The sequence below is a fragment of the Lysinibacillus sp. NPDC097162 genome (genome assembly GCF_044762185.1).
Classification (GTDB): domain Bacteria; phylum Bacillota; class Bacilli; order Bacillales_A; family Planococcaceae; genus Lysinibacillus.
The window spans coordinates 288,358-346,028 of the sequence record NZ_JBIWDT010000001.1 but is presented as its reverse complement, the minus strand read 5'-3'; the positions used below and the strand labels follow the sequence as shown (position 1 = coordinate 346,028).

The window sequence follows — 57,671 nt, the reverse complement described above, 5'->3', positions numbered from 1 at the left end:
TACTTGATACAGGTAAATTGGTCTTAGTTGCCAATAAGTAAAAACAAACCCGGGAATCCAATCCCGGGTTTGTTTTTCATTTTACAAGTCTCCTCGTATTGCTTGGACTCTGTATTCCAGATGGCCTTTCAACCAAGTCAGTATAAAAACCGAAAACCCATCCTTCTTTATTGTCAATGATCTGCTCGAGGAAATCTTCATCTTCTTAAACATTATGGCCCTTTAATGAAAACGAGCGTTGATCCTTGTTACAGTATCGAGCCCTTATATAGAAGACTTGATTTCAAGATAATACATTACAATTTCCATTGTTCCCCTGTTACTTAAAAATAAGAAAAAGGGGTCGGTGTCCGTTTAAAAAATAAAGTTTGTCGATCACCCGACAAACTGAATTAAACTGACTCGTAAAAAAAGCAGTGACGGACTAGGAATACGAAAGACCTAGACTGCCGCTGCTATTATTGTGCTAACGTATTCCGGTTAGCGTAATCTATTTTAGGTGACAAGGTCATCTACCCGTCTGGTAAACGAGACCTATGGCTCCAGAATCAAATGTCTTGTTTTCGATAAGTTTAAGATTGATTTTCTCCTTGAGACCTTGGAATAACGGCAACCCGCTGCCGACCAGGACGGGAGAAACCGTAATCTTATACTCATCAATTAAATCAAGCTGCATAAGGTAGTGTGCTAATCTAGGACTTCCTAAGATGACCATATCCTTGCCTGGCTGCTGTTTGAGGTTCTTGATCTCTTCCTCGACATCTTCTTTCACCAGTCTGGAATTGTTCCATTCGACCTTCTCCAGCGTCGTGGAAAAAACGATTTTGGCTGTCTTTTCGATCCACTCGGCATGATTCCGTTCGTACTGCGAAGCTGATGGGTTCGAAGGCACAGATGGCCAGTAACTATGCATCATTTGATAAGTCCCACGTCCCCAAATGACAGTGTCGGCAGTACTCAAAATTTCTTTCGCGTGTTTCTCCAAATCAGAATCGTAGGAAACCCAGCCAATGTCCATTTCACCGTTTGGCCCTTCTACAAAACCGTCAAGCGATGCGTGCAGAAATAGAACAAGTTTTCTCATTTTCAGTTCTCCTTTGTTCATGAAGGATGTCACATTATACTTTGCAGTTTTCATTAATGTTATGTGCAGAATCAAGTATAGCACACATAACAAGCAATAATTTCTTCTAGATTGCAAAATTTCTTTATTTAACAATTTGACCCTATAATAAAAAAACACTCGGCTAATTGTATGCAAATAGTTACACTTAACCTTTTTGCAGTTTAGTTCAATAACAGTCACGAAACGATTAATTAATACCTTTTTTGTGTAGAAAATGTGTAGAAACTTTTCATTTTCTATCCTTTTCTAACGGTTTCTCAAAAAAGAAAAACGCCTCAAACCCTTGTTGTAAAAGTATTTGAAGCACTTTTCAGTTGGTTCAAACTTGTTCTATCTGAACCTTTAGACGTCCCAGGATATCAAGCAATCTGAGTCAATGAATTTAGTTATGAAAGGTTCGAGGAGTGTCAAGAAAGGATTTTTTAAACATAAAAAAAGAAAAGATGACTTTTATAGTCACCTTTTCACTTATATTAGCAATTTAGTTATTGAATGTTTGTTCGTAACGGTGGAAGAATGCCACTGTGTGCGCTCTTGCTAGAGAATCATTTGGTTTAAACTCTTCATTTGTTTTAGTGGTTGTTAAACCATTATCACGAAGAAATTGAATAGCTTCTGACTGAGATACAGTCTTACCATAATGCATTGAAGCTAAGATACGAGCGAAGTTACCCCGTGTGATATCCTTACCTGCAATAGCTTGTTTGGATGCTGTGTTTGCACCTAAAACTGGTAGAGCGTATTTTGTAGCCAGTTGGTAGTTTACGTCTCCATACCATGAAGTAATTGCTATCGTTGAAGCTAGTTCTGATGGTTTGAAGTAACGTAATAGGATAGATAACATTTGATTTTCCGTTAAGTTAGTGTACGGTTTAAGTAAGTTTTCGTACTTACCTGTTGATGGGTTTTTCACGTTTGGGTATCCACTAATGATACCGATGTTGACTGCCCACTTAAAATCCTCAGCCCAGTATTGGTTTGCATTGTAATCAGCAAACTTTGATACATCAACATTTCCCGTTGTTGGCGGTGTTACTGGAGGTGTTGGCGTTGGTGTTGAAGCTGAGTAGTTTAAATAACTTGATGCAACATACCCCTCTGTCCCGTCACTTCTTTTCACAGGATACCAAACAAAATGGTTTTTCTTCGTTGATACTTTTTCATATTCAAAAGGACCCGTAATGGTAACAATTTCACCTTCACGTAAAGTACCCAAAGAAGGACTATCCGTAGTAGGTCTTGTCCTAAATGTTACATTCGTTATTGCACTAACTTTTTGATTTGTTTCAAAAAGATACTTAGATTTTGTTAATGGTAAATCAAAATCATAGTTCATTGTTGAAAATTTAATATTTTCCCTACTGTTAGAGTCATATTGAAATTGTTCACGTGAAAAAGGTAGCTCTGTTAAGTCTATTAATTCCAATTTATTTATGATTCGGAGAATTCTTTCTTGATAGGCATTGGTATTTCTTTCACCAGTTGCTTGAACAATTGGACTATTTAATGGCTTAGTACCGTTATAAGCCATGATAGCGAAGTACCAATGTTCCAGTACATCTCTTTCCCCACCGTTGATGCTAGGTAAATCCTTTCGCTTAAACATATCATCTAGAGTCTCTACACCAGCTTGTATATTATAGACAATATCGCTTTTTAGTCTATCTTGATTGTAGCCGACTTGATTTGTAATTTGCATAATGCCAATTCCATTATCAGCTGTCACAATCGCTTCACCATTCATATCAAAATGACGCCAATTTCCACTTTCACCTTCCGCTATTGCCTTCACAATTTCAGGAGGAACATCATAAATCAGTGCTGTTTCGGTTAACAAACAGTTCATTGTGGAATAATCAGGGTTTACTTTCGATGCCGAATCATACTTACATGTATTTGCAATATTATTAGCTAATACATTATTATCTATGTTTATAGATAGCGAGATGGCACCAATAGCAATAACACTAATCAATGGTTTCAATATTTTTTTCATATGTGATTATTACACTTCCTTTCATATTTTTATAGTTAAAAGATTCAGATATATGTTATCATAAACCCAATATTTAGGATATGGGTATTAATCAATGTTTCTTTCATTTAACAGGATTGAGTGATAAATGATAGCTCTAACATATATTGTTTAATTTTAATTCGGTGAAAAGGTGATAAATAGTAATTGTTGGATTTTTACTTTTTTGTAAAATAGGTAAGCTTCCTAAAATATTGACCAAAACGCCAAGCGATTTTGTTCTGCAACGTGTTCCTTAAAATAGTCAACAAGAGGGAGTGCTTTATAAGTTTTTTACTTCCATAAACATATTTAAATTATATACAAAAACCATACTTTGACATTGTCTAAAGCATGATTTTTATTTGAACTAATATGAAACTGCTTAGGTAATTTTTTAGCTCAGCTATTTATTGAATTCATTAACTGAAAGAAGTACTCCGGTTTATGAGTCTTATTTAGGTTATACCATGAATGTAATGTGTCGGGTGCAAAGACGTCTAATTTTTTTAGTACTTCCATCGTAAATTCTAGAGGTGCTACTCCTGATGCAGTAATCAAATTCTCACCAGATACCGCAGGTCTCATCTCATAATATTTTTCTCCTTTATAATTAGGACAGACCATTTTAATATACTCTAAGTCACTGCTTGTGTGTTTTCTAGAATCTAAGTATCCCATATTTGCAAGGGCCTCAGTTGCACCACAAATTGCAGCAACAATAGTGCCAAACTTTAAAGCTTGGCCAACTCTCTCCAAGATAGGTTGATGAATTTCTTCACTCCAAGTAATCCCTCCTGGTAAAATTAAAAGATCTTTACTCTCAATAATACATTCATCAAGTGAAATATCTGGTTTTATGCTCAGTCCTCCCATAGTAGTAATAATTTCTTTATTAGCTCCTACTGTAATTACTTTTAAAGGTGGTAAGTCTTTTTTGAAATATCTTCCTGAGTTTAGTTCAGCAATTAAATATCCATATTCCCAGTCCGACATTGTATTAAAGACATATAGAAAAACTTTTTTTGTTTGCATCCAAACACTCCAATCACATTTGATATAGCTATTATAAAATAACTTCCCTGACAGTTACCGTCAGGGAAGTTATCATACTTGATGAAAATTTATTAATTCCGTCAGAACTTCAATAATTCTTTTCTTAAGACTTATTGGCTCGATAACTTTAATAGATTTATTGTACGGTAAAAGTAAATAAGGTACATATGTATGTATTATATCTTTTTCAAGAAGAAAAACTGCTTGATTTGAAGTCCGTGTTTGTAAATAATGTCCTAAAAACCAATGTTGGCAAATATCATCCAATGTTAGTGAATTCCCATTAATAACCAAATGAATAATTACTTCCGTATCTTCTATAGTTGGAAGGAGGTTTTTCATAAAAAAGTCACGTGCTGAAAAATTTTCTGGCCGGTTAAACTTATTTTCGGTTAGCGTTAGACTTTCAATTCGATCTACTCTAAAACTACGGATTTCATTCCTAAGATGACAAAACCCAATCACATACCACTTATTATTCCAATAAATAATTCTGTAAGGATCAATACATCTATACTTTGATTGATTCTCGCCACTTTTATGGTAAAGAATTTTTAAAGAGTTTCCGTCAGCTACAGCCTGCTCCAACTCCTTCAAGAAAGGATCCATAGGCTGAGAACTTAATCGACTTATTACTTCAAGACTGGTCAAATGTTGGTTTATCTTTATTTTCTGCTCTTGATTTGAATATTTGCTTAGCTTTGAAATAGCACTATTTAGTGCTTCGCCACCATAATATCCAGCTTCATCTGCAAAAACAGCAGCATGATAAAGTGAAGTTTGCTCCTCAAAATCAAAAAATAGAGGAGCCTCAATAAAATTGTTCAATAGAGTGTATCCACCGTTATGTCCTGGTTCTGAAATTATAGGTACGCCACTTGTTGAAAGTGTATCAATATAACGATACACAGTCCTTATATTCATCTCTAACTTTTCTGAAATTTGTTGTGCAGTAATTTTTTCACCTGAACGAAGCATCCATAGAATTGCTAACATATTGTCAATTTTAGGCATGAAATTCCACCTCTATATAGAATTTATTATCTATCATATAGTAATAAGTAAACTTTAGTTTATCATTTAAATTTAACTTATTTCCTTGAATTAGATTATTCTGTCCTTTTCGTTTAAGTATAAATTTAACAATCTATTTCTGATTTTTAGTATAACCCATCAACTGCGTTATTCCACAATCTGGCCTTTTAATGAAATCGAGCGCTGATCCCTGTTACAGAATCGCGCCCTTTAATGGAATAACTGAAATATGATCTTAGCCATAAAAATACGTAATACTTCTTGAACTAATGTAATGTACCCCGTTAGTTTAAGTACATAACTTCACAATTTGCTGGTCAAACGATGCCTAAATTATGTATTAAAAAGCAATCAACGTTGTTCGTGTATCATTTTCATCTGTAATGTACTCAATATTTTCGTAACCAGCAGTTATTGCCTTAGAGAATAAATGCTTAACGGTTACTTGGTCCTTGGAATAGATTGTTACATAGGAGGAATCGACCAATAGGAGTACAAATGTACATTCACTTTCAACAAATTCTTGATAGGTTTCAATTTCTCTCACATCTGACTTTTTCGGAAATCCTTTTAAATCAACAAATATAAGATAATAATCTTCTCTTGAAATTTGCTTATATAGTCCTTCCTCATTTAACACGCTGATATTTGGAAATAGTGGGTCCCCTAATGTATTATTTTCAATAAAATATGATTCTCCACCACCAATTTTCAAAGTTAATCCTTTTAAATTGATGCCATCTAATATCTCTAACAAATATTTCCCGTAAGCGTTGGGAATTTCAAAAGATATACCTCTCACTCGTAACCCCCATTTCTCTTTTTTTAATTAACCTGCCCCTATAGTTTAAGTATAATCTTTCACAAAAACCAATCTAGCATTACCATAAGTAATCAATTTTTCTTAGGATTCTTCCTCCACTAAATGGCCCTTTAATGAAAACGAGCACTGATCCATGTTAAACTCGCCTGATTGTTGAAGATAGATTAAGTTTTATGAGCTGATTTACATTATTAAAAACAATAATAAAAGCGTTAATCCATACTAGATTAACGCCATGTTCGTTTAAGTACTTTTTCCACTGATTTAATCATCCCACCAAATTATTTTACGGCTTTCCAAATGGTCCATCTATCTCTTTCTACAATATTATTTTCAGTCGAAATTGCTTTATCTATATAATTAATTAATAAGTTTAATTCTTTATCGTCCAATTCGTGTAAAATACTTCTTCCTGTTCTCTCACTCAAGTCTTTTAGTAATTGCTCTTTATTTTTATACACTTTTCTTGTTTCCCACAACTGTACTTCTTGAATTTCTCTAAACCCAACCTCTGAAAGTGTTTTTATTACAAATTGGCTATTGTATCTGCGTTTAGTCTCTTTCTCAATTAATTGTGGAAATAGTTCAAAGAAATATCCCCTAATGTGACTATCATTACCTTTTAATAAGCAATCTTCAGGTGTACGGTCTTGAACAATATAAATTCCTTTGTCCTTTAATAGTCGATATGCCTCTTCAAAACATTTTTGCAAATCATTTATATGATGTATCAATGCTCTTTCAAGAAGTAAATTGTAATCGTTGCTTTCTAAGCTTGTATGAAGAGCATCACCTTGCTTAAATGATATGTTTTGAAATTCTCTACAGTTATCTCTTGCACCTTTTAGTATTTCTTCGGAAAAATCGACTCCGGTAACAGAGGCTACTCCCATTTCAGATATCGCCTTTGAATAAATACCTCCACCACACCCTATATCCAACGCCTTAGAGATATTGTCGAACTGTACCAGATCCTTTATAACCTTAACCCACGAATCATCTGCTTTTCGAGTTGAATAAGTATTACGGTTTTTCTCATTATGAAAATCAATACCCATTTAAACTCCCCCATGACAACTTTAGATTATTTCAACAGGAATGTTTAGTTACATTCGGCTTTAACGCATGTTTTTACCTTCTATTACCAATAGTATATCAATAATTTCATAAGTAAATTTTTAAATAATTATTAATATACATAAGTTTATCTAATAGAACTATTCTTTAATAAAATAAATCTGTTCTTCCAATATAATCCTTCAATCTCAATTAAGAATGTAAGAACATTTCTTAACAATCTGGACCTTTAATGAAAACGTGCGCTAATCCTTGTTACAGAATCGCGCCCGATTGTTGAAAATCGTTATTCAACTAAAGCTCTCGTTAGTTGAATAATAGACAAGAAAGGTAATTACTTTATTAATTGTTCTCCTGTTAAAATCTCATATAGATTCGCTTGATCTTGCTCTGTTAATTTCACATATCTACCGCTGTCCGTAACAATTTCTAAATTTTCACCGCTTATACTAATAAAGAATAGTACATACTTATAATACGGTTCACCTTAATGTAGTTAGTTTCCATTTTATATATTTATTTATCCTTACCAGCGATTCATCGCTATTTTCACCAAGACAACGTATAATAAGAGAAGCAGAAGAAGAATTTATTTTTCCTCTAGTGAAAAAAAGAGGTGCTATTACTTGAAACAGTTTGAAACAGCATTACCTGAGCAGTATGAAGTATTAAAAAAACAGGCCAATTATACGTCTAGCTGGCGAGAGCGTTTAGACGCAGTCGAAATGTTATCGGCTTATCAACATGACAAAATCATAGATTTATTAAAAAATCGTATGGAGCATGATACTGTCAACAAGGTGCAATTAGCAGCCTATGAAGCACTCGTGGCTTTTGGTGAGGACGTAGAGAAGCCATCACCTGCACGTTTTGATATTATTAAAGGAACAGATAAAATTTTCCTACGGGTGAAAAAGAGCTTGCCGAAGGACCATACAGTGGCAGAATTTGCGGATAAACTAAAACGTATGCGTTTAGATGTCTTTGATGCGTATGAAGGCGACAAAGGTGTAGAATTTATGAACTGGTTAGAGGAACGTTGGGCAAAGCTATAATCAGTAGTTTTGCGATTTATGAAGGAAAGTCATTTTCTCCGCTTGTGGAGTGAATGGCTTTTTCTTATCTTATGCTGCTATTCATCGAAACTAATTAAATTGTATTAGTTCATTTCTTTGATCATCTATTTTATTGTTTAATGATAAATGCTTATATTCATTCCTATCATCACAAACGTATGTAAGCTAAATTAAAAAATCTGAGTCCAATACAATACCGGACTCAGATATTAGCAGTTGCTTAAATTATTTGTCTAACTTTTTTGGTCAGATCACATCATGTTTTAAGTGATCCCTATGGCAACCGCAACAATTAACGCCAGACAAGCAATAACTACCCAACCAAGTATCATCTTCCAAATAAATTTAATCCACTTTTCATATGGGATACCTGCTACAGCTAAATATGCCATTAATGCCGATGAAGTTGGGATGATAGAGTTTGTTAGAGAATCGCCATATTGAAAGGCTAAAACAGCTACTTGTCGTTCTAATCCTAATAAATCAGTAATTGGAATCATAATTGGCATTGTTGCTGCTGCCTGTCCACTGCCTGATGAAATAAATAAATTTAAAATTGCTTGGATAATTAACATGCCGATTGCGCTTATAGCATGTGGTAAATGTCCAATTGTTTCAGATGCTGCATACACAATCGTATCAATAATTTTCCCTTGCTCTAAAACAACCGTAATGGCACGGGCAAAGCCTACAATTAAAGCACCAAACGTTACAGCCTTAGCTCCCTCAATAAAGGAATCAAAGATAGTGGCAGGTTTTAAACCACCAATTAATCCTGCAACTAACCCCATAATTAAAAAGGATGCAGTTAGCTGTGTTAAGAACCAACCCCAATTAAAGACACCATAAATATTAAAGCCAATTCCACAAGCCATGACAATAAATACAAATTTATGCTTTCCAGTTAATGTAGGAATGTCAATCACTGATACATTGGATTTAGCTTTTTGCTCAATATCATAAATAACGCTTGCCTGAGGGTTCTTTTTCACCTTAAAAGCATAGCGAGATACATAGAAAATAGCAAAGCCTAATACAAAAACATAGACTACTGCACGGAAGCCAATCCCTGAGAATAATGGTACATCTGCTAATGATTGCGCAACACCTACTGTAAAGGGATTTAGCATTCCTCCAAAAAATCCACTGGCAGCACCAAGTGTGATCATGGCAGTTCCTGTTATAGCATCAAAGCCCATCGCGCGTGCAATGGCCACACCAATTGGTACGAAAATTATTGTTTCTTCCGCCATTCCCATTGTAAAACCACCAACAGAGAATAAAATCATCGATAAAGGAATAAGCAATTTTTCTCTGCCTTCTAAAGCTTTTACCCCTTTATAGACACCAGCTTCAATGGCACCTGTTTTATGAATAATTCCAAATACACCACTAACTAAAAAAATGTAGAAAATAATTTGAGCTCCTTTTTCAAGCCCCATTGGAATCGCTGTAAACATTTCAAAAAATGAAACTGGATCACTCTCAATATGATGATAGCTTCCATCTACAACGAGCATTCGCCCTTCCTCATCTTCTACACGATCAAACTCACCTGCTGGAACAATATAGCTTAAAATACCCGCTAAAAAAATAATAGCAAAAATAATGGTATATGTATGAGGGACTTTGAGCCAACTCCTCTTCTTTACGCTCTGTTCATTTTCCATTACATCATGCTCCTTTTATAAATTTAGACATATAACAACTTTGTCGTTAATATGTCGTTAATAAAAAATAAATATACAGGAGTTAAAATTCTTTGTAAAGTCTTAATTTTCCCTCATTTCAAAAATAAATTGGTAGTTGCCTAATAAAGCTTTCTTCAACGACCTTGATGAGAGATAGGATACTTCTACCTGCTAACAAAAAAATGTCATGCTCGTTTAAACAAATTAATAATGCGTTCATTAGATACTCATAAAGAGCTAATTCCTCTCCAGAAAACCTTTCAATATTTGAATGGTTAATGTGTCTATGTCATCGCGATGTTGATATATTTACATAAAAGTTGTGTAGACAATATTTAAAGAAAAATCCAAGAAATGATGATTTAACAGCATTTCTTGGATCTCGGTTTCATTCCAATCTTTCATTTGGGAATGTTATTAATGTTTACTATTATATAAAAATAACTTTCTTGAGATATGTGTAACCATTTGAGTTAACCATAGGGACTTTTTAACATATGTCTTCGTTGAAGAAGTATCAGTTAAATGAAATGATTTAACTACTTTTTAACATGTATTACTTTGTATCCAACGAATAAGATTAAAAACCAAACTGGCGCGACATATAGGGCAACACGCATATCTGGAATAAATGCCATTAACACAATAACCATTAGTAAGAATGCAATGGCAATATACGTAGAAAGTGGATACAGCGGAATTTTAAATTTCAGTTCGGCTACTTCCTCTTTCGTTTTTGACTTTCTAAATTTCAATTGTGCTAATAAAATAATCATCCAACTTGTAATGACTGCAACAGTCGCAACGGCAGAAATATAGATGAACACTTTTTCAGGTACTACGTAATTTAAAACAACCGCAATTAATAACACCGCTGAAGAAAATAAAATCCCTCTACGTGGACTACCGTTTTTACTTACTGTTTTAAAATATTTTGGAGCATTTTTTTGTACCGATAAGTTGTGTAGCATACGTCCTGAACCGTATAAACCACTATTAAATGCAGACATTGCTGCTGTGATTACAACAAAGTTAATAATGTGAGCCGCAGCAGGGATACCGACGTAATCGAAAATTTGAACGAACGGGCTTCCTTCTGAACCAACTTCGTTCCAAGGATAAATAACCATCATAATGCCTAATGCACCAATGTAAAAAATTAAAATACGCCAAACGATGTTGTTAATAGCTGAAGGAATTGACTTGCTAGGATTTTTTGCTTCTCCTGCAGAAATACCAACTAATTCAACCCCACCGAATGAGAACATAACTAATACTAGTGACATTAAAATACCATGGAAACCATTTGGCATGAAGCCACCGTGTGCCCATAAATTATCGAAGCCAATTGCTTCACCTTGGTTGCCGACACCGAAGAAAATAATGGCCAATCCTAGAACAATCATACCGATAATCGCAACAACTTTAATCATCGCAAACCAGAATTCGAATTCTCCGTAAGCTTTTACATTTGCTAAGTTTACAAGCATCATAATAAAAAGTACTACAAGGGCAGTTACCCATTGTGGAATATCAGGGAACCAGTAGTTAATGTATACACCGACTACTGTTAATTCAGCCATGCCAACGACAATCCACATGAACCAATACGTCCAACCAGATAAAAACCCAGCAAAGCGTCCTAAATATTTATCCGCGTACGTACTGAAAGAGCCTGATACAGGTTCCTCTACTGCCATTTCGCCTAATGCACGCATAATTGTGAAAATTACTAATCCGCCAATTAAATAAGCTAGTAAAATAGACGGCCCAGCCATTTGAATTGTTGAACTAGAGCCATAAAATAAACCGACCCCAATGGATCCGCCCAATGCAATTAGTTGCATGTGACGAGTACTTAATCCGCGCTTTAGCTGTGAATCTTGATGATTGTCTTTCATAATGTCATACTCCTAATACGTTTAGATTTTCAAATACTTTGCTCAAAAAAGGAATAAAAAAAAAAACGCCCTTTTGGATTAACCAAAAGGACGATTCAACTCGTGTTACCACCTTTAATTTATAAGCAATTCACATTACTTACCTTAAGAAGTACGGTCATTTGACGATACTCTCGCACATGATTACGGGTGCTTACCGGCGTAGCCTACTTAGAATAATCTGTTCGGTACACGGCTCCAAGATGAATTCTCAATCGTTTTACATGCACCTCTCATCAACCGGTAACTTTCTGTTCGTAAAAATAATTGATACTATTTCTTTTCATAGCCTTTGTTCTATACAAATATTTTTGAATTGTTTTTCATTTTACAGAAAAAAAATATTTTGTCAATATAATTTTCAAAATTTCTTCATAACCCACTTAAATTATATATGACAAATTGCTATGTAAATATAAAATCTAAAAGAAATATTACAACAAATGTTAGTAAAGTTCTTTTAAAAATGTTATTTAACAATCTGGTCTTTTAATGAAAATGAGCGCTGACCTTGTTACAGAATCGTGCCAGATTGTGGAAGATCACACAACTCAATGATTATTTTGTTTACCCTTCAACAATTGCAAGATATTTTTTGATTTCTCCTTTTGATTCAACGATTAAAATATCTCCACGCTCTTTGGTGGAAAAAATCTTTGTACCAACAGGAAGTTTATTCGACATCTCATCTTTAAAATCTGTATTAGCTTCATTTTTTATTTTTATTTCACCGATTTGAATATCTTTTGTTAAAGACAATTCTTCAACCCAATCAATATTAGTTTTGTAGATAACGCCATCATACTGAAAAATATCGGCATCAGAATCTAATGTTAAAACTTCTTCAGCATCTATACTTTCTATTGATACTGTCGTAGTTCCCCCTTGAATATTGCATCCTGTAATCATGAACAAAGCTAATGCAATCAAACCATAGAATAACTTTTTTATATTCAATCCACCCACCTCTTTTATATAGACATAAATTGACTACCAAAAGTTACATATAACTAAACCGCGTCGTTAGTTGAAGAAAAAAAGCCGCCTATGCAAGTCAATATTCTTCAAGTAAAACCCCCCTTTGTTCAATAATGGCTGTGCTACATTACCCTCTTGATGCCAAGTTCTGCAAATGATTTTCTGCTTTCGTTAAGACCTTCCTTATCGTCTAATTGAATCATTTTTATTTCGCTATCCCTCAAAATAATTTCACCCGTGGGATTACTTATTTTTCTCTCAAATATGGAGCGAAACAAATTTATTTGAGCATCGGACATATCGCTATTTGTTCTGTACAAATACACTAATTATAAAAATTTACCAACAATAATTTGACAATTTAACCACTACGTTGTATGGTTAGTTACAAAAGTAATGAACCAATTAACTAGGAGGTGGATTGTGATTTATTCTTTAAGCAATGAAAAACCAATCTTCCAACAAATTCGGGAACGGATTGAAGATGCAATTCTTGATGGGCATCTTCAATCTGAAGATCGCATTCCATCGACAAATGAATTTGCCAAGGAGTATCAAATAAATCCTGCAACAGCAGGAAAGGGTGTGAACGAATTAGTGGAAAAAGGTGTCATCTATAAAAAACGAGGCGTAGGCATGTTTGTTAGTATTGACGCACGAAAGATTTTAATCGCAGAACGTAAGGAAATCTTCTTTGCACAACATATTGAACCGTTGAAAAAAGAGGCAATTCGTTTAGGTATCTCAGATGAAGAATTACAAAATATGTTACAGAGGGGATAACTTATGAAAATCGATGTGAGAAATGTAAGCAAATTATATAAGCAGAAGCATGCTTTAAAAAATATATCGTTTACTATTGAAGGGCCAAAAATCATAGGTTTTTTAGGCCATAATGGCGCTGGTAAAACAACATTCTTAAACCTTTTAGCAGGACTTATTTCTACAAATGAAGGGCAAATTTGTGTCAATGGCGAGAATGTATTTAATGCCCCTGTTATATTACGAGACATTTGTTTTGTTGCAGAGAGTGGGAATTTTCAAGAAGATATGACAGTTGCACAAAGTTTAAAGACTAATAGTTTTTTCTATCCAAAGTGGGATGGACAGCTTGCAAATGAACTACTTCAAGTGTTTGCTCTTAATCCAAAAGATAAGGTGCGCAATCTCTCCAAAGGGATGGTATCTGCACTCGGTATCATTACAGGGTTTGCCAGTAATGCTTCAATCACGATTTTCGATGAGCCTTACATTGGATTAGACGCAGCTGCAAGAAATACTTTTTATGATTTATTAATCGAACAACAAATAGAAAATCCAAGGCTATTTCTTTTATCAACGCATTTAATAGATGAAGCTAGTAAATTGTTTGAGGAAATTCTTATCCTCCATGAAGGTGAATTATTACTTCAAAAAACAGCGGAGGAATGGGAAAAGTATATTGTTGCAGTAAAAGGAAGTCCACAGGATGTCGAGCTCGCAATCAAAAACTTAGAAGTAATTTATAAGCATAGTTTTATGCAGGAGATGACAGCCGTTGTGTTTGCTAGTGGTCAGGCTATTGAAGATGAGAACATCACACTAGAAAATGTATCTTTACAAGACCTATTGGTTTATTTAAGTAAACAGCAGAAAGCGAGGTTAGTGAAATGAAGACAGTTCAGGGGAGCTTATACGTCCTTTTTCAAAGCTATAAAAAAAGTAATATTATTTTTTGGTGCATTCTGTTTTCAATCGTCATACTGTTATTTTTTATTGACACTTTTTTTGGGCAGTATGTATCCTTTGCCGTGACTATTTCAATACCTGTCTATGTTTTTTATAGTATAAAGGGAGCGAAAATTTTAAATAAAACATTGCCCTATTTTTTAAAGCTTGGCTTAAGTCGTATGCAATATGTGTGTAACGTTGGCTTATTTTTCATCGTTTGGAGCCTTGCTGGAGCATTCGTGATCGCTTGCACGCATAAAATTATTACCCTCGTTTCTAACCTATTTGATTATGAAAATATGGTTATTATCCACCCTATTTTATTTTTCAGCAATTCTGATTCCTTTTTATTAACAATGTCTATGGATACTGTGTTACTTCTACTCTGTCTAATTTCAAGCTTGCTTTTAAATGTCGTCTTTTACCGCTTCGGAACATTAGGTGGCTACAGCTTTATTGGTGTACTTGCGTTGATTCCGATTACAATGGTGATTTTCGAATGGTATACACCGCTGTTTGAATTAGTATCTAAGGTTTCTGCTTTTACTATTATCGCTAGCTTACTAGTTATTAGTATTTTCATCTATATCGTAATATCAGGTGCATTACGAAAAGCTTCTGCAATTCCATCATAAAACGGTGCTTGAAAACATTAAATAAAGAAAAGTAAAAACATTAACCATGAAGGGATTCAACAAAATGAAAAAAATCATTTTTAAAATTATTGGATTAGAACTGCTTCTTATATTTTTCTATGTTGCAAATGGCGCCTACGTATCCATTCAACAACCATCTAGTCCGTTTCTACAATTTGCCTTTTTGATTCCTTTAGCAGTTGGCCTCCTCCTTTATATTGCTGTCAAAAAGAAATGGAGCCATTACTTCTTTATTGCAATCAATAAAGAAAATATTATAGTATTCTCACCGCTTCTTATCGTGTTATGTATTATTTTAATTGGCACAAAAGGCTTAAATTTCGAATCGATTAGCGATTTATTTCTTATGTTTATGATGCAAATGTTTATCGTTGCGTTTATTGAAGAAACAATTTTCAGAGGAATCCTACTTCGCATGTTGCAACCTAAAGGAACCTTTGTTGCCATATGGATTTCAAGCATACTGTTTGGCGTCACACATGCATTGCAACTAGTTGGCGGGCAATCGGTTGAAGATACTATCATTCAAATTATTTATGCCCTTCTTGTAGGTCTTGTTCTTTCATTACTGATTATCGATGGCCAATCCATTATTTTGACAATTCTCTTCCATGGTTTTAATAATTTCTTCAACTTTATGGGGAATGCTGAAAGTTCTATGCTAACAGCGTATATTATCATTATTGTCCTATTTGTTTATACGTTATTTTTATGGAGACGTGTTAAGAAAAAAGACAAGGGGCTACTCCTAACAGCATAAATCAAATTAAAAGCATCTTCGATTGAATTCGGGTATAAATACCTTACTTTCAATTAGGAGGTGTTTTTTCTGTCTTATACAGTTTCTCATATTTTTCTATAAGTATGTACGTTGCATAGTTACATCTTTTATTACTATTCTACATGCAGTTAAAAAGGGCATTACCATGAGCTTTGTCCTTTATAGGATGCCCACTGATAATGCCCCATTCGCATTCGTTATGCTACATTCAATCTTACTTTTGAAAAACGCCTTTAGAAACTATCTCTTCAACACTTACTTTTCGATCTTCATTTAGAGACAATGTAAGGGCATCTGCAGTAGCAATTGATGCTCTCGCAGCAGTACCGTCCAGTAAAGGAATAAATTCTTCTTCAACCTCTGCCCCCTGCATAATACTATGGAAATACTTCATCTCTTTTTCCATAATCGAATGCAGCCACATTGGTGGTGTTTGATTTGGTTTACCATAGGCAATCGCTTGGTCAGACTTTAGCCCACTATAAATTCTTGTACGATCCTCATCTTCTTCTTTTGATTCATGCAATAAATATCTTTCTTCTTTCTCCGGTGTTTTTAAAACTACTTTTACATCTTGCAAATCGATTAAAATTGCACCTTTCGTTCCTTGGATTTTTACATAATGATCGCTCCATCTAAAAGCAGACCCATATTGTAATGTGGCAAATCGTTTATTTTCAAATTCAAGCGTAATTAATAACATATCATCTTCATCACCAAATTGTTCTCCTTGATGAGCAACATTTCCCCCAACCATTGACACACGTTTAGCTGGACCCATTAAAAACTGAATAAAATCAAGTTCATGAATATGATGATATAAATGACCACCTGAAAGTTCCCTTTGCTTTTTCCAACTTACTTCTTTTTGTGCTTCTTCCCAGCCATTACGTTCTGCGTGACAGAAAAGAATTTCACCAATTTCACCTTCGTTAATCAATTTTTTAGCTGTACGTACCCCGTTCATAAAATTCATGACATGACCTGCCATAAATGTAACGCCATTTTGTTTCGTAGCTTCAATCATCTCATTACAATCTTCATAGGATAAGGCAATTGGTTTTTCACAAAATACATGTTTGTTATTTTGTGCAGCGCTTAAGACGGGATGCTTATGAAATCCATTTGGGGAAGCTATAATTACCGCATCAATATCTGCTCGTTGACACAATGCTTCAATATCAGGTTCAACCTCACAATCTAATTCTTTGGCAACCACTTCTGCATTATTTGGATCATATACCGCTACAATCTTCGCATCTTCTAAACTGTTAAGTATTCTTGCAAGACCTGCTCCAAAATAGCCTGTCCCTACTACTCCATAGTTGATTTGACTCATATTTATTCTCCTCTCAATTTAAACAATTGTTATTTTCCTGCTCCATCCGATAAACCGCCTGCAATCTTATTTTGGATAATCATAAAGAATATAATAGAAGGTAAAATGACAATTACAGATGCGGCCATCATTTCTCCCCAATCCAATACTTCTGAACCTGTTAAGGAATACAATGCCACTGATATTGGCATCTTTTCAGAACTATTTATAAGCAGCAAAGCAAATAAAAACTCATTCCACGTATTGATAAAGGTATAAATAGCAGTTGCCACTACACCTGGCGCTACGATTGGTAGCACGACTTGCAGAAAGGTACGCACTATCCCTGCTCCATCCACCTTTGCAGCTTCCTCTATTTCTAATGGAACGGTTTGAAAGAATCCAATAAGCATCCAAATCGCATAAGGAATTGAAAAGGAAAGATACGTTATGACTAGTCCCGTCCATGTATTTACTAAACCTACAGATACGATAATAATCGAATATGGGACTGCCAAAAGAATAGGCGGGAACATATAAGTCGTGATTAAGATTTTAGTCATTTTCTTTCCTGCCTTCGGAAAGAAACGAACAATGCCATATGCCCCTAACGCGGACACTACGATGGTAATGAATGTAGCTGAAAAAGATACTAATAAGCTGTTTTTTATATTGGTAGTAAACGATAAGTCATTTAACACCCTGAAATAGTAATCAAATGTTATTTTTTCAGGAAAGAATGAGAGTGGATTATTAGCCATTTCCCCTGAGGACTTTACTGACGATAAAATAATCCAAAGTAACGGGAAGACCGACACGATAGCTAATAAAGTCAAATAAATATAATTCATTGTTGTAGATAGTTTGCTTTTTCCTACCATCATCGATCCTCCCTTTCCCATTTATCGAGTAATTTAAAGTACAAGAAACAAATACCAAGTAAAAATAATAATAGAATGACGGTAATGGCAGAAGCGACGCCAAGCTGCTTCATACCCCATCCTGCTTTAAATGCAAAGATTGGCAATGTTGTCGTAATATCTGAAGGTCCCCCTCCAGTAATTAAGTATAGGATGTCAAAGTTATTAAAGACCCAAATCGTTCTTAAAACTAATAATAACCCGATAACGACACGAATATGTCTTAGCGTAATATGCCAAAATACTTGAAACGAGGATGCCCCATCCATTTGGGCTGCTTCGTACTGTTCTGATGGAACCGTCTTCAAAGCTGATAAAATATTAACCATAAACAACGGTGCTCCAAACCAAATATTTATTAATACTACAACGATAAAAGCTAAATCTGGATTAGCTAGAAAGTTAATATTTGCGTCTGTTATTCCAATTTTAGTGAGTAAATTAGGTAAAAATCCGTATACATCGTTTAAAATATATTTCCATGAAAAGGCAATGACGATTGCTGGAAATGCCCACGGAATTATCAATAAAGTTCGATAAAGTCCGGTGAATTTTGGAATTCTATTTAAGGCTAATGCAGCAGTAAAACCAATAAATAATTGCCCTGCTAACGACAAAACAGTCCATTTTATTGAATTCATAAAAGCCCTATAAAAATCTGGATTGGTTAAAACAAATTTAAAGTTTTCTAACCATACAAAGTCATAAAATGGACGGATTAAATTTTTCGAAGTAAAACTAAAATAGATACTCGAAAAGATTGGATAGATTAATAGTAAAATAACTATTAGTACAGAAGGTAAAACGAATAGCATACCTGTCAAATTAAAAGACTTAAGTTTTTTTTCCATGTCTCGTCTCCTTTCCTGTTATGTAAAGACCTGTTACAATTACGCCTCAATGTAATGGTCTCCAAATTTTATTGAGCCATCGCACCTTAAAGAAGTATGAAACAAGTTAAAAAACAAACGCCCTCATAATTCATGAGAGCGTCGTAAGTTGTGTATTCCGAGCCCTGCTTATTTACCTAACATCTTAAATAAGTCATTTAATTCCTTTTCGGCCTTTTCAGCAGCTTCTTTTACAGGTACATCTTTAAGAACAATATCCTGGAACATTTTCTCAATAACGCCTTGACTCACGATAATACCTGATTGTAAGGTAGGACCGTTCTCCATACCGATTGCAGTCCCTTTATCTACGGCTGCGCTAATAACTTTTACGGCATTATCAAATTTCTGGATAGTCGGATTATTTAAGAATTCTGGGTCCTCAGCAATGTCTTTTAAAGCTGGTAGCATTCCTGCTGGTACTGAATGTAAAAACTTAATATATTCTTCTTTTTCATATAAACTTTCTACAAATGCCTTAGCGATTTCAGGGTGCTTACTATTTTTCCACACTACAACTGGAATGTTAGATGTTTCAATTCCGTTTTCTGGATCATTCGCATTAATTTTTGGCATTGGCGCAGCATCAATTTTATCGAGCAACTGTGGAGAATTCGTTTCCACTCCACCGATTTGGAAACCGCTATTAAAGTCAAACGCAGTTTTTCCTTGATAGTATAAATTAGCTTGATCTAATACTTTATAATTGACTGAACCTTCAGGTGATGTAGATTTATACATATTTATCCAGTAATTAATACCATCAATTGCGGCTTTACTTGTTAAGTTTGCTTTTCCATCTTTCGTTATTAACGTTTCACCAGCTGAACGAACATAAAAATTCAAGAATCTTGTTGCCATCATGTCGCCAGATCCCATTGGCACTGATAATCCATAAACATTAGGAGCATTATTTAACTTTTTAGCAGTTTCATATAGTTCATCCCATGTTTTTGGCACTTCCAATCCTGCTTCTTCTAATAAATCTTTTCTATACCACATCACTTGCGCATGTGAATACAGTGGGATAGAGTAATTATTTTCATCCACTGTTCCTTCTTTTAGCGGGGCTTCATAAAAACGATCCCTACCAATGTTATCAATGACATCATTTAATGGCACAAGTGCATCAACATCAATTAATTCAACGACATGGTTTGGCAATGCTGTACTCACATCTGGAACTTGTCCAGATTGCAAACCTGTTGTCCATTTCGTATAAAATTCAGGCCACGCAAAAGTTTCGATTTTTATTTTTACTTTTGAGTGTTCTTTCATAAATGAATCTGCAGCTGCTTGCATAAATTCTAATCTTGGTCCCTGTGTGAAGGAATGCCAAACTGTGATTTCCCCTTCAAATTCCCCTGAAGAGCTTTGGTTTGTTGTTGCTTCATTTTCTCCACTGCTACAAGCAGTAGTAATCATCATAGCTAATAAGACGAACAACACTAACATTTTATTTTTCATTCAAATACCACCCCTTCAATATTTATAGATATGAAAAGTAATACAAACTAACTTATAACAACGCTTGTATAACGTTTAGCAATTGCTCCATCGATTCTATCCTTCATGACCTCTATAGTATGTAATTCCATGCTGGAATTTCTTCTAATGGAGTACTTACACTTCCCATGAGAAAATGGAATGCACCAATACCTCTTTTAATTTCTATTAACTTCTTAAAAAGCTTTATAGAAAGATTAAAACAATATAAAGACTGAAATTTCAGACATATCTAGTTAAAGGACTAGCGCGCAAACGCCGTACATTCCTCCGTTAACAATGCTCCTAGGTGGGCAATTAATGTGCATTTTCATTTGAGATTCAAACTTTGATAAATACATTCCCCAATACACATGCCTACATAATGCATGTGTACCCCATTTTCCAGGTCGTCATAACAAGCATAAAAAGCTGGAAAAACTTATTTAAATCTCTTTAATGTTATTTTCTCCCTCCCGCTTTTCAATAATTATCTGTTACCGCTTTCAAATGAAATATACCAAATTAAAAATTAATTGTAAATAATTTTCTTTATATTTTAAATTTTTGAAAAAAAAATCCACCAATAATTAAGCTGTTTAATCACATTCAAACAAAGAATATTATAAGCAACATAAGGGTTTCACAGTCTTTTTACTGTGAATGACAAGTTGATTTCATTGGGTAATTTTAAAAAATGTTAATGTTGAGAATTTTCGGAATATATGTATAATTCACTTGTGTACGCATTTCATTTGAGGAAAATATATTCCTACACTTTAATATGTAGGACAAAATCCTTATTATTCAGTATGTTTTAATGCGTTAATTTTGTAAGGAGGTGTTATTATTCGACTTGTCCTTTTGCTGTAAAAGAACAGACCTAGTCACTTAAAGCTGTAAGGCGTAACAACATATCTTTAACACGTACTAGCTTTCGCTTCACAAATTTAAACGATAGGATTTTAACGCACATTTCAGACAATCTACTTCAACTGGAAACTCTTTTTACAGGAGCTCTTAAATAAATATACGAGGAGGCATAAATATGAAATATACTTTTAAAGTAATCGGTATCTCTACACTGCTCTTAGGGCTTGGTTTTAGTCAAGTGAATCCAACACATGCAAGTGCAGAAACAAATGTTACAAGTAATCAAACACAATACGTTAGTACACCAATTTTTGAAAAAAATAATATAGTGTTAAATAACCAAGGATTAGATGTAACGAATGAACTACAACAAGCACTTACATCGGAAAGTTCTACAATAATCATTAAGTTTAAGTCCAACAATCAAAATGCATTGCAAGCTTTGTTTGGAATATCAAATAAAGACACTGGCTATAAAAATAATTATTTTGATATTTTTTTACGAAATAACGGTGAATTGGGTGTCGAAGTAAGAGACGCTAATGCAAGTATTAATTATCTGATTGCAAGACCCGCTTCTCTATGGGGGAAAGATGAGAGTGGAGAGGTTTCTAACACTGTAGCATTTGTTTCAAACTCACAACAGGGTATGTATGCGTTGTATGCTAATGGTGAAAAAATTATTGAAAGTAAAGCTTCAAATTTTAAACCGATTAACAAAATTTCAGGAGCAAATTCCTTTGTTTTAGGTGGAGTTAACCGAGAAGGAAAACTAGACTTTAAGTTTAATGGAGAAATAGAATCACTAAAAATATTTAATGAATCTTTATCCAATGACCAACTGATCAATGAAACGACAAATTCCACTACAAACAACTTGATTTTTAAAGCTGGCGATACAACAAAAGCTAATTATTTCAGAATTCCTGCTTTATATACGCTAAGTAATGGCAGAGTTCTTGCTAGTGTGGATGCTAGATACGGAGGGACACATGATTCTAAAAGCAAAATAAATATTGCTACCTCATATAGTGATGACAATGGGGTTACTTGGTCCAATCCCAAACTAGCCTTAAAATTTGATGACTATGCAGAACAAACAATTGATTGGCCTAGGGATGACGTAGGTAAAAATATTCAAATAAGTGGTAGTGCCTCTTTTATTGATTCTGCATTAGTGGAGGATAAACAGAACAATAAGGTAATTTTGATGTCTGATTTTATGCCAGCTGGTATTGGAAATCAGAATGCATTAAAAACGGATTCAGGTTACAAATCAATAAATGGACAGTTCTATCTAAAATTGAAATATGGCTCTGAATCGGCATATAATTATTCCATTCGTGAAAACGGTGTAATCTATAATGATATTTCAAATACACCAACTGAATATAGTGTGGATCATTACTACAATATAAAAAAGAACAATGAATATTTAAATGTAGAGCAGTACTCTGTCAAGTTTGAAAACGGTAATTTAATTGAATACAAAAATGGTAATCAAGTTAAAATGAATATCTTTTACAAGGATTCCTTATTGAAAATTACACCTACGAACTATATAGGCTATACGACAAGTGATAATTCAGGGGAAACTTGGAATGCTCCGCTATTATTACCGCCTTTCCTTGGATTAAATTCTAACGCTTCATACTTAAGCCCTGGACAAGGTTTGGTCTTAGCTGACACGAATCGCATTATCTTTTCATCATATGCAAGTAAGCAAATGGTATATATTATTAGCGACGACAATGGGCTAACTTGGACACATAAAACCGCTCCACTGCCGTTTACTAATGCAACTGCCGAAGCACAAATGGTGGAAATTAAACCAGGTGTCATTCAAACGTATTTAAGAACGACAACAGGCAAAATAGGCTATATGACGAGTTTAGATAGTGGAGATAGTTGGAGTGAAGTGAAATATCTAGACATCGTGGAAAATACCTCTTATGGTACACAACTGTCGATTATTAAATATTCTCAGCTAATAAAAGGCAAAGAGGCAGTAATATTAAGTACCCCGAATTCCACAAATGGCCGAAGAAATGGACAGTTATGGGTAGGATTCATCAATCAAGCTACAAATACAATCGACTGGAATCACAAGTATGATGTCGATTATCCGCAATATGGATATTCATATTCAGCACTTACCGAGTTACCAAATCATGAAATCGGTTTATTGTATGAAAAATATGATGCATGGTCTAGAAATGAGTTACATTTAAAAAATGTATTGAAGTACACTACTTTAACGATTGATGACATTATGAATTAATTCATACATTCCGAGCGTTGGATTGCTAATTGATAATAAAGACACGTTAAGAAAAAAACATTCGTACAATAATATAGTAGTAGCATATCAAGGGCTTCCAGAAGCTCTTGATATTTTTTTGTTAACTAATGGGTTGCTCCTATTATTTGAATAAGTTTCCCATTATGAGCATCTATCACGACAGTTGGATTTCTATTATCAAATTGGAGCATAATTACCCATTCTTTACGGTTAAACATTCGATTTAACATGCCAGTTTGATTGTGTAATTGTGTATTTATTTGTTCAGTAGTCAGCTCCTTTACATTGACATTCATTTGCGCAGTATATGTATGTTGAGGAGGATTATTTAAATACATTTCTGCCTTTAAAACGGCATCTTTAGTATCTAACATTGGTGTCTTATAAAAATACAATAGCAATAGTAGCAGGCCCATCAAAGTCACAATGTTTTTCAATAGCCTATCTCCTTAGTTCTCATATTTTATCAGCGATTCGATTCATTTTATTGGCCATCCTCTCGATGCTATCAGCGATCGCTTACCCCCAGTAGATAATAATCGAAATTGTCCTCACAACCAGCAATATAGTATTCTGATTTGCCTTGCATCTTACCTTTGCTAGTTATAGCAGTACAAATTTCTGTCTTAACTCCTTTATCTTGCCCACCGAATGCATCATTCGTGTTATCGTATGAATATTGAATGTTCTCCCCATCATAATGTAAATCCTGAAAAATAGGATCACCTTCGATGGTAAAGGATGTCACCCGAATCTTGTCCTCTTGCTGCTTTGTTATGCTCTGCAAAAATTGCTCAAAACGCTCTAGGTTGTGAATTTCACTTGGTGTAACCGTAATATCCCCCTTTTCAATGGCATCTGCTGTGCTATAGCTACTTTTTGAACAGCCCGTTAAGACAAGCATACTTATGAAAACAAACATTACATTTTTCATCATTTTATAGTAAATGTCCTTCATGTTTTTTATCTATTATACACTAAATTTACAATATATTGTAAAATGAATATTGTATCTTGAACATATTGGAGATGTGATTGAAGTGAAAAAAACGGCCGTATTGTTATACCCGCAATTTAGTGAATATGAATTAAGTGTAGCATTATCAATATTAATGCAAGGGAATAAACCCATTGTGACAGTTGGTTTAAATAATAAGAGTTGCATTAAAGGTGAGTCAGGTTTATCTTGTTTAGCAGATATACAACTTTGCGAAGTCAATTTAGAAGAGTTTGATAGTCTGTTATTACCTGGCTGTTTGGACATTATGACATTAGTAGATGCGCAAGAGCTAATCGATTTTATTAGAAAAATGAGTTCTACTGGGGCAATCATTGCTAGTATTTCAAGCTCTCCATACCTTTTAGCTAAGGCTGGTGTATTGAAGGGCAAAAACTATACAGTAGGCTTGTCACTTGAAGGTATGAAGCAATTAGGGGTTTTTGACCTTAACTATTACTCAGAAGACTTAATCGTCCAGGATGGTCCGATTATTACTGCAAGAGGAAGAGGTTTTATTCAGTTTGGTGTTGCTTTTGGTAAAGCGTTACAACTTAATTTTGATGAAAATTGGTATCAAGCATAAAAATAAAGGATAGTTCTGTCGCCAAATTACTGACGAGAACTATCCTTTTTCGTTAGGCATTTCAATATACGACTAAAATGAAAAGCAGCTCTTGTTATATCCAGAAGCTGTAGTTTATTTTCATTTTTTGGCTGTAGCTATCGATAAATGATTTTCACAAATTGATAAATCCCCCAATTACTGCTTTCCCTTTTGGTAAATAAACATTACATGCCACGAAATTTCACTGCTCTGTGGCAGTTAAGAGATTTAACTAGCCCCTAATAGGCATACAAATAGACCACTTAGTCTTACATCTCATATGTTAATTATGAACCACAACTTATCAAAACAGGAGGTAATAACATGTTTAATCGTAAGCGTCACCATGGAAGAGGACCACAATGCTGCCCACCACAAACAATGCCAACACAATTTGATCCACCACAATTTTTACCACCAGAGCAATATGTTCGCACAAATTATATCCATACAGTTGTACCACACGTTCAGCCAGCACATATCACAACAGTTAACAAACATATCATTGATCATCAATACTACTTCCCATGCACTGAAAACGTAGTAAACGAGTGCTGTGAAAACCACACTCTATGCGGTATGCCACACAATCACTGCCATATGCCACAGCACCATATGGGTCACCATAAACATATGGGCATGGGTATGGGGTATTAATTTTTTATGCGATGAGACACTTTTTGTCTCATCGCTTTTCTCATCTTCTATCGGCTGCACTATTCTTTTCCAGCAATCTTCACTTGGTTTCGCCCCGCTTGCTTAGCAAGATACAGTGCACCATCTGCAGCTTCAAAAAGGGCTTCTGTCGTACTAGCCATTTTCGGATACTCCGCAACCCCAGCTGATAATGTTACTGGACGTCCACATGGACTATTCGTGTTTGCTAATAGTTGTCTTAAATTTTCGGCTACAATTGCTGCTTCTTCAACAGACGTATTAGGCAATAAGATAATAAATTCCTCACCACCATATCGACAGCAAATATCATGTTCCCGTGCTACAGCTTTCATATTTTTTGCTAAAAATTGCAGTACTTTATCTCCTACTGCATGACCATAAGTATCATTAACGCTCTTGAAATAATCTAAATCAAGTAAAATAATCGAATGCATCATATGTTTTTTCTGCCATTCATATAGCATAGCATCCATTGTGCGTCGATTTGTTACACCAGTTAAAGGATCTGTTGTCGATTGATCTTTAAAATAGGATACTTGCCCTTGCAAAAAGGACAAACTTCGAATAAGCGCACTCTTTAAATAATACGCTTCAAAGTACCAACTGCGTACGGACTTTAACCCTTCTACATTTCGTGAATCTAAACTTTCTTCCGTTAATGTTGCTAACTGTTGTAATGGACGGGCAATTCGCGCTGCTGTCCATAATAAAATAATGATTGATAATAGCATAAGAGGGATAGCCTTAATCGCTACATCTTGTACTCGGTCGAATGAAGGCTCTAGCGCTACATCTAACGGTCTTTGAGAAACGACTCCCCACCCTGCTAGCGGCACGGAGCTATATCCTGCCAGCATCTCTACCCCTTTTGTGTTCGTTACTAGCTTTGCGCCATTTTTTCCCGAAACAACTTCTTGAACAGCTTTATTTTTTATTACAACATCGTTAATGCGCGTTGGATCTTGATGGTAAATAATACGTCCATCTGCATCTACTACAAAAACATACGAACCGTCATGATAATAATGCTCTCCTAATAGCAAGTTAAATACATTCTTTTCCTTTAAATAAATTGTACCTGCTACCATTCCTAAGTATTCATTTTCCGTTGAAAATATAGGGTATGAAATAAAGATAATTAGTCTTCCTGTTATGCCTTCATATGGTTTGGATACGAGAGGGGTTTTTTTAGATAACGCCTCTTTCCCCCCTGCAGAAGTTAAATACCTACCTTTAACATCTACAGAAGGCGGTGATACAGACAATACTAAACCATCCGCATTGGACACAATGACTGAGTTAAACATATTATTTTGCATTTTTAAACGATCTGTTTCCCGATCCAAGGCAGCCTCATCGTTCATGATAGATTCTATATTGCCCGCACTATATCCTAAAATTTGAAAGGCTTCTTCTAAGTATGCACTTGCGGTAGTTGCCAATTTTTGTGCATATACACGATTGGTTTCAAGCGAATTTTCCTTTATCGAATCAACATTCATGCGATAGCCACTCCATAAGCTACCGATACTTGTAAGGAAAAATGCTGCCATAGCTAAACCCATTATTAAATGCTTTAGCCTTAATTGTGTTGATTTCATTGTTTTTTATTACTCCTATTTATGTATTTTGGACATCTTATTAATTAAGTTTAAAGACTCACTTTCCACTATCTATTAAAACACAAATTTCATTTTATTTTACAAATATCTTGTATATATTAAAAGTATTTGTAAAAGAAGTATTGTTAAAGACCTATACAGGAATTGTAAAACTAAACTTTTAATCATTTTTCTGGTTTAAATATAAAACTAAAAACTCAATATATTATAATTTTTACTATATTTCTCTAACTTAATGTATATATTTATGATTATTGAGCTATCTCTTTTACAATTAAATACGTTATTTAGAACACGACTATTCTATTATATAGCAACAGAAATTTATGTACGAGATGATTATTCCATTATAAAAAAAAGACTATTTACAATAAGCGTAAATAGTCTTTTTCTTATATTTCTTCTTTTCGAACATGTTCAATCAGTCTTTCTAAATACTGAATAGAGCCCTGTATTCTAAAATTCGCATAGTCGCCAACAAACTCTGCTAACACTTCTCCACCTGGTTTAACTAAATGCTGTCTATCTGATTTAAAAAGTAAGTCCCATTTTGAATGCATCCCGTTTAACTTTTTTTCTAAAATATGAATGATTCTATCGCGGTCCACATATTCCATATTCGCTAAACCGATAACCATATCACCTATCGTATTTGCACTTTCAAGGGATTTATAAATCTTTTTTGGCAAGGCATCGCGGCCCTTTTCCGTAATGGAAAACACATGCTTATCTGGTCGATTATCCTCTTTTATAACTTCTTTCGTCTCGATTAATCCTTGCTTCGCTAATGATTCAAAATGATAATATAACTTACTTTCCGTTAAACCATTTATCGAATCAAGGGACTGTAATTCTGAGATTTGTTTTTTTAAATTATAAGGATAATTATCTCCTTGCATAAGCTTGCTAAGAATGAAAATTTGAATTGCCATTGTTTCAGCTCCTTAGGCAAATATTAGTTCTATTTTATCAAAACTAACGATTTACTTCATCAGAATTTTATGCCTTTGATAAATTCTAAAAAAACTACTTCTCCACAGCTACTGGTAGTGGTTTATGAAGTACCCAAACAATAAGAACATTAATGACCATTGCTACAAAGCCAACTGTCGTTAATCCTAAAACGAACGGAGCCGCACTCACACTACCAAAAATACTGTTAAAGTATGCTTGAACAGAATAATACATTGGTGAAATATGACTCATCCATTTATACGGTAAATACATCATATCGCGATTGATTGTTGCACCATTCGCGATTGTTTGGATTAATAGAACTGGAATATTTAAAATCATACCTGCTTCACCAACTAATAAAACGAAAACTGCAGTGAAGTTAAAGCATGCCCAATAGTTTAGAATTTGTTGACCCCAAATTTGGAAGAATGAATCTGCTCCAGATAAATCATTGATTGCAAATGACATTGCTGTTGATACTAAACCAGCTAACATACCGATAATAATTGCTGTTAATTGCATGTAGATAAATAAACGTGTTTTCGTTGCTTTCCCACGACTCGCTTTAAATGCACCTACTAATTGCATCGCACCAATCATTGCCCCAACATAAATTGCCATTGTTAAGAACATTGGAAGCATATTATTATGCATACCATCTGGCACGTCGTTCAACGTAACAATATTTCCTACATAACTATTTTCAATTTGTGCCGCTAATTCAGCCGCTTGCTCTTTTGGAACATGTAAGTTCATTAAAATTCCTTGAGCAGTTTGTTGTGAAAATTGTGCACTTAATTGTGCGTTAATTTGCATGACGATTTGTTGCATAGAAGATGACACTGCTGTTGCACCAGCTTCATTGATTGAGAAATCAATGCTAGATGATACATCGCCTTTTTGTAAATCAGCTGAAAACGTCTCTGGAATGTGAACAACTAAAGCTAAGTCGTTTTTTTCTAAATCTTTTATAGCCTCTTTATTTGAGATCTTTGTTTGAATATCCTCGAATGGCAGCTGTTCAGTTAAACTATCCGCTATTTGAGCGCCATATTCTCCTTTATCATCATTAATAATGGCAATCGGTAATTGATCCATATTGCCCGGTATTGCTGTGTACCCTGGTAAAAAGATACCCAACATACAGACCGCATATAAGATCCCCATAAAAATAGAGCCTTTTGCACCCTTCGTTTTCAAAAACTCTTTAAACTTCATTTAATTAGTACTCCCCTTCTACAAACCTGTTTGTTCAATTTATATTCTAAACAGAATAGTTTAATTTAAGTAGTTTAATTAAACCGTGAGTGTAATTCTACAAAAATACTATTTACTTTGCAATCAATACATATAGCCTACTAATATTAATTTTTATAATTTGTCCAAAGTGTGAAATAGCATCTCTTTGATAACGTTTACAAGTTCAGACTTAGAAAATCAGGGATTATTTGTAAGCAAGGAGCGTATAAAGACATTTATATTTGAACAATAAAAAGCGTTGGACGTATAGCTCCAACGCTTTTTTAGTTTTATTACTATCCTGTCTCATTTTCTGTATGAAAAGAATTATATCAATTGATTAATAAATTCATTCATATTTCTTTAAAACAATCGCTGCGTTATGACCACCAAAGCCAAATGAGTTTGATAATCCGGTATTAATATTCACATGACGAGCAACAGATGGTACATAATCTAGATCACATAATGGATCGGGATATTCTAAGTTGATAGTAGGAGGAATGATTCCTTCCTTTAAGCTCATCGCTAAAGCAATTGCCTCCGCTCCACCAGCCGCTCCTAGCATATGACCAAGCATTGATTTATTTGCTGTTACTGGGATTTGATAAGCTTGTTGGCCAAACAACTGCTTAATAGCCATCGTTTCAGAAATGTCTCCTACTTTTGTACTTGTCGCATGAGCACTAATGACATCAATTTCTTCAGGTGATATTTTGGCATTTTTTAATGCTGACTTCATTGCGAGATAGGCTCCCTCGCCTTCTGGATGTGTGGCTACGATATGATGTGCATCTGAACTTGCACCATAGCCTATTACTTCTGCATATATTTTTGCCCCTCGTCGTAATGCATGTGATAACGATTCTAAAATTAAAATGCCTGCTCCTTCTGACATAACAAATCCATCACGGTTGTCATCAAATGGACGGCTAGCCATAGCAGGTTCATCGTTTCTTGTTGATAATGCCGTAGCATTTCCAAAGCTAGCTATCGATAAATCTGTTATCGCGGCCTCTGTTCCACCTGCAAACATAACATCAACTTCACCGTAACGAATTAATCTAAATGCTTCTCCGATAGCTGTATTTCCGATTGCACAAGCTGAAACAGGTGACATGGAAGGACCCATCACTTTCCACTTAATACTAATTTGAGCTGCAGCAGCATTAGCCATCATGGCAGGTACTAAAGTTGGGCTAACTCTTCGTGGCCCTTTCTGTCTAAGCGCATCAATATTTTCAATGAAAGTTTCAATTCCACCTATACCTGAGCCGACGTATACGCCTAATCTTTCTGCATCTATTAGATTGAGGTCTAAATTGGCATCTTGCCATGCTTGTTCTGCCGCAACTAATGCAAATTGAGCAAAACGATCTAAGCTTCTTGCTTCTTTCTTCCCTAACGCTTCCTCTGCATTGAAATCTTTAATAATACCTGCAATTTTTGTCTTTTGATTTGTAGTATCAAATGTATCAATCGTTGATATACCCGATTGCCCATTCATCAAATTGTTCCAAAATGTTTTAACGTCGTTGCCTAGAGGAGAAACTACTCCCATTCCAGTAATCACAACTCTCTCCATTTTTCATTCCTCCAAATCAATATTATAGTTGTATTTTACATCGTTAATATCCTATTACAAGACACTGTTTATCCTGGTATAATAACTACTAGGAAAAAATGATACTGAGGTGTTGTGAACTTGAATGATAAAAATAGGCTTGAAGCTTTGTCGACATTTTTAAAATCGAAACGTGCCCAAATAAAGCCCGAGTCTATCGGTTTGCCTGCCGGAACGCGGAGAAGAACACCAGGATTACGCAGAGAAGAAGTTGCCCAATTGGCAGGTGTAAGTACTACTTGGTATACATGGCTAGAGCAAGGAAGAGATATTAAAGTATCTGCAAGTGTGCTTGATTGTATTGCTACTGCTTTGCAATTGAGTAATGATGAAACAGACTACTTATACAACCTTGCATTAGATGTAAAATCTGAAATGACAAATCTAAAAAAGAATTCTTCAGAGCTTAGCCCTGCTTTAAAACGAATATTAGCTGAATTAACATATTGTCCAACCATTATTACGGATCGGCATTGTCATATTGTCGGTTGGAACGCTGCTGCTGCGCATGTTTTTTTAGACTTTGACCTAGTACCGTATAATGAAAGAAATTTAATTCGTTTAGTGTTCACTAGAAAAGAGTTTAAAGCGTTAGCCGTCAATTGGGAACATTTTGCGAAAGGTTTTCTTGCTATTTTCCGTACCTACTATGGACACTATTTAGGTGATGAATGGTACAACCAATTTATTGAGGAAATGAGTCATTCCCATCAAGAATTCCGAGATTTATGGCAAGAAAGTCAAGTGAGTAAGGCGCCAGAAATGATAATCGAATTTAGACATGCCAAAGCAGGCAAAATGTTGTTTAATCTCACTTCACTCCAAGTTCAAGGTGATATGGATTTACGATGCAGTATTTATACACCTGCAGAGGAAACAGAAACAGAGGATAAATTAAAGCGGTTAATGAAGAAGGTATCCGGTGAAAAATGAAATGGATTTTTTGGTAGAAAAAAAGCGTTGGAGCCCTTGAGCCCCAACGCTTTTGATTAATACATTTTTAAATATTGGTCGCGTTCCCATTGGTGTACTGTTGTACGGTACATGTCGAACTCGATTTCTTTTGCTTCTTTAAAGTTAGCGTAAATGTGCTCACCTAAAGCAGCTTGAGCCACTTTATCTTGCGCAAGTAATGTTAACGCATCGTCAAGCGCTGGCGGTAAATTGGCAATACCGTTTGCTTTGCGCTCTTCTTCCGTCATTACGTAGATATTGCGGTTAATTGCCGCTGGTGGTGTTAATTGTTGGCGAATACCTTCTAGACCCGCTTCTAAAATAACAGCCATCGCTAAATATGGGTTTGCTGCTGGGTCCACTGAACGTACTTCTACACGAGTTGAAAGTCCGCGTGCAGATGGGATACGAATAAGTGGTGAACGGTTTTGTGCAGACCAAGCAACGTAGCATGGCGCTTCATAACCAGGAACTAATCGTTTATAAGAGTTAACAGTTGGGTTTGTTACTGCTGTGAATCCTTGTACGTGTGCAAGGACACCTGCCATGAATTGCATTGCTGTTTCAGAAAGGCCTAGCTCAGTAGACTCATCATAGAATGCATTTTCTTTACCTTTAAATAATGACACGTTAAAGTGCATACCAGAGCCTGCTTCACCAAATAACGGTTTTGGCATAAATGTTGCATGTAAGCCGTGTTTACGTGCAATTGTTTTAACAACTAATTTGAACGTTTGGATGTTGTCACATGCTGTAATGGCATCCGCATATTTAAAGTCAATTTCATGTTGACCAGGTGCTACTTCATGGTGAGAAGCTTCAATTTCAAAGCCCATTTCTTCAAGCTCTAAAACGATATCACGACGACAGTTTTCACCTAAATCAGTAGGTGCTAAGTCGAAATAACCACCGTGGTCGTTTACTTCTAACGTAGGTTCACCTTTTGCATCTAATTTGAATAAGAAGAATTCTGGCTCAGGCCCTAAGTTGAAGCTTGTGAAGCCCATATCTTCCATTTTTTTAAGGATACGTTTTAAATTGTTACGTGGGTCACCAGCGAATGGTTCGCCTTTAGCAGTGTATACGTCACAGATGAAACGTGCTACTTTCCCTTTTTCTGAAGTCCAAGGGAAAACTACGAAAGAATCTAAATCAGGATATAAATACATATCTGATTCTTCGATACGCACGAAACCTTCAATTGATGAGCCATCGAACATCATTTTGTTTTCTAGTGCTTTGTCTAGTTGACTAACTGGAATTTCAACGTTTTTAATTGTACCTAGTATATCCGTAAATTGTAAACGAATGAAACTAACATTTTTTTCTTCGATTAAACTCTTGATGTCCTCTTTTGTGTATTTACCCACAGTTTTCCACACTCCTATAAATTGTCTAGCTTATATCTTTACCCTACCCTATTAAATAAAAACCGACCAATTGAAAAATACTTGCATTTATCTAATAGAATCGGGATAAATCCCCACGTCGGATAGATGACTTTTGCATGCGCTGTGCTTGACGCATTTCTTCGCGCATAATTTGACGTAATTCTGTGTCAGTTAAATCAGGTTCTTCAGCTGCAACAGGATCTAATTTTTTAGCAAATAATTTTTTAATTTTCGCCATATTCATACCCTGCTCCAAGTAATCTTTTATTTCAAGAAGCGTATCGACGTCATTTAATGAAAACATTCGACGATTACCTTCTGTTCGGTGTGGCTCAATTAAATGGTGTTCTTCATAATAACGAATTTGGCGTGCCGAAAGCTCGGTCAATTGCATCACGATACTCATAGATAATAACGGCATCGTTCGTCTAATTTCACGACTCATTTAAGTCCCCCCAATACCCGCTTATCATATAACGAAATATTTTCACTGTCAACAAAGATGTAAGGTTTCCTAACATGGTTTTTTAATTTTTTTTAGAATTGATGAAAAATTGTTAAAAACTATACAAATTACAGTCTTTTTCTTGTTAATAAATTGTAAGAAACAGTAGATTTCAGTTCCATTCGCTCCTTTTTATACTAATTTCCTCCACTTAGAAGTTCTATACAAAACGTATTTTCCATTCGTACTGAAGTGTCAAACTCCCACTATTACCATTACGAGACAAGCCCCATCACAAAACTGTGATAGGGCTTGTCTAACAGCTATAAATTGCCTATTTTCGTATGCTTTGGACAGCGCTACAAATGGCAAATTTCACGTGCTCATATGTCAATCCACCTTGAATAAATGCTGTATACGGCGGACGAATTGGACCATCCGCTGTAAGTTCAATGCTTGAGCCTTGAATAAATGTCCCCGCTGCCATAATGACATCGTCTTCATAGCCAGGCATGTATGCAGGCTCTGGAGCGTAGTGCGCATTAATAGGAGAATTTGCTTGAATTTCTCGACAGAAAGCAATCATTTGTTCTGCTGTTTTAAATGATACCGATTGAATTAAGTCTGTCCGCTCCGCATAATAACTAGGGAAAGTATTCATCCCTATTTCCTCCAGCATTGCTGCTGTGAAAATGGCACCCTTTAATGCTTGACTAACAACATGTGGTGCAAGGAAAAAGCCTTGATAGAAATCACCAAGTGTGTTTAATGTTGCGCCTGCTTCTGCCCCAATACCTGGTGAGGTCATACGATAAGCACATTTTTCTACTAAATCAGCTCGTCCTGCAATATAACCACCTATTTTTGCTAAGCCACCACCCGGATTTTTAATAAGAGAACCTGCCATTAAATCAGCGCCTACTTCTGTAGGTTCCTGTGCCTCCACAAATTCACCATAGCAGTTATCAACAAAAATAACGGCATTCGGAGCCAATTCTCTAACTTTTTCACACATTTTTGCAATTTGTGAGATGGTAAAGGAAGGACGAGTTGCATAGCCTTTTGAACGTTGAATAGCTATCATTTTCGTGTTTGGTGTAATAGCTGCAGCAACTGCAGTCCAATCAATTTCTTTATTGTCAATCAAATCTACATGGCGATAACCAATTTTATAATCCTTCAGCGAACCCGTATCTTTGTCACCACCATCGACAATCGATTGTAGCGTGTCATATGGTTGACCTGAAATATAAAGCAATTCATCACCTGGTCGTAGCACACCGAATAGACTAAGCGTAATCGCATGTGTACCAGATATGATTTGCGGACGGACAATCGCCGCCTCTGCTCCAAAAACTTGTGCATATACACGCTCAAGATTGTCACGTCCCTCGTCATCATAGCCATAGCCATTTGACGGATGTAAATGAAAATCGCTTACTTGATGCGCTCTGAATGCGGAAAGTACCTTTTGCTGATTGACGAACGCCATATTCTCTACCTTCGTATGATAAGGGCGCACCTTTTCTTCTATTTTTTCCGCTAATGTTAACGTTTCTGCTGTTAAATGGGTTGTAAAAGTCATTGTTTTCGTCTCCGTTTCAAATTGTTCTTTCCTATCTTATCAATTTGTTTGCAACCCTGCAAAAATTGCTATTGTGTCTAGCTGTTAAATGCGCTAAGCTAAGGGGCGGACTTACTACAAATTATTCTCGTATAAGGGGGGAAAGTGATGGCTTGGGAAGTTTTTAGCATCATCGGGACAATTGCCTTCGCTATTTCCGGGGCAATAATTGCAATGGAAGAAGAATACGATTTATTCGGTGTATATATACTTGGCATTGTAACTGCATTCGGTGGAGGTGCCATTCGTAATTTACTGATTGGTCTACCTGTCACAACATTGTGGGGGCAAGATATGATGTTCCAAATTGCGATTGCTGCAATTACTATATTTTTTATTTTTCCGCATCATCTAATACAGCATTGGCATCGTTGGGGCAATTTCACAGATGCTATTGGTTTATCGGCTTTTGCTATACAAGGTGCATTGTACGCTGTCAAACTCAATATGCCAATTAGTGCAGTCATTGTTGCTGCTGTTTTAACTGGTTCAGGCGGTGGTATTGTTCGGGATTTATTGGCTGGACGGAAGCCACTCGTGCTACGCGATGAAATTTACGGTGTCTGGGCAGCACTTGCAGGTCTTCTAATTGGACTGGAATTACTACCAGGCGATATTTTCTTATATGTATTATTCGGTGTCATTACGGTTTTACGAGTTCTTTCATATATGAAGAAATGGCGTTTGCCGTTACGGAAGTTGAACCGAGCTTAATAGAGGCTATACCATTATTGTCCGCTTCGGCGAGTGCTTTCTGCGGGTACAACGTAAAAATGTCATCATATTAGTCGAACTCTATATCGTTGATGTCCGCTTCGGTGTGCGCTTTCCGCGGGCATGACGTAAGCCGCAACCTTCGCTAACGCGCGGTTTGTTGCGTCTTACACTGCGTGCGTTCCCGCAGGAGTCGCCCACCTTCGCTACCATCAACTCGTGTTCTCTTCTAATTTTTTATTTACTGCAAAAGAATGAACAGCTATAGTTTCATTCTTCTTACATAGCGTAAAAACGCCATCACATTAGTCGAACTCTTTCTGCTTTACCGTTGATGTCCGCTTCGGTGTGCGCTTTCCGCGGGCACAACGTAAGCCGCAACCTTCGCTAACGCGCGGTTTGTTGCGGCTTACACTGCGTGCGTTCCCGCAGGAGTCGCCCACCTTCGCTACCATCAACTCGTGTTCTCTTCTAATTTTTTATTTACTGCCAAAGAATGAACAGCTATAGTTTCATTCTTCTTACATAGCGTAAAAACGCCATCACATTAATCGAACTCTTTCTGCTTTACCGTTGATGTCCGCTTCGGCGTGTGCTTTTCGCGGGCACGATGTAAGCCGCAACCTTCGCTACCATCAACTAGATTGCATATACTATTTCCTTCGCTCTAAGAACAAACCTTATTCCTCGTCAATTATTATTTATCTATTAGCGCCATAGACTCTGCTAATGTAGCCATATTGCTCATCATCGAACAAGCTGCGTCTAGAATTGGAAACGCTAATGCTGCGCCAGAGCCCTCGCCCAATCGCATATTCATATGAAGCATCGGCTCTACTCCTAGCAATTCGGCTGCTATTTTTGCCCCAGGTTCTTCTGATGCATGAGAAGGTATGATATAGTCTTGTACTTTTGGTTCAAGCTCATATGCAATTAGTGCAGCTACTGTAGAAATAAAGCCATCAATGACAACTGGTTTGCGATTTGCGGCAGCCGCAAGGATTACTCCAGCCATAGCCCCTATTTCTAACCCACCAACTTTTGCAAGTATATCGATTGCATCATGACGATTAGGTTTGTTTATTTCGATAGCCTTTTGAATAACAGCTACTTTATGTTCAATTCCTCCTAACCCTAGCCCTGCACCGAATCCCGTCACTTCATGCGGATGACAAGCATGAAGTACTGATAATATAGCTGCACTAGGTGTTGTATTGCCTATCCCCATTTCACCAGTACCAAGAACATTTGCTCCTTTTGCTATTTCTGATGTCGCTATTTCTATGCCTACTTCAATTGATTGGACTGCTTCTTCCCTCGTCATCGCTGGACCTTTCGCCATATTATCCGTACCATATTTAATTTTTTTTATTAGTACACCAGCATTAAGCGGAATATCCTCTTTGACACCGACATCCACCGTTACAATTTTTGCATTTGTTATTTTAGCAATAGCACAAACACCTGTTACCCCTTTAGGAAAATTCAATGTTTGAAAAAATGTTACGTTTTGTGGATTCGATGTTACCCCTTCGTCACAAACACCGTGATCTGCCGCACAAACGATGATCACTTTGTTATCGAGTTTAGGATATAGTTCTCCCGTAATCCCAGTTAGTTGTATAGCAAGCGACTCCAGCTTCCCTAAACTGCTTGGTGGCTTGCTAAGAGAATCTATACGTTCCTTTGCATTTTCCATCATTTTGTTGTTAGTACGTTGAATGTGTTGAATCGTTTGTTGTAGCAATTGCATCATCATCTCTCCTTTTTTTAGCCTTTTACATAAAAGAATGAAAAAAATAGAAAAGCCTGTAGTTTATTTCATAACAAATAAACTACAGACTTTTCCATCGTCCATATCATCCGAAGCAATTAGGCAGGTCTCCTGGCTCAATCTCAACATTTTATAGAACCTTCCCAGCCATCGCTAGTGGTATTCTCTATAAAACTCCATTTTACAGTGGTGGGACCGCTAAAGCATTTCACTTTATTCCCTATTCTCCCAACGTGGGCACCTAATGCTTTTATGTAATTAATTTAAATTTACGACAAAGTTTTTTGAGTGTCAATATTGTTAAAAGTTTTGGTAACAGCACTTTTTGCATTGCCATCATTTAATATAAACAAAAAAATGAGGTATTTAACAACTGACTTGTTAAATACCTTCATCTTACATTATTTAAATTCTAATTCCCCATCATAGGCAAGCATGCCGCCTTCAAGATTTGTTACATCAAAGCCTTGTGCTTCTAAATAAGCACATGCATTTGCCGAGCGTCCGCCAGCTTTACATACGATAATATAAGGCTTAGATCTATCTATCTCATCTAAACGCTCTGGAATTGTTCCAAGCGCTATATGCTTAGCACCAGGAATGACACCTTGTGCTACCTCATCATCTTCTCGCACATCAATAATGTATAGGTCTTCGTTAGCATCTAGTTGTTCTAATAATTGCGTTGTATCCATTGATTTCATCTTTATAGTCCTCCAATATATCAATTTCCTATTACATTATAGCGTGAACGAAAAAAAACAGCTAGTGATGTAGCACTAGCTGCTTAAAATGACTCTATTCTTCTGTCTCTAAAAATTCGACTTGCTTTGCTGGAACGAAAGTAGAAATTGCGTGTTTGTAAATGAGATGCTGTTTGCTTTCAGCATCAACTAATAATACTGTAAAGTTGTCATAGGATTTCACTGTTCCTTTTAACTGGAACCCGTTTAACAGAAACACAGTTACAAAAACACTGTTTTTACGTAGATGGTTCAAAAACGTATCTTGCAAATTGATTGATTTCATAGATTGCGCCTCCCCTACTCTCTTTCTACCTCTTCATTCCTATAGTAGCATGTTATACCAATTTATCAATTAGTAATTTTTAGAAATTATTAAAGTTTTTAGTCTTTTTCAATAAAATGAATGTCCATCTTATTACGGAAATAAGTAAGTTGTCTTTTCGCGTAGCGACGAGAATTTTGTTTTAAACTTTCAATTGCTTCTTCTAATGTGCATCTACCATCTAAGTAATCATACAATTCCTTATAGCCAATCGCTTGTATTGACTGTACACCTCGAATATTTTGCTGCCATAACCCTTTTACTTCTTGTAACAGCCCTTTGTCCATCATCAAATCTACTCGGCGATTTATGCGATCATAAAGCTCATCGCGTGACATATTTTCTCCAAGCCCTAAAATCAAATGGCGATAAAGGGGGATTTCTCCACGATTATGTTCATCTGAAGCTTTTGAAACACCACTTAATTCAATCATTTCTAATGCTCGAATAACACGTCTTGTATTATTCGGATGAATTGTTTCTGCCGTTTTCGGATCCAATGCTAGTAGTTTTGCATGCATTGCTTCAGGACCCAACTTTTCTAGCTCCTCATAATACGCCTTACGTGCTACCTCATCTACCTGCTCCTCCGTAAATTGGAAATCATAGAGCACTGCTTGTACATATAATCCAGAGCCTCCAACAATAATTGGCAACTTCCCGCGTGCCTGTATTTCACTAATTTTGGCACGCACCAGTTTTTGATAATCCGCTACTGAAAATGATTCTGTTGGCTCTTTGAAGCTTAATAAATGATGTGGTACACCTTGCATCTCTTCCTCGGTAATTTTCGCTGTACCAATATTTAAGTCTTTATAAATTTGCATCGAATCGCCATTAATAATTTCACCATTATACTTTTTTGCTAGCTCAATGCTCAGTGCTGTTTTACCAGAGGCCGTTGGTCCAACGATTGCAACAACCTCTGCTTGCTGAATTTTATTTTGTATCATACTTTTTTAACCACCGTAATAAAACTTGATGAACCGCCTGATGATTGTCTTCATTTAAAATTTCGTGTCGCTTATCTTCAAATAAATAGACTGTAACATCCTGTATACCTGCTTCTACAAAACGCTCTGCCACTGTATACACTCCTTGACCACCGTCACCAACAGGGTCCTTGCTACCACTTATCAAAAGGATCGGTAAGTTTTTATTTATTTTTTCAATCTCTTTTTTTCGATTTAGCACCATAAGGCCAGCCGTTAAATCAACAAAAAATTGGTTTGTTGGTATAAAGCCACAATATGGATCATCAATATATTTTTGCACCTCATGCTCTACAGAACATAACCAATCATACGCTGTTTTAGCATTTGGAACTTGCTTATTGAAGCTCCCAAAACTCAATTTATTTAATAAAGGGCTCTCCAACTCTTTGCCCATCTGCATTGCTAATACTTGTGCAACATAATGTCCAATCTTATGCAATGTTGAAACGTTTCCTGTTCCACAAAGTATAACGTTATCCACGCCATTGCCGTAAAGCTGAATATACCTTCTAGCAATAAAAGAACCCATACTATGACCGAACAAAATGAAAGGCACATCTGCATACTGGGCATGCATAGTTATTATCACTTCATGGGCATCTTCAACAACACGGTCAAAACCATTTTTCTCAGCGAAAAAACCTAATGTGCCGTTATAAGATGCTGTTTCTCCATGTCCACGATGATCATGCATCGTAACTGCATAGCCTGCTGCACATAGTATTCGAGCAAATTTTAGATAACGTCCACTATGCTCTGCCATGCCATGTAAAATATGAAAATGACCTATGCATGGAATAGCCGGAGTCAATGTTCGCGTAAACACAAAATGTCCATCCGACATTTTCATATAACGCTCTTCCATTTACTACACCTCCACATCTGCAAAACTTGTCGCATCTATTATGGCTTGTTCTAATTGAGCAACATAAGTATTTCTTTGGGATTCTGAGTAGTGAAAACGCTGTTGCATTACTTGAATTACTTGCTCCTTATATCGTTTCACTGCATCAATATCAAAGTATAATAATCCCGTACGACGAATAAAGAAATCACAAGGTGTATAAACCATTTCCGCTTCTATACCATAGAGCAGCATCGCATGTAACACGAGAGGCATCGTACTGCCATGCTCATGCAAATACTTTACCTGATCAAATAAAGCGTCAACATTTGTACCATACTTTTGCACAAGATGCTTTGCTTCATCATAATTCAGGCCATACTGAACACCCTCTCTAGCTTTATATGCAGTATAATCAGGGAAATTAATAGCATTTATGCCCTTTGCACCCGAAAGCGACAGCTCACGTGTCATACATGGACTTGCATGCTTAAATTTATGTGTTTTGACAATTTTATCAACAATTGTTTCGGCCATTTGGCGGTAGCCTGTTAGCTTGCCACCAGCAATGGTCATCAAACCACTTGATGCTGTCCAAATCTCATCTTTACGCGAAATTTCAGAAGGGTCTTTACCTTTTTCGAAAATAAGTGGACGTACACCTGCCCAAGAAGATTCAACTGTTTCTCTTGTAATTTCGGCTGTTGGAAAAACATTTTTAGCAGCCTCAATTAAATAATCTACATCTTGTTGTGTTGCAGTAGGGTGTATAGGATTTCCTTCATAAACTGTATCCGTTGTCCCTAAATATGTTTTACCATCACGTGGAATTGCAAAAGCCATACGACCATCTGGAATATCAAAATAGACTGCCTGTTGCAATGGGAAGTGCTTTTGATTGAGTACAATATGGACACCTTTTGTCAGACGTAATTGTTTTTTGTCCGTACTTTTATCTTTTTGTCGTACTTCATCTACCCAAGGGCCAGTAGCGTTGACGATTTGCGCCGCATGAACTTCCACTACTTTTCCTGTTACATGATCTTTTACTTTTGCCCCAATTAGCTTTTTCTTGTTATATAAAAATCCTGTCATTTCAGCATAGTTTACACAAAGTGCGCCATATTCAACCGCTTTTTTTAACACTTCAATTGTTAAACGTGCATCATCGGTACGATACTCCACATAATAGCCGCCGCCAACGAGCTCATCACGCTTTAATAATGGCTCAAGCGCTGCTGTTTCTTGTGCACTCAACATTGTGCGACGTTCTTGCTTTTTCACACCTGCTAATCGGTCATAAACCTTCAATGCTATTGAAGTCGTAAATGGACCAAGTGAACCATGCTTATATAAAGGCAACAGCATCTTTTCAGGCGTCGTTACATGAACAGCATTATCATAAACAATTTCGCGTTCACGCCCGACTTCAGCCACTACACCCATATCAAATTGTTTTAAATATCGAAGGCCTCCGTGAATTAGCTTTGTTGAACGGCTTGATGTACCAGCCGCAAAATCCTGCATCTCAATCAATGCGACAGATAATCCTCTTGATGCGGCATCGAGTGCAATTCCAGCACCAGTAATGCCACCTCCAATTACTAATACGTCAAAGCTATATTGCTCTAAATAATCCATAATTTTAGGACGGTTCTCAAATGAAAACATACTTTCTCCCCCATTAGCTATGATTTGAATAAACGTGTAGCTTCCACAGCTCTTTGCCAGCCCGCATATAATATCGCGCTTTGCTCTGTGCTCATTTTGGGTTGATAGGTTTTCCCATTTGCCCATAATGCAGCTAACGCCTCTTTATTTTCCCAAAATCCCGTTGCCAGCCCTGCTAAATAGGCTGCCCCGAGTGCAGTCGATTCATTAAGCTTTGCTAACTCCACCTCTAACTGTAAAATATCACTTTGGAATTGCATTAAGAAGCCATTACTTACTGCTCCACCATCTACCCGCAATACTTCAATTGGTGTGCCAGCCGCTTCCTCCATTGCATCCAGTACATCTTTCGTCTGGTAAGCCAATGATTCAAGCGTTGCGCGGATAAAATGTTCTTTTGAAGTACCCCGTGTTAAACCAAAAATAGCGCCACGGGCATCGGTATCCCAATATGGTGTGCCTAATCCTACAAATGCAGGTACAACGTATACACCATCTGTATCAGCTACCTTTGTTGCATATTTTTCAGATTCTTTAGCAGTGCGAATCATGCGAAGACCATCACGTAACCACTGAATTGCTGAACCTGCTACAAAGACACTGCCTTCTAATGCATATGTCACAGTGCCATCAATGCCCCAAGCAATCGTTGTAAGCAAACCATTTTCAGAATGTATAGCCTGTTCACCTGTATTTAACAACATAAAACAGCCGGTACCGTACGTATTTTTAGCCATGCCCTTCGCAAAGCATGTTTGCCCAAAGAGCGCTGCCTGCTGGTCGCCAGCAATACCTGCAATTGGCGTTTCTTGCCCAAAAAATACGCTCGGTGCGGTCTTCGTATAAATTTCTGACGAATTTCTTACTTCTGGTAACATCGTCATTGGGATATTTAGTAGCTCGCAAAGCTCTTCGTCCCACTGTAGTTCATGGATATTATAAAGTAATGTCCGCGCCGCATTCGAATAATCCGTAATATGTGCCTTCCCTTTTGATAATCGCCAAACAATCCAAGAATCAATCGTGCCGAAGAGTAAATCACCATTTTCCGCCTTGTCACGTGCACCTTCAACATTGTCTAAAATCCATTTAATTTTTGTTGCAGAGAAATAGGAATCCAGACGTAACCCTGTCTTTTGTTGAAACATGTTTTCATGGCCTTGTTCCTTCAACTCTTTAACAATGTCCTGGGTTTGCCTTGATTGCCAAACGATAGCATTGTAGACAGGCTGACCAGTATGTTTATCCCAAACTACCGTAGTTTCCCGCTGATTTGTAATGCCAATTGCATGAACCTCACTTGCTTCATGACCACTTTCAGTTAACACAGCTGCGATAACTGAGAGCACTGATCCCCAAATCTCATTGGCATTATGCTCTACCCAGCCTGCCTTCGGAAAATACTGCTGAAATTCCTTTTGTGCAACATGGACAATTTCACCTTTATGATTGAATAAAATCGCTCTTGAACTTGTCGTACCTTGATCAATTGCTAAAATAAATTCACCCATTTTTTCTCCCCCTTAGGTTTTCTCACCACGCACGAGATTGCTGTAGGTTTTTCTTTTATTTACTGCGACCTCGATGCTCAGTTATCACTACATTACCCGTTTGAACATTTTTTCCACTTCATAGGTTGTAAAATGAATTAGCACTGGGCGACCATGTGGACAGGTAAATGGATTGTCTGCTTCGCGTAAATCGTCTAGCAATGCAACCATTTGCTCTTTCGTTAAATAATGATTAGCCTTAATAGACTTTTTACAGCTCATCATAATGGCTGCTGCCTCACGCATTTTTTTAACATCTGCCTTTTTCGTCGTCAATACTTGCTCAATTAAATCCTCAATAATGTCCTGCTCCTCGCCATTTGGAAACCAACTAGGATGCTCACGAATAACAAATGATGACTGTCCAAAATCCTCTAAAAATACGCCAACAGCCTCTAGCTGCTGTCTATTTTCACGCAGTATAAGCGCCTCGTCTGCTGCGTAATGGAAGGTCAAGGGAAGTAATAATGTCTGTCTTTCGTTCGGATTAACTTGCCCAACCTTTTCACGGAAAAACTCGTACTTAATACGCTCCTGTGCCGCATGTTGGTCGATTAAATAAAAGCCATCCTCCATTTGCGCAACGATATATGTCCCGTGAATTTGCCCTACTACTTCAAGAGCAGGGAATGGTTCTTTTTTAGGCTCTTCTATTTGAGATTCTTCTATTTGAGGTTCCTCATTTAGAAATTCCATGTGCTCTATTGGTGACTCTACTTCAGCCTGATTTGTTTCTAATTGTTGAATTGGTTGCCAGCTCTCTTCTATAACTGTAGCTGTTGGTGCTGGCTCCTCAACTGGCAATATGCTGGACTCTTGAACAGTTTGCGCATCATAAAGCTTTTCAACGATAGCATTCATTTTTTCGACATCCAGCTTCGGGGTAGGCTTCCAAATATTCAGCTGTTCTGTTGCAGGTTTCGGAATTTTTTCTTTCTTTTCCATTAGTGGTACACGCATAACTTCTCGAATTTTGCCACAAACCGTTTCTTCAATCAATTTCAGTAGCTCTGGTTCTTTACTTAAACGTATTTGGTGTTTGGCTGGATGAACATTTACGTCTGTTAAATAAGGATCACCTTCAATATAAAGTGCTACAATTGGAAAACGTTCAATCGGTAAATACGTATGGTATGCGTCGATAATAGCCTTTTGCACCAAATAATGTTTCACCCAACGACCATTAACAAACAGCGACATATAATTTTTAGAAGCACGCGTCACCTCTGGTAAAGATATAAAGCCCGACACCTTATAGTCATGAGACTCCCCTTGAAATGGCACCATTTTTTTCGCATTATGCATCCCATAAATCGCAGCAAGTACTTGCTGTACATCGCCTCGTCCATTTGTCTGTAGCAACTGCTGACCGTTATGTAGCAATCGAAAGGCAATTTGTGGATTACCAAGCGCTAGACGGTTCATAAGATCAATCGTATGCCCAAGCTCGGTTTGTATCGTTTTCATATATTTTAAACGCGCAGGCGTATTGAAAAATAGCTGTGCCACTGTAATATCTGTTCCTTTACGCAATGGCCCAGGCTTTTGCACTGTCACATGGCCACCCTCTAGTTCCACATACGTCCCAGATTCACCAGTCGAAGTAATCATCGTCATTTTGGATACCGATGCGATTGATGCTAATGCCTCACCACGAAATCCTAAAGTACGAATACGAAATAAATCATGCTCCTGATGAATCTTACTTGTTGCATGGCGTGAGAAAGAGATCAGTGCGTCTTCCTCATCCATCCCACTACCATTATCAATAACTTGAATTGAAGTGAGGCCCGCTTCTAGTAAAAAGACATCAATGGACGTACTCCCAGCATCAATTGCATTTTCGACTAGTTCTTTGACTACAGATGCTGGTCGTTCTACTACTTCCCCCGCGGCAATTCTATTGGATAGCCACGCGTCCATAATTTGAATTTTCCCCATGGCGCTTCACTCCTTTATTTTTTAGCGTTAACTAATTGCTGTTGTAATTCATATAAAATATTAATGGCCTGCATTGGTGATGTGCCTAGAATATTCACCTTCTCCAAGCTTTTCAAGACATCTGCCTCAGCTGAAGGCAACGCTGCTTCTTCTGTAAAGAGCGACATTTGTACAGGTTGTTCAACTACTTCTTGGGACACAGGAATTTCTTTACCTGCCTCAAAGTTTTCGAGCAATATACGTGCTCTCTCTAAAATTTCCTCTGGTAATTGTGCTAGCTGGGCTACATGAATACCATATGATTTATCTGCCGCCCCCTTTTTCACCTTGTGTAAAAAGACAACTGTTCCATTCTTTTCAGTGGCAGATACATGCACATTTTGTAAGCGAGGTAACTCTTTTTCTAAAGCTGTCAATTCATGATAATGTGTAGAGAAAAGTGTATTTGCGCCGATTTTGTCATGAATATATTCCATCATAGATTGCGCAAGACTCATACCATCATATGTGGATGTTCCACGACCAATTTCATCAAACAGCATTAAGCTATTTTGAGTTGCATGCATAATTGCATGCTGTGATTCTAGCATTTCTACCATAAATGTTGATTGTCCTGCAGCTAAATCATCCGCTGCACCAATCCGTGTAAAAATTTGATCTGTAATTGGTAATCTTGCCTTTTCCGCTGGCACATAGCATCCCATTTGTGCCATCACAACAATGAGTGCAACTTGGCGCATATACGTACTTTTACCAGACATATTGGGCCCCGTAATGAGCATCATGTTGTGATTTTCTTCGAGCACACAATCATTCGGTACATACATTTGCTTATTGAGCATTTTCTCTACAACGGGGTGTCGTCCTTCAATAATTTCAAGCGCACGTCCCGCATGAAATTCGGGCTTCGTAAAACGATATTTTTCAGAAACGCTTGCAAAGCTAAGCAATACATCTAATTCACTAATGCTCGATGCTAACGCTTGTACACGTGGAATGAATGATTTTAATTGTTCACGTATTTCAACGAATAGGTTGTACTCCAATGCCAAGCTTTCTTCCTCGGCATTCAAAATAAGTGACTCTTTTTCTTTCAGTTCCTGCGTAATATAACGTTCCGCATTTGCGAGTGTTTGTTTACGTTCATAGCGTGTTAAATCTGCCAAATGGATATTAGATTTTGTAATTTCGATATAATAGCCAAAAATACGGTTATAGCCTATTTTCAAGTTTTTAATGCCCGTTTTTGCACGTTCCGCTTGTTCTAACTGGGCTATCCAGTCTTTGCCATTGCGAGACGCATAACGCAGTTCATCTAATCGTTCATTATAGCCATCTCGGATAACATCACCTTCTTTAATAGTGATTGGTGGGTTATCTGTAATAGCAAGTGCCAATAAAGCCTCAACGTCAGCACATGTATCGAGTGCTGCACCTAACTTGTGCAATGTTTCTTTATTTGCTCCAATTAGCTGTTGTTGAATAACTGGAACTTGTCGTAATGAATCGCGAAGCTGTGCTAAATCGCGTCCGCCTACATTGCCAAACGCCACACGACCAGCTAAACGTTCTAAATCATATACTTGTTTTAGAGAAATTTGTAATTCTGATCTTACAAAATATTCTTCTAACAAATCACTAACCATCGCAAGTCTATCCTCAATAGCTGAGCGTGATGCTAACGGTTGATGTAGCCACTGCTTCAGCTTACGCCCACCCATCGCTGTAACAGTGTCATCTAATAGCCATAACAATGTACCTTTTTGGTCGCCGCCACGAATGGACTGAATCAGTTCTAAGTTTCGCTTTGAGCTAGAATCGATGCGTAGATAGTTTTTCATTTCATTAAAGGTAAACGCTTGAATATGAGAAAGTGAACGCATTTGTGTCTTATCGATATAATGAAGCAAACGAAGGCAAGCTAACTGTATAGTTGCTGGAACAGCTTCTAAATAGGTCACCGCTTTGTCCATCGCCATTTCATCTTCTTCAACGGATAGGACAATGCCAACATTCATTGCATGTTCTGCCAACAAAAGCTGTAAGCTCTCTGTTACGATTAATTCTCGAATACCATATGCCTGCATCTGCATCAGAAGTGCCTTGCCATCCCCTTCAATTGTTGACGCTATTGCTTCACCTGTAGATAGATCCAAGTAGGCATAGCCAAATGTCGTGGCATCCAATTGTTCTGCTGCGCCTATAAAATGATTGGTTTTACCATCTAGCGCCTTACCTTCCATAATAGTACCTGGCGTAATAAGTTGGACTACTTCACGTTTGACTACACCTTTTGCTTGCTTAGGATCTTCCGTTTGCTCACAAATTGCAACCTTATAGCCTTTTTGCACAAGTGTTTCAATATAATTTTTTGCCGAGTGATGTGGTACCCCACACATTGGAATACGCTCCTTAGCGCCTGCATCTCGACTCGTTAATGTAATTTCTAAAATTTGTGATGCATTAATTGCATCTTCAAAAAACATTTCGTAAAAGTCACCTAATCTAAAAAATAAAAAGGCATCCTTATAATCTTCTTTTACTTGCAAATATTGTTGCATCATTGGTGTATAAGTTGTCATTTAAAAATTCCCTCGCTCTTGCCATTTAAATCAAATACGCATTGGCATATTTGCGTTTAGATAAATTTTGTATTGTGCTATGGGTATGTACACTTGTAGTTACGTTAGCAATTGCTACTTAGAGCGATAAATCTAGGCTAACATATTAACGCCTTCTAAAGGCTGAACTATCCATTGAGTGCTTCTTCCCCTAATCGTTATATTTATTATAACAAAAGATACATGCGAAACGCTTATTTCACCTTTGTAAAGATGCTAGCATTTCGCATGTATCAAAAAATATTATCTTGTATATTATCTTGGACGTTCGTCAGGAAACGATGAGGACTCTAAAACGAATCTTCCTTCACTACTTGAGCTAGAAGAACTGGAACTAGAGCTTGATGATGAAGATGATGAAGATGAACTTTCATCATTAAAATTCCATTCCTCTTCGAAATCTAGCGGATGTACACTAATACAAATTGTCATTTCACCCATTACTTCAACGACAGTCTCACGTTCTACTACAATTTCAAATTTTGTTCCACATGGAGAAATTACCGCTTCCATGCAATTTGGTTCTTGTATTACACGCACACGCACATCATCGCCAACTGTTACTTCGCCATCTCTAAAATTAAGCTTTACTTTGTCTTTATAGTGAACCGTTTCTGAAAACACTGCTGTTTTCGAATGATTACTATAAGCATACCATACATTGACATCAAACTTTCCTGACACTTCTACAAATTTACCGACTTTTTTTGCTGAACAAGTATGGTTGATTACCCAGCAACCGAGAATACTCGTCGGTTTATTTGTTGGACATAACGTTACACGTTCTTCCGTTCTCTTCTTCCCTTTGGCAACTACTGCTTTCGTCACGATTTGTCGTAAACGTTTCAGCGCAATTCCTCCTTCGACTCTTTTCACTCCATCATATGCAGGTAGCGCCCATTGGGTGAACATATTTCATAGAATCGAATTGACTTCCTTTATACATTTTTGCATTCAACAGCTTTAGTAGAGGCTTTCATTATGTGTAAACCCCTTGCTAAATTGCGCCATAAAAATAGCCCGAATGCAGTCATTCGGGCTGTTTCTTCTATTATTTATTTATGAACAGCTACCTGGTTGAGAATTTTGTACATAAGAGCCAGTTTCACCACGTAACACATCGCCACCTGTTGAACGCACAATTTCATTTGTAACGTTATTGGCAATTGTGTTCGACACTAATTGTAATAAGTCATTCACATCACCTTGTGATTCTTTAAATTGCTGCACGACAGGAATGGCATTAATTTCTTCTTCGATTTTTTCTATTTTGTCTTCGATCATTTTTAATGCTTTTTCTTTACCTAAGTGCTGGAAGTTTACTGCTTGTTTTTGCAAGCTTTTTAAACTAGCAATACGTTCACGAACAAGTTGATTTTCATTAATTTGTGCTTCAGCTTTTTTAAAAAAATCAACTTCCGGTGTATTCGCAATCATATGCGCAATTTCATGGGATTTTTTAATTAAATCTTCTTTTGTATACAATACTTGTGTCATTTACGCTTCCACCTTTTCATTTTTTACTACTTCCACAAATTCTCCTGTTAATGAATAAGAAGTAGCCTCCGTTATTTTCACTTTCACTAACTGCCCAATCAACGCTGTTGGTGCTTTAAAATTCACTAGGCGATTTTTACGCGTATAGCCGGCAAGTACGTCATCACGACGTTTACTTGTTCCTTCCACTAACACTTCTACGATTTCGCCTTTCAAGCCTTCAAGCGCTTTTCTAGAATATTCTTGTACGACTGCATTTAAACGATGTAGACGCTCTTTTTTCACATCTTCTGGTACATTGTCAACCATCTTCGCAGCTGGCGTACCTTCTCGAGGAGAGTAAATATACGTAAAGGCCATTTCAAAGCCTACTTCACGGTATAGTGATATCGTCTCTTCAAATTGCTCCTCTGTTTCGTTTGGATAACCGACAATAATATCCGTTGTTAACGTCACACCTGGAATTGCAGCTTTAATCTTATCTACTAGGCTAAGGAAATGCTCACGACTATATTTACGAGCCATAATTTTTAACACATCATTTGAACCCGATTGTACTGGTAAATGAATATGTTCAACTAAGTTCCCACCTTTTGCTAGCACTTCAATTAAATAATCATCGAAATCACGAGGGTGACTTGTTGTAAAGCGAATACGCGGAATATCAATTTTTCGCAATTCATCCATTAAGTCACCTAGGCGGTAATCAAGGTCCTCAAAGTCTTTCCCGTAAGCGTTGACATTTTGGCCAAGGAGCATAATTTCTTTATAGCCCGCCGCTGCTAGCTCACGAACTTCAGCAATGATTTCCTCGGGACGTCGACTACGTTCTTTCCCACGCGTATATGGCACGATACAATACGTACAAAACTTGTCACAGCCGTACATTATATTGACCCAGGCTTTAATGGAACCTAAACGTTTTTTCGGCAAGTTTTCAATAACGTCGCCCTCTTTAGACCAAACCTCTACAACCATTTCCTTCGACATGTATGCTTCTTTTAAAATATTTGGCAAACGGTGTATATTGTGTGTGCCAAATACCATATCGACGTGCGGATACGTTTTTAAAATTTTATTAACTACAGATTCTTCTTGCGACATACAGCCACATACACCAATTAGCATTTCTGGATTTTTGCGTTTATATTTTAGCAGGAAACCAAGCTCTCCAAATACTTTGTTCTCTGCATTTTCACGGATTGCACATGTATTGAGTAGCACCACATCTGCTTCCTCGATAATATCTGTTGAAGTATAACCGAGCTGCATAAATATCCCAGCCATCACTTCTGTATCGTGCTCATTCATTTGGCAGCCATATGTACGGATATAGAAAGTCCGTCCCTCGCCCATGCCAGCAAATTGTTCGGCTATTTGGAAGTCTTTATGGTATTTCACTTCTTCTTTGCCGCGTTTTTTTGCATCTTTTAATGAAGGTGCAGTAAAGACCTTCTCAAAATATTTACTATAATCCTTTTCAGGCTTGTCTTCTTTTTTTGGTTGATTGACTTGTTGACTGGTTAATCGTTGTTCCTCATTCATTGCAGGTCAGGTAACTCCTTTCAAACGAAATCCGTGCATTCGAATTCCCATTTTACTATTATACTGAATGATTACTACTTCCTACAAGGTTTGTGTACTAAATGTCGTGGTTTCGACTTAAATACACTTCTTATTAAAAATATTCCGTCGTTCTTGTCTATTGCTTCATAATAAACAAGGAGGCTGGGACAAAAGAGAAAAAGTGTTAGATTGACAGTAATCAATCTAACACTTTTTTGCAATGTCGTTGTTGTCCACTACGGCGGTGCTTTCCGCGGGCACATTCGTAAGTCGCAACCCCCGCTATCGCGTGGTCTGTTGCGTCTTATTCTGCGTGCATTCCCGCAGGAGTCACCCCCTTCGCTGCCAACAACAAGTATAACTGTTTAAATGCATGATACTTAGCATAGATACCTAGCAAAAATCACCGATGACATTATCAACGGTGATTTTTGTTATAACTCTATATATTTTTTTGTGCGTTGATCGAACCCTACTAGGTGTTGAACGCCTAAGCTCTTTAGCAAATCAGTATTGGCAAACGTATATTTTCCTAAATCATCAGGGAAATGGGCGTCTGAAGAAACGGTAAATTCTACACCTCGTTGCACTAAAATCTGCAAAAACAATGGACCTGGGCACATTTCTTGGACGGGATAGCGATAATATAACCCTGCATTAATTTCCGTAGCCGTTTGTGTGTTAACAAGCGCTCGTGCGATTTGTTCATACCATAAAAGATTAAACGCCTCATCCTCAACATGATAATGAAAAACTTTAAAATTATCTAAGTGAGCCACAAAATCAAACATGTTAGACTGTATCATTTGCACGACCGTTGAAAAAAACTGCGTATAGTTTTTTTGCAATGTTGTTTGATCCATATTAGCAAATAAATGCTCTGTTTGTGGATTATCAAAGCCCCAGCCATCTACAAAATGAACAGAGCCAATCACATAATCCCAAGGGTGTCCTTCTAGTAGCGATGCCAATTGCGTCTCGCCACCTACAAAGTAATCCGCTTCAATGCCTAGCTTTAACTCGACACCATGCTGACGCCATTTTTTCTTTGCCTGTGCTATCGCTAATACGAAATCGTCCATATTTTCAGTCATCACACTATCTAGCCAGTATCGTTGCAGTCGACCGATTTCTTGTGAATCATCTAATTGCATATATTGTTCAAAATAGGAGCGAGCCTCATGAAAGCGATACAAATGATCGACAATACCAACCTCTCGTAAACCAAGTTGTTTTGCCTTTTGTAAATATAGGTCAAGCCATTCTTCACTATAGCAGCCATTATGTAATCGACTAGCCAATGCTGACACTTGCCATTCAACCAACGCTTTGGAACCTTTAGTAGTACTTCTAGGCTCATGAAAATGCGATATCGCGCGAGATGTTCGTTCCAGCCAACGGAAAGAATAGGGCCCCTCCTCTAAATGCACATGGTAATCAATTGTCATTAACTTTTCCCCCCACTACATACTGTCCACTGTTCTTCGTATACTTGCCAGTCTTCTGGGCAAGCAATATCACACATTATTTCCGTACATTGTGCTAAATGACAGATTTGATAAAATGAATGGCCATTAATTTTTGATGCATCTGCTAATAATATTGTCTTTTTACTTTGCTGTAGCATCTTTTGGGAAATCAGTGATTCATCTAAATCATAGTCATACACAATGCCATCCTTCATGCCACCGCAAGATAAAAACGCTTTGTCGAAATTCATATTGCCTAACCATTCTAATGTCATTGCACCAGCAACCGAAGCTTGTCTAGGGTTTGTTGTTCCACCTAATAAAATAACTTTCCCTGTCATCCGTCTTTCTTCAATAGCGAGATTAAATTGTGCAGCAGCGGCAATGGAATGAGTAACAACAGTAATATCATCCACTGCCATTAAGTAATCTGCAATGTGCACTGTCGTCGTCCCTGTATCAACTGCAATCGTATCCCCATCACATATGCGCATCGCAGCCTGCCGAGCAATGATACACTTTGCCTCTTTTTGCATTTGTAATTTCCGTAAAAATGCAGGTTCTGTTCGAACATTTGTATACTTAATTGCTCCACCATGCACTCTCGTCAATAGATGTTGCTGCTCTAGCTCATCCAAATCCCGACGAACAGTTTCAGGTGCTACGAACAATGCTTCTGCGATATTTGCCACAATAATTTTTCCATCGAGCTCTAATTGCTTTAATATAAATTCAAACCGTTCAATTTTAGCATACGTCATGATAGTGCAATCACATCTTCCTTCGCCACGTAACACTTATAGTTTTTACCTAGTTCAAGCGTTTGCCCACGCTGATGTAACTGTTCCATTGTAAATGTACAGTCGCCTTCTAAAGTTGTACGAATGATGTTACCACTCATTAACGACTGTGTCGCTACACCTAAAAGACAAAAGTCTCCATCCTTCATCTCGACATGAACAGCTTCTGGTCGAATGGCAAACTTCCCACTATTACCAGGCAATTTCGTTCCAATCATCGTCTCTAACACTTGTCGTGGAAAAACATTATAATGACCAATGAAATTTGCAATAAATTCACTTTTCGGATTCGTATAAATTTCTGTCGGTGTGCCGCTTTGCGCAATTTCCCCATTGCTCATAACAAATATTTTGTCTGATACAGCCATAGCTTCATCCTGATCATGGGTTACTAAAATCATTGTCATCCCAAGCTGTCGTTGGATTGCACGTAAATCGCTCTGTAATTTTTTGCGTATTTGCGCATCAAGCGCACTTAGCGGCTCATCTAAAAGCAACACTTTAGGTCGTACAATAAGTGCGCGTGCAAGCGCTACTCGTTGCTGTTGACCACCAGACAATTCATTTGGATATGCATTCGCCTTTTCTGTCAAATGCACGATCGCTAGAATTTCCTGCACCCGATGCTCCACTTCTGCATTATTTATTTTTTGCATTCGCAAGCCAAACGCAATATTTTCTTTGACGGTCATGTTCGGAAATAGTGCGTAGGATTGAAATACCATCCCGACCTGGCGCTCTTTCGGCTGGATGCCGCCCATATTTTTTCCTTCAATTTGTATTTTTCCTGCTGTTGCATCCGTTAGGCCCGCAACAATTCTTAAAATAGTACTTTTCCCACAGCCACTTGGCCCTAAAAGTGTAATAAATTGACCTTTTTCAATTGTCATTTCGATATTTGATAAGACAGTTGTTTGTTCATATTTTTTATGAAGTCCTTCAATTACAATATAGCTCATACATTTGTCGCACCTTTCGAACGATTCGTTAATATCGCAATAGCGAAAGTTAATAAGCCCATCAGAACGATATAAATAAAGACGACCGCACTGGCAATATGACCACTCGTACTTAGCTTTTTCATTAAATAAATTTGTACAGTTTCAAAGCGCGAGCCGACTACTAAATTAATTAGTACAAATTCTCCGAAAAGCACTGAAAACGATAATAATGCGCCAGCAAACAAGCCCGGATAAACGGTTGGTAACAGTATTTTTGTAAATGCTTGCGTTTTAGTTGCACCTAATAATTGTGCTGCGTCTAACAGTTGCTTTGCATCTATATTACGCAAGCTATTGCGAGTCCCTTGATATATATATGGCAAAATACCAATCACATAGGCGCCCAATACGACCAAAATCATCGGTACACCTATTGTTGAATATACGCGGATCAATCCAACGGCTAAAATTATTCCAGGAAATGAATACACCATAACGACTGCCACTTGAATCCATTTTTCATACTTTGGAAAATATAAAACAATGACAAATATCGCAGGCACAATGACGAATAATGCAATGGCGACTGCACCTCCAGAAAGCAAGACCGAACGTCCAAATGCCTGCATAAATGCTGCATCCTGGAACAGTGTAGCAAGCCACTTAAATGTCAATCCCTCGGGAAAAACTGTTTTATGCCACTTGGATGAAAAGGCATAAAGCATTGTCGCTACTATCGGCAATAGCAAATACAACATTAAAAGGAGGAAAACGCTATTAGCAAAATTTCTTTTTTTCATTACAATTTCCCCCTTGTTTTCTTTATGCTCCATTCACTTATTAGCATTGCGGTCACCATCGTTACTGCCAGCAATACTGCAATGGCACTTGCCAACTCGGGTTGAGCAAAAATATCTCCCTTAATCAGTGCTCCAATTCGTATAGCAACTAAATTATAATTACTACTAGTTAAGGCGTATGCAGATGCATAAGCACCCATTGCATTGGCAAATAACACGCTAAAGGTTCCAACAATACCTGGTAACATAACGGGAATACCAATTTTTATCCAAAATTGAAAAGTCGATGCACCTAAAAGCGCAGCTGCTTCCTTCCATTGCTGCTGTATGCCATCATAAATTGGATACAGCAGCATCAATGCTAAAGGCAGTTGAAAATAAATATAAATGAGCAATAAACCACTCCAGCTATAAAGGGAAAAGGACGATAATGCACCTATTTCCCATTTTTCAAATAGCAACGTAAATAGTCCACTATTACCAAGCAAGACAATAAACGCAAAAGCTAAAGGAATACCTGAAAAATTTGAAGTTAAATTTGTTATTATTAAAATTTTCTCCCGTACCGGCTGCGAAAAGTGCATAATCGCATGAACTGCAAACAACGTAACGATTAGCGCAACTACTGCCGAAATGACAGATAACGTCACACTATTTTTAAATCCTTGTAAAATATAATTATTCGTTAATACGGATTTATATTGCGCTAACGTAAATCCTTCGCTATTACTAAAGCTCGTAACGAGCATGTACAGTAATGGCACTAGGAAAAATAACATTACAAGTAACAGGAAAGGTGTAAGCCAGGCAAAAGATTGCCTCTTAGATATCAAAACTACCACTTCTTTCTAACTTAAAAATGGATAAACGTTAAATCTGACATGCACGCGTCTTTATTTTTTAATTAGTTTGTTGGAATGTTTGTACACCCTCTAATAATAGTGGAACCATCTCCTCAGAAGGCTCTATATTCATTAAGTGACAACAGAGAGGTGCTACTTGTAGCTGAGACACCACGCCATCTTTTATACCTGCTTTAACAGCTTGGGAAATTACAAACATAGGTACATGCCGATCCTCAGTCGTTGACCCGCCATGATTGCCATCACTTGTCATCCCATGATCTGCCGTTACAATCACTTCGTACCCTTGTGCCATACATTTTGGAATAAATAGCGACAATAGTGCATCCACAGCCAATACGCGATTACGATATTGCGCTGAGTTTGCTGTAAACTTATGCCCATCATCATCTACATTCATCGGGTGAATATATAAGAAATCCGGATGTTTTTGATTCATTAACCACGCTGCATCCGCAAATAAATGACTGTCAGGGTAATGATCTTCAAAATAGAACAAGCCATTCTCAATCGGAAGCTTTGTCTCGAATTGTAAACGGTCCTCCATATGCTGAAATGGCGAGCGATTATAAAGCTCACTGACCCAATAATAAGCTGCTGCTGCTGTAGAAAGACCATTCGTTTTCGCTAAATGAAATAAACTACTTTGTGTCGATAAGCGCACCGTC

Annotated in this window: 51 protein-coding genes, 1 riboswitch and 1 other annotated feature (2 of these 53 only partly in view); of the genes, 11 read left to right on the top strand and 40 right to left on the bottom strand. The window is 36.9% G+C overall.

All coding sequences use genetic code 11. From position 1 onward, the window contains the following. Window positions 1-41, top strand: partial view of a YflT domain-containing protein gene (locus tag ACIQXW_RS01615; protein WP_340825674.1) — the 3' end only. Its footprint begins 280 nt before the window's first position; 41 of the gene's 321 nt are visible here — the last part of the coding sequence; the start codon falls outside the window, past its left edge; the stop codon is at window positions 39-41. Between the two features lie 467 nt (window positions 42-508). Here ACIQXW_RS01615 and ACIQXW_RS01610 read toward each other — a convergent pair whose 3' ends face one another. The 6 genes from ACIQXW_RS01610 to ACIQXW_RS01585 form a co-directional block, all read right to left on the bottom strand. After that, a complete protein-coding gene (locus ACIQXW_RS01610) occupies window positions 509-1,084 on the bottom strand; it encodes a dihydrofolate reductase family protein (RefSeq protein WP_340825675.1) in 576 nt (191 codons plus the stop codon). 523 nt (window positions 1,085-1,607) lie between these two features. Continuing rightward, a complete protein-coding gene (locus tag ACIQXW_RS01605) occupies window positions 1,608-3,122 on the bottom strand; it encodes an SH3 domain-containing protein (RefSeq protein ID WP_402759513.1) in 1,515 nt (504 codons plus the stop codon). A 420-nt stretch (window positions 3,123-3,542) separates the two neighbouring features. Continuing rightward, the gene (locus ACIQXW_RS01600) at window positions 3,543-4,175 is read right to left on the bottom strand and encodes a type 1 glutamine amidotransferase family protein (protein ID WP_402759511.1); all 633 of its coding nucleotides are present in this window, start codon (window positions 4,173-4,175) and stop codon (window positions 3,543-3,545) included. Window positions 4,176-4,247: 72 nt separating this feature from the next. Continuing rightward, window positions 4,248-5,210: a helix-turn-helix transcriptional regulator gene (locus ACIQXW_RS01595; RefSeq protein ID WP_402759509.1), complete on the bottom strand. Its 963-nt coding sequence runs from the start codon at window positions 5,208-5,210 to the stop codon at window positions 4,248-4,250. Between the two features lie 361 nt (window positions 5,211-5,571). Then, window positions 5,572-6,033 (bottom strand): DUF2691 family protein, encoded by a 462-nt coding sequence (locus tag ACIQXW_RS01590; RefSeq protein WP_402759507.1) that lies wholly within the window; start codon window positions 6,031-6,033, stop codon window positions 5,572-5,574. A 302-nt stretch (window positions 6,034-6,335) separates the two neighbouring features. Next, window positions 6,336-7,112 (bottom strand): class I SAM-dependent methyltransferase, encoded by a 777-nt coding sequence (locus ACIQXW_RS01585; RefSeq protein WP_402759505.1) that lies wholly within the window; start codon window positions 7,110-7,112, stop codon window positions 6,336-6,338. A gap of 645 nt (window positions 7,113-7,757) precedes the next feature. Between ACIQXW_RS01585 and ACIQXW_RS01580 the strand changes: the two genes are divergently transcribed. Continuing rightward, on the top strand, window positions 7,758-8,186 hold the full coding sequence (locus ACIQXW_RS01580) for a HEAT repeat domain-containing protein (RefSeq protein WP_402759503.1): 429 nt from the start codon (window positions 7,758-7,760) through the stop codon (window positions 8,184-8,186). Window positions 8,187-8,470: 284 nt separating this feature from the next. On the opposite strand, the gene ACIQXW_RS01575 is transcribed toward ACIQXW_RS01580, so the two are convergent. The 3 genes from ACIQXW_RS01575 to ACIQXW_RS01565 form a co-directional block, all read right to left on the bottom strand. Continuing rightward, a complete protein-coding gene (locus ACIQXW_RS01575; protein WP_340825684.1) occupies window positions 8,471-9,877 on the bottom strand; it encodes a YfcC family protein in 1,407 nt (468 codons plus the stop codon). 560 nt (window positions 9,878-10,437) lie between these two features. Further along, complete coding sequence (locus ACIQXW_RS01570; protein ID WP_401020214.1) at window positions 10,438-11,799, bottom strand: amino acid permease; 1,362 nt, start codon at window positions 11,797-11,799, stop codon at window positions 10,438-10,440. A gap of 83 nt (window positions 11,800-11,882) precedes the next feature. Then, window positions 11,883-12,134 (bottom strand) — a binding site (T-box leader). Between the two features lie 271 nt (window positions 12,135-12,405). Continuing rightward, window positions 12,406-12,804: a hypothetical protein gene (locus tag ACIQXW_RS01565; protein ID WP_402759501.1), complete on the bottom strand. Its 399-nt coding sequence runs from the start codon at window positions 12,802-12,804 to the stop codon at window positions 12,406-12,408. Between the two features lie 435 nt (window positions 12,805-13,239). On the opposite strand from ACIQXW_RS01565, the gene ACIQXW_RS01560 reads away from it, so the two are divergent. The 4 genes from ACIQXW_RS01560 to ACIQXW_RS01545 all read left to right on the top strand — a co-directional run bounded on the left by ACIQXW_RS01560 (window position 13,240) and on the right by ACIQXW_RS01545 (window position 15,942). Beyond that, window positions 13,240-13,599, top strand: a complete 360-nt coding sequence (locus ACIQXW_RS01560) for a GntR family transcriptional regulator (RefSeq protein ID WP_401009365.1) — start codon at window positions 13,240-13,242, stop codon at window positions 13,597-13,599. Between the two features lie 3 nt (window positions 13,600-13,602). Then, window positions 13,603-14,469, top strand: coding sequence for an ABC transporter ATP-binding protein (locus tag ACIQXW_RS01555; protein ID WP_402759499.1), 867 nt, complete (start codon window positions 13,603-13,605; stop codon window positions 14,467-14,469). Beyond that, window positions 14,466-15,161, top strand: a complete 696-nt coding sequence (locus ACIQXW_RS01550; protein WP_401020225.1) for a hypothetical protein — start codon at window positions 14,466-14,468, stop codon at window positions 15,159-15,161. Before ACIQXW_RS01555 ends, ACIQXW_RS01550 begins: the two co-directional genes overlap by 4 nt. Before the next feature lie 64 nt (window positions 15,162-15,225). After that, window positions 15,226-15,942, top strand: a complete 717-nt coding sequence (locus ACIQXW_RS01545) for a CPBP family glutamic-type intramembrane protease (protein WP_401020227.1) — start codon at window positions 15,226-15,228, stop codon at window positions 15,940-15,942. A 235-nt stretch (window positions 15,943-16,177) separates the two neighbouring features. Here the strand turns inward: ACIQXW_RS01545 and ACIQXW_RS01540 are convergent, their stop codons facing one another. The 4 genes from ACIQXW_RS01540 to ACIQXW_RS01525 form a co-directional block, all read right to left on the bottom strand. Continuing rightward, complete coding sequence (locus ACIQXW_RS01540; protein WP_401020230.1) at window positions 16,178-17,302, bottom strand: Gfo/Idh/MocA family protein; 1,125 nt, start codon at window positions 17,300-17,302, stop codon at window positions 16,178-16,180. A gap of 29 nt (window positions 17,303-17,331) precedes the next feature. After that, window positions 17,332-18,165, bottom strand: coding sequence for a carbohydrate ABC transporter permease (locus ACIQXW_RS01535; protein ID WP_340825696.1), 834 nt, complete (start codon window positions 18,163-18,165; stop codon window positions 17,332-17,334). Then, window positions 18,162-19,052 (bottom strand): carbohydrate ABC transporter permease, encoded by an 891-nt coding sequence (locus ACIQXW_RS01530; protein WP_402759496.1) that lies wholly within the window; start codon window positions 19,050-19,052, stop codon window positions 18,162-18,164. The genes ACIQXW_RS01535 and ACIQXW_RS01530 overlap by 4 nt, the downstream gene beginning before the upstream one ends. A gap of 168 nt (window positions 19,053-19,220) precedes the next feature. After that, a complete protein-coding gene (locus ACIQXW_RS01525; RefSeq protein WP_402759494.1) occupies window positions 19,221-20,558 on the bottom strand; it encodes an ABC transporter substrate-binding protein in 1,338 nt (445 codons plus the stop codon). 1,066 nt (window positions 20,559-21,624) lie between these two features. Between ACIQXW_RS01525 and ACIQXW_RS01520 the strand changes: the two genes are divergently transcribed. Continuing rightward, entirely contained in the window at window positions 21,625-23,730 is a 2,106-nt protein-coding gene (locus ACIQXW_RS01520) for a sialidase domain-containing protein (protein WP_402759492.1), read from the top strand. 125 nt (window positions 23,731-23,855) lie between these two features. Here ACIQXW_RS01520 and ACIQXW_RS01515 read toward each other — a convergent pair whose 3' ends face one another. Both ACIQXW_RS01515 and ACIQXW_RS01510 read right to left on the bottom strand, forming a co-directional pair. Beyond that, window positions 23,856-24,188, bottom strand: coding sequence for a hypothetical protein (locus ACIQXW_RS01515; RefSeq protein WP_401020239.1), 333 nt, complete (start codon window positions 24,186-24,188; stop codon window positions 23,856-23,858). A gap of 71 nt (window positions 24,189-24,259) precedes the next feature. Next, window positions 24,260-24,688: a DUF4362 domain-containing protein gene (locus ACIQXW_RS01510; RefSeq protein ID WP_402759490.1), complete on the bottom strand. Its 429-nt coding sequence runs from the start codon at window positions 24,686-24,688 to the stop codon at window positions 24,260-24,262. A gap of 94 nt (window positions 24,689-24,782) precedes the next feature. Here ACIQXW_RS01510 and ACIQXW_RS01505 point away from each other — a divergent pair, with 94 nt between their 5' ends. Together ACIQXW_RS01505 and ACIQXW_RS01500 are read left to right on the top strand one after the other, a co-directional pair. Next, window positions 24,783-25,334: a DJ-1/PfpI family protein gene (locus tag ACIQXW_RS01505; RefSeq protein WP_402759488.1), complete on the top strand. Its 552-nt coding sequence runs from the start codon at window positions 24,783-24,785 to the stop codon at window positions 25,332-25,334. 345 nt (window positions 25,335-25,679) lie between these two features. Continuing rightward, window positions 25,680-26,012 (top strand): CotD family spore coat protein, encoded by a 333-nt coding sequence (locus ACIQXW_RS01500; protein ID WP_173478152.1) that lies wholly within the window; start codon window positions 25,680-25,682, stop codon window positions 26,010-26,012. 59 nt (window positions 26,013-26,071) lie between these two features. On the opposite strand, the gene ACIQXW_RS01495 is transcribed toward ACIQXW_RS01500, so the two are convergent. The 4 genes from ACIQXW_RS01495 to fabF form a co-directional block, all read right to left on the bottom strand. Continuing rightward, complete coding sequence (locus ACIQXW_RS01495) at window positions 26,072-27,634, bottom strand: sensor domain-containing diguanylate cyclase (RefSeq protein WP_402759486.1); 1,563 nt, start codon at window positions 27,632-27,634, stop codon at window positions 26,072-26,074. 413 nt (window positions 27,635-28,047) lie between these two features. Next, a complete protein-coding gene (locus tag ACIQXW_RS01490; protein ID WP_340825706.1) occupies window positions 28,048-28,587 on the bottom strand; it encodes a PadR family transcriptional regulator in 540 nt (179 codons plus the stop codon). 94 nt (window positions 28,588-28,681) lie between these two features. Continuing rightward, window positions 28,682-29,830 (bottom strand): YhgE/Pip domain-containing protein, encoded by a 1,149-nt coding sequence (locus ACIQXW_RS01485; RefSeq protein WP_340825707.1) that lies wholly within the window; start codon window positions 29,828-29,830, stop codon window positions 28,682-28,684. Between the two features lie 370 nt (window positions 29,831-30,200). After that, a complete protein-coding gene (gene fabF / locus ACIQXW_RS01480) occupies window positions 30,201-31,436 on the bottom strand; it encodes a beta-ketoacyl-ACP synthase II (RefSeq protein ID WP_402759484.1) in 1,236 nt (411 codons plus the stop codon). Between the two features lie 120 nt (window positions 31,437-31,556). Between fabF and ACIQXW_RS01475 the strand changes: the two genes are divergently transcribed. Next, window positions 31,557-32,408 (top strand): helix-turn-helix transcriptional regulator, encoded by an 852-nt coding sequence (locus tag ACIQXW_RS01475; RefSeq protein ID WP_340825709.1) that lies wholly within the window; start codon window positions 31,557-31,559, stop codon window positions 32,406-32,408. A 56-nt stretch (window positions 32,409-32,464) separates the two neighbouring features. On the opposite strand, the gene glnA is transcribed toward ACIQXW_RS01475, so the two are convergent. The 3 genes from glnA to ACIQXW_RS01460 all read right to left on the bottom strand — a co-directional run bounded on the left by glnA (window position 32,465) and on the right by ACIQXW_RS01460 (window position 35,850). Further along, the gene (gene glnA, locus ACIQXW_RS01470) at window positions 32,465-33,799 is read right to left on the bottom strand and encodes a type I glutamate--ammonia ligase (protein WP_340825713.1); all 1,335 of its coding nucleotides are present in this window, start codon (window positions 33,797-33,799) and stop codon (window positions 32,465-32,467) included. Between the two features lie 91 nt (window positions 33,800-33,890). Further along, on the bottom strand, window positions 33,891-34,265 hold the full coding sequence (locus tag ACIQXW_RS01465; RefSeq protein WP_340825714.1) for a MerR family transcriptional regulator: 375 nt from the start codon (window positions 34,263-34,265) through the stop codon (window positions 33,891-33,893). 334 nt (window positions 34,266-34,599) lie between these two features. Next, window positions 34,600-35,850: a methionine gamma-lyase family protein gene (locus ACIQXW_RS01460; protein WP_402759482.1), complete on the bottom strand. Its 1,251-nt coding sequence runs from the start codon at window positions 35,848-35,850 to the stop codon at window positions 34,600-34,602. Window positions 35,851-35,997: 147 nt separating this feature from the next. On the opposite strand from ACIQXW_RS01460, the gene ACIQXW_RS01455 reads away from it, so the two are divergent. Continuing rightward, window positions 35,998-36,603 carry a trimeric intracellular cation channel family protein gene (locus ACIQXW_RS01455; RefSeq protein WP_340825716.1) on the top strand — a complete coding sequence of 202 codons (606 nt, stop codon included), beginning with the start codon at window positions 35,998-36,000 and terminating at the stop codon, window positions 36,601-36,603. Between the two features lie 697 nt (window positions 36,604-37,300). On the opposite strand, the gene cobT is transcribed toward ACIQXW_RS01455, so the two are convergent. From cobT to ACIQXW_RS01365, 18 genes are all read right to left on the bottom strand, one after another. Beyond that, a complete protein-coding gene (gene cobT / locus ACIQXW_RS01450) occupies window positions 37,301-38,356 on the bottom strand; it encodes a nicotinate-nucleotide--dimethylbenzimidazole phosphoribosyltransferase (RefSeq protein ID WP_402759480.1) in 1,056 nt (351 codons plus the stop codon). Window positions 38,357-38,461: 105 nt separating this feature from the next. Then, window positions 38,462-38,637, bottom strand: a riboswitch (cobalamin riboswitch). Between the two features lie 141 nt (window positions 38,638-38,778). After that, window positions 38,779-39,081, bottom strand: coding sequence for a rhodanese-like domain-containing protein (locus tag ACIQXW_RS01445; protein ID WP_340825719.1), 303 nt, complete (start codon window positions 39,079-39,081; stop codon window positions 38,779-38,781). 94 nt (window positions 39,082-39,175) lie between these two features. Further along, on the bottom strand, window positions 39,176-39,406 hold the full coding sequence (gene hfq / locus ACIQXW_RS01440) for an RNA chaperone Hfq (protein WP_228134406.1): 231 nt from the start codon (window positions 39,404-39,406) through the stop codon (window positions 39,176-39,178). 98 nt (window positions 39,407-39,504) lie between these two features. Then, window positions 39,505-40,398, bottom strand: coding sequence for a tRNA (adenosine(37)-N6)-dimethylallyltransferase MiaA (gene miaA / locus ACIQXW_RS01435; RefSeq protein WP_401020258.1), 894 nt, complete (start codon window positions 40,396-40,398; stop codon window positions 39,505-39,507). Next, entirely contained in the window at window positions 40,385-41,305 is a 921-nt protein-coding gene (locus ACIQXW_RS01430; RefSeq protein WP_402759478.1) for an alpha/beta fold hydrolase, read from the bottom strand. The genes miaA and ACIQXW_RS01430 overlap by 14 nt, the downstream gene beginning before the upstream one ends. A gap of 3 nt (window positions 41,306-41,308) precedes the next feature. Beyond that, complete coding sequence (locus ACIQXW_RS01425) at window positions 41,309-42,955, bottom strand: glycerol-3-phosphate dehydrogenase/oxidase (RefSeq protein WP_401020263.1); 1,647 nt, start codon at window positions 42,953-42,955, stop codon at window positions 41,309-41,311. 17 nt (window positions 42,956-42,972) lie between these two features. After that, window positions 42,973-44,466 (bottom strand): glycerol kinase GlpK, encoded by a 1,494-nt coding sequence (gene glpK / locus ACIQXW_RS01420; protein ID WP_401020265.1) that lies wholly within the window; start codon window positions 44,464-44,466, stop codon window positions 42,973-42,975. Window positions 44,467-44,553: 87 nt separating this feature from the next. Further along, on the bottom strand, window positions 44,554-46,446 hold the full coding sequence (gene mutL, locus ACIQXW_RS01415) for a DNA mismatch repair endonuclease MutL (RefSeq protein WP_402759476.1): 1,893 nt from the start codon (window positions 46,444-46,446) through the stop codon (window positions 44,554-44,556). Between the two features lie 14 nt (window positions 46,447-46,460). Continuing rightward, the gene (mutS, locus tag ACIQXW_RS01410) at window positions 46,461-49,028 is read right to left on the bottom strand and encodes a DNA mismatch repair protein MutS (RefSeq protein WP_402759474.1); all 2,568 of its coding nucleotides are present in this window, start codon (window positions 49,026-49,028) and stop codon (window positions 46,461-46,463) included. Window positions 49,029-49,322: 294 nt separating this feature from the next. Then, window positions 49,323-49,979 carry an outer spore coat protein CotE gene (gene cotE / locus ACIQXW_RS01405; protein ID WP_340825727.1) on the bottom strand — a complete coding sequence of 219 codons (657 nt, stop codon included), beginning with the start codon at window positions 49,977-49,979 and terminating at the stop codon, window positions 49,323-49,325. A 147-nt stretch (window positions 49,980-50,126) separates the two neighbouring features. Beyond that, on the bottom strand, window positions 50,127-50,564 hold the full coding sequence (locus tag ACIQXW_RS01400) for a YlbF/YmcA family competence regulator (RefSeq protein ID WP_340825728.1): 438 nt from the start codon (window positions 50,562-50,564) through the stop codon (window positions 50,127-50,129). Beyond that, complete coding sequence (gene miaB, locus ACIQXW_RS01395) at window positions 50,565-52,109, bottom strand: tRNA (N6-isopentenyl adenosine(37)-C2)-methylthiotransferase MiaB (protein WP_402759472.1); 1,545 nt, start codon at window positions 52,107-52,109, stop codon at window positions 50,565-50,567. It abuts the gene before it with no gap. Between the two features lie 455 nt (window positions 52,110-52,564). Further along, window positions 52,565-53,578, bottom strand: a complete 1,014-nt coding sequence (locus tag ACIQXW_RS01390; protein ID WP_402759470.1) for a histidinol phosphate phosphatase domain-containing protein — start codon at window positions 53,576-53,578, stop codon at window positions 52,565-52,567. After that, on the bottom strand, window positions 53,578-54,360 hold the full coding sequence (locus ACIQXW_RS01385; protein WP_340825731.1) for a DeoR/GlpR family DNA-binding transcription regulator: 783 nt from the start codon (window positions 54,358-54,360) through the stop codon (window positions 53,578-53,580). The genes ACIQXW_RS01390 and ACIQXW_RS01385 overlap by 1 nt, the downstream gene beginning before the upstream one ends. Next, window positions 54,357-55,358, bottom strand: a complete 1,002-nt coding sequence (locus ACIQXW_RS01380; RefSeq protein ID WP_402759469.1) for an ABC transporter ATP-binding protein — start codon at window positions 55,356-55,358, stop codon at window positions 54,357-54,359. Before ACIQXW_RS01380 ends, ACIQXW_RS01385 begins: the two co-directional genes overlap by 4 nt. Continuing rightward, the gene (locus tag ACIQXW_RS01375) at window positions 55,355-56,140 is read right to left on the bottom strand and encodes an ABC transporter permease (RefSeq protein WP_402759467.1); all 786 of its coding nucleotides are present in this window, start codon (window positions 56,138-56,140) and stop codon (window positions 55,355-55,357) included. The genes ACIQXW_RS01380 and ACIQXW_RS01375 overlap by 4 nt, the downstream gene beginning before the upstream one ends. After that, window positions 56,140-56,982 carry an ABC transporter permease gene (locus ACIQXW_RS01370; RefSeq protein ID WP_340825734.1) on the bottom strand — a complete coding sequence of 281 codons (843 nt, stop codon included), beginning with the start codon at window positions 56,980-56,982 and terminating at the stop codon, window positions 56,140-56,142. Before ACIQXW_RS01370 ends, ACIQXW_RS01375 begins: the two co-directional genes overlap by 1 nt. 58 nt (window positions 56,983-57,040) lie before the next feature. Further along, a protein-coding gene (locus ACIQXW_RS01365; RefSeq protein ID WP_402759465.1) for an alkaline phosphatase family protein crosses the window boundary here: on the bottom strand, window positions 57,041-57,671 show its 3' portion. Its footprint extends 209 nt past the window's final position; 631 of the gene's 840 nt are visible here — the last part of the coding sequence; its start codon lies beyond the right edge, outside the window; the stop codon is at window positions 57,041-57,043.

Coding starts and splice junctions, on each gene's coding strand:
- ACIQXW_RS01610 (WP_340825675.1), bottom strand. CDS start 1,084: ATGAGAAAACTTGTTCTATTTCTGCACGCATCGCTTGACGGTTTTGTA.
- ACIQXW_RS01605 (WP_402759513.1), bottom strand. CDS start 3,122: ATGAAAAAAATATTGAAACCATTGATTAGTGTTATTGCTATTGGTGCC.
- ACIQXW_RS01600 (WP_402759511.1), bottom strand. CDS start 4,175: ATGCAAACAAAAAAAGTTTTTCTATATGTCTTTAATACAATGTCGGAC.
- ACIQXW_RS01595 (WP_402759509.1), bottom strand. CDS start 5,210: ATGCCTAAAATTGACAATATGTTAGCAATTCTATGGATGCTTCGTTCA.
- ACIQXW_RS01585 (WP_402759505.1), bottom strand. CDS start 7,112: ATGGGTATTGATTTTCATAATGAGAAAAACCGTAATACTTATTCAACT.
- ACIQXW_RS01575 (WP_340825684.1), bottom strand. CDS start 9,877: ATGGAAAATGAACAGAGCGTAAAGAAGAGGAGTTGGCTCAAAGTCCCT.
- ACIQXW_RS01570 (WP_401020214.1), bottom strand. CDS start 11,799: ATGAAAGACAATCATCAAGATTCACAGCTAAAGCGCGGATTAAGTACT.
- ACIQXW_RS01555 (WP_402759499.1), top strand. CDS start 13,603: ATGAAAATCGATGTGAGAAATGTAAGCAAATTATATAAGCAGAAGCAT.
- ACIQXW_RS01550 (WP_401020225.1), top strand. CDS start 14,466: ATGAAGACAGTTCAGGGGAGCTTATACGTCCTTTTTCAAAGCTATAAA.
- ACIQXW_RS01545 (WP_401020227.1), top strand. CDS start 15,226: ATGAAAAAAATCATTTTTAAAATTATTGGATTAGAACTGCTTCTTATA.
- ACIQXW_RS01540 (WP_401020230.1), bottom strand. CDS start 17,302: ATGAGTCAAATCAACTATGGAGTAGTAGGGACAGGCTATTTTGGAGCA.
- ACIQXW_RS01535 (WP_340825696.1), bottom strand. CDS start 18,165: ATGATGGTAGGAAAAAGCAAACTATCTACAACAATGAATTATATTTAT.
- ACIQXW_RS01530 (WP_402759496.1), bottom strand. CDS start 19,052: ATGGAAAAAAAACTTAAGTCTTTTAATTTGACAGGTATGCTATTCGTT.
- ACIQXW_RS01525 (WP_402759494.1), bottom strand. CDS start 20,558: ATGAAAAATAAAATGTTAGTGTTGTTCGTCTTATTAGCTATGATGATT.
- ACIQXW_RS01520 (WP_402759492.1), top strand. CDS start 21,625: ATGAAATATACTTTTAAAGTAATCGGTATCTCTACACTGCTCTTAGGG.
- ACIQXW_RS01510 (WP_402759490.1), bottom strand. CDS start 24,688: ATGATGAAAAATGTAATGTTTGTTTTCATAAGTATGCTTGTCTTAACG.
- ACIQXW_RS01500 (WP_173478152.1), top strand. CDS start 25,680: ATGTTTAATCGTAAGCGTCACCATGGAAGAGGACCACAATGCTGCCCA.
- ACIQXW_RS01495 (WP_402759486.1), bottom strand. CDS start 27,634: ATGAAATCAACACAATTAAGGCTAAAGCATTTAATAATGGGTTTAGCT.
- ACIQXW_RS01490 (WP_340825706.1), bottom strand. CDS start 28,587: ATGGCAATTCAAATTTTCATTCTTAGCAAGCTTATGCAAGGAGATAAT.
- ACIQXW_RS01485 (WP_340825707.1), bottom strand. CDS start 29,830: ATGAAGTTTAAAGAGTTTTTGAAAACGAAGGGTGCAAAAGGCTCTATT.
- fabF (WP_402759484.1), bottom strand. CDS start 31,436: ATGGAGAGAGTTGTGATTACTGGAATGGGAGTAGTTTCTCCTCTAGGC.
- ACIQXW_RS01465 (WP_340825714.1), bottom strand. CDS start 34,265: ATGAGTCGTGAAATTAGACGAACGATGCCGTTATTATCTATGAGTATC.
- ACIQXW_RS01460 (WP_402759482.1), bottom strand. CDS start 35,850: ATGACTTTTACAACCCATTTAACAGCAGAAACGTTAACATTAGCGGAA.
- ACIQXW_RS01455 (WP_340825716.1), top strand. CDS start 35,998: ATGGCTTGGGAAGTTTTTAGCATCATCGGGACAATTGCCTTCGCTATT.
- cobT (WP_402759480.1), bottom strand. CDS start 38,356: ATGCAATTGCTACAACAAACGATTCAACACATTCAACGTACTAACAAC.
- ACIQXW_RS01445 (WP_340825719.1), bottom strand. CDS start 39,081: ATGAAATCAATGGATACAACGCAATTATTAGAACAACTAGATGCTAAC.
- hfq (WP_228134406.1), bottom strand. CDS start 39,406: ATGAAATCAATCAATTTGCAAGATACGTTTTTGAACCATCTACGTAAA.
- miaA (WP_401020258.1), bottom strand. CDS start 40,398: ATGATACAAAATAAAATTCAGCAAGCAGAGGTTGTTGCAATCGTTGGA.
- ACIQXW_RS01430 (WP_402759478.1), bottom strand. CDS start 41,305: ATGGAAGAGCGTTATATGAAAATGTCGGATGGACATTTTGTGTTTACG.
- ACIQXW_RS01425 (WP_401020263.1), bottom strand. CDS start 42,955: ATGTTTTCATTTGAGAACCGTCCTAAAATTATGGATTATTTAGAGCAA.
- glpK (WP_401020265.1), bottom strand. CDS start 44,466: ATGGGTGAATTTATTTTAGCAATTGATCAAGGTACGACAAGTTCAAGA.
- mutL (WP_402759476.1), bottom strand. CDS start 46,446: ATGGGGAAAATTCAAATTATGGACGCGTGGCTATCCAATAGAATTGCC.
- mutS (WP_402759474.1), bottom strand. CDS start 49,028: ATGACAACTTATACACCAATGATGCAACAATATTTGCAAGTAAAAGAA.
- cotE (WP_340825727.1), bottom strand. CDS start 49,979: ATGTTCACCCAATGGGCGCTACCTGCATATGATGGAGTGAAAAGAGTC.
- ACIQXW_RS01400 (WP_340825728.1), bottom strand. CDS start 50,564: ATGACACAAGTATTGTATACAAAAGAAGATTTAATTAAAAAATCCCAT.
- miaB (WP_402759472.1), bottom strand. CDS start 52,109: ATGAATGAGGAACAACGATTAACCAGTCAACAAGTCAATCAACCAAAA.
- ACIQXW_RS01390 (WP_402759470.1), bottom strand. CDS start 53,578: ATGACAATTGATTACCATGTGCATTTAGAGGAGGGGCCCTATTCTTTC.
- ACIQXW_RS01385 (WP_340825731.1), bottom strand. CDS start 54,360: ATGACGTATGCTAAAATTGAACGGTTTGAATTTATATTAAAGCAATTA.
- ACIQXW_RS01380 (WP_402759469.1), bottom strand. CDS start 55,358: ATGAGCTATATTGTAATTGAAGGACTTCATAAAAAATATGAACAAACA.
- ACIQXW_RS01375 (WP_402759467.1), bottom strand. CDS start 56,140: ATGAAAAAAAGAAATTTTGCTAATAGCGTTTTCCTCCTTTTAATGTTG.